This is a genomic window from Pelagirhabdus alkalitolerans (genome assembly GCF_900096905.1).
In the GTDB taxonomy this organism is placed as follows: Bacteria; Bacillota; Bacilli; order Bacillales; family Amphibacillaceae; genus Pelagirhabdus; species Pelagirhabdus alkalitolerans.
The window spans coordinates 1-57,671 of record NZ_FMYI01000009.1; the positions used below are offsets into that span (position 1 = coordinate 1).

Consider the following 57,671-nt stretch of genomic DNA (forward strand, 5'->3'; position numbering starts at 1 on the left):
GTTTCATAGCAGCTTAGCGCTCCTACAAAACGTGTTTAGATTCTTATAAAATATATCGACTCATATTCTTCACCAACGTCAATTGACAAAGAACCATAAAACATAACAAAGAGCTAAGTCCGCATTTTGTAGCGGCCTTAGCTCTTTGTTTTAGCTTTCAGCATTTAAATTCGTTTCCTCTTCAAGTTCTTTTAGACGTTCTTCAATTTGTGTTAAGTAAAGTTGGATATTTTTTTGGTGCGGTTCGATGGTTGTTTTCCAACTATCAATCGAATCTTTAATCTCAACCGATAGTTCTTTAATTAAAGCAGCACCTTCTTTTGATGTGTTAGCAATTTGTTCAGATAATGCTTTACCATTTAATTTAACGCGTTCTAATGCTGCTTTAGATTCTTCAACATGCTGTTTGATGTCTTCCCGCGTTTCTTGACCAGATTTTGGTGTTACAAGTAAAGTAGCTGCAGCGCTAACGACGCCTCCTGTTAAAACACCGAGTAGTAATGATTTTCCATTAGCCACATAATCCACTCCTTTCTCTTCTCTATCTATTATCTTCTCTTTATTCATTGAGGTCAAACCTCTTTTTAAAAATAAATATAAAAAATCCCCTTTGGAGGAGATTTTTTAAGCGAATTTAAAATTCGAGCGTTGTAAGATTGACTGTATAATCGGATAAAGGACAATGGTAAACACCACATTAAACAATACAGCAGGTAAGACAACACCAGCTACCATAACAGTAAATGCACCTTCCATTAGACCGATTACATAAAGTGCTAATGTTAGAAAAATGGTCCCACTCACAAACGTTCCAATCGCAACAAGTATAGGTGCTAATACTTTCTGGTTAACTTGTTTAGGTATAATTAACAATAAAGCAAAGAAAATGAATGCTGTAATTGGTTTTTCAATCAAATTAGATACCTGTCCTCCAGGTGCTGCGGTTGTTAATGCTGAAATAACGCCTGTTGCTAAACTAAGTACTAAAACATATTTCACATGTGGAAATAATAAAATACCTAAAAACATCATCGGAAGCATAATATCAGGCTTCATACCAAACAGAATAGGTGGTGCAATAATGTGTAACACAGCACCGATCCCCATAAATAATGCCAGTAATACTAAATCTTTTGTTCTCATGCTCATCTCTCCTCATCTAAACTCATTCGATTAACCATTTGTACACTGATTGTCAAATGCGTTAATTTCTAGATAGTATAACATATTACAGGTTATTGTAAATAAATTTACGTCACATTTTGTTGAATGGTTTCAGCCATTTCTGTAAGCTGTTCTTGGTCGTATTCTTCACTATGCGTAATCCATTTAGCATCATACCCATCATCTTCGTCATATCGAGGTATTAAATGAATGTGTAAGTGGAAAACAGATTGACCAGCTGCTTCTTTTGTATTATTTAATACATTGATCCCAGCTGGTTCAAAACTTTTCTCAAGTGCTTTGGCGATTTTCGGTATGCGAGCAAAAAGTGTACTCGCTGTTGCTTCATCTGTTTCATAAATATCTTTGACATGATTTTTAGGGATGACGAGCGTATGCCCTTTTGTTACTTGACTGATGTCCAAAAATGCTAAAACGTCATCATCTTCGTAAACTTTAGCAGACGGAATGTCACCGTTTATAATTTTACAAAAGATGCAGTTTTCATCACGTGCCATATCGAAGTCACTCCTTTATGATTTATGTTTTATATTTTACCATTGTTTCAGCAAGACGAGCAATGATAAGCGTTTTAGTTTGATTTGCATTCATCCTAAAAGGTGGTAAAATTCAGATAGGTTATATGAATGAACGGTTACTCGAAAGAATGAGGAGGAATAGGTAGTGAACTCGCTTTTAAATGTAGAAGGATTAAAGGGTGGTTATACACATAAAAATGTGTTGAAAGGTATATCATTTGATGTTTATCCGAATGAGATTGTTGCCTTAATTGGTTTGAATGGTGCTGGTAAAAGTACGACGATTAAACATATTATTGGCTTAATGCAAGAAAGGGAAGGCATGATTAAACTCAACCAGAAAGAATATCGAGAAGACCCTGAGCATTATCGTAAACAATTCGCTTATATACCTGAAATGCCACTTATTTATGATGAGTTAACTTTATATGAACATTTAAAGCTGACGGCTATGGTGTATGATTTAGATGAGGCGACATTTGATGAGCGTTTGCCTTTTCTATTAAAAGCGTTTCGTTTAGAAAAGCAATTAAATTGGTTTCCTAGTCATTTCTCTAAAGGGATGAAGCAAAAAGTGATGATTTTGTGTGCCTTTTTAATTGACCCTTCACTTTATATTGTAGATGAGCCGTTTGTGGGTTTAGATCCTTTAGGGATCCAAGCCTTTTTAGATCATATGGTCGAAAAAAAAGAACAAGGTGCAGGTATTTTAATGTCAACACACATTTTAGCAACGGCTGAGCGTTATTGTGATCGTTTTTTAATTATGCATGATGGTTTACTTCGTGCTTCTGGGACGCTCAAGGAATTACAAGAAGAATTTAATATGCCTCAAGCGACGTTGGATGATATATATATTCAACTGACAAAGGAGGCGTGAGGTATGTTTTCAAGTCGGACATTGTTTAAGTCTCGATTTAGAACGCATGTAAAAGAGATGATTCGCTATTTGCAATATATTTTAAATGGTCATATTGCGATTGCGCTTCTCTTTTTAATTGCAGCTGGTGCTGTTTACTATCAACAACTTTTAACGCAAATACCAGAAGATTTTCCAATTGCATTTGTTGTGAGTGTCTTATTTAGTTTAGTCGCACTACACAATCCCGTGCAAAACTTATTAAAAGAACCCGACCTGATTTTTCTTTTACCAAAAGAGAAGGCGTTAGCACCTTATTTCAATTATACATTAATCTATAGCTTTGTAATTCAACTTTATTTAGTGGCGATTTTAGCAAGTGTTCTTGCGCCGTTGTATGATGTAGGGGATTACTCTCTTTCTTATACATTACTGGTCGGAATCTTTATTCTTATGAAGGGTTGGCATTTCTTAGCCGGCTGGTGGATGTTGCGCCAGAGACAACCATTGATCAGATTTTTAAATCAAGCATTACGTTTTGGCTTTCAACTGGCACTTTTTTATTCGATGATAAACGGTTATCAGTTGATGGTCGTTGTATTTTTAGTCAGTTTATTTGCCTTGTTCTTCTATAATTATCACTTAACATATCACAAGCCTTTAGCAATGGACCTTCTAATCGACAAAGATCAAAAGCGAATGCAACGATTTTATGCACTGGCGAGCCTATTTACAGAAGTGCCCCATTTAAAATCACACGTAAAAAAACGAAAAATTATTGTTCAGCTATTAAAAAAACGCGTTCCATTCAAACAAGATGCAGCTTATGTGTATTTATATCGAATTGCATTTGTCCGAGCAGGTGATTATTTTGGTATTTATACACGAGTGATAATTCTTTCATTATTTGTGTTAGCTTATGCATCAAATGTATGGATGATTGCTGCATTAACGGTAGCCTTTTTATATATCGTTGGCATTCAATTGATGACACTCTTTTCTCACTTTAAAGCACAATTGTGGTTAGACCTTTATCCTGTTGGTAAAAAGACTCGAGAGAAGGCAGTTTCTCAATTAATCGAGCAATTGCTGTGGGTACAACTTGTCGTGTATCAAGTCCTCTTAATCAGTCAAAATGTTTCATTCTCGATTCTTTCGTTCTTATTCGGAAGTGTGTTCATTATCGGTTTCACGCGCTTCTATATCGATCGTATGTTAAAACGGACTGAATCCTAGTTAAGATTCAGTCCGTTTTGTCTTTACTTTGATTGATAGCTTTTTGTAATCTGTAAGAAAGTTTTCACCGCAATAAGCATGGCGCGTTCATCAAAATCAAACTTTGGATGATGATGAGGGTAGAATTGATCCTCAATTTGTGCGCCTGTAAAGAAGAAAGCGCCCGGTTTTTCTAATAAATAATATGAAAAGTCCTCAGCCGTCATGCTTGGCTTGACCCATTGTGCTTTTTTCACTTCTTGAATGTGCTCAGCGGCTTCTAAAGCACGTGCGGCTTCGGCTCTGTGATTGACAACAGGCGGATAACCTTTCTCATAATCAAGATGAAAGCTCACGTCATATCCTGTGCAAACTCCTGATATAATAGCATTCATTTCATCGATAATCTTATCTTGAACAGATGGATCAAATGTGCGCACAGTTCCACTTAACTGTGCTTGGTCAGCAATGATATTAAATGTATCACCCGCTTGGAATTTACCAATCGTGACAACAGCTGTATCTAAAGGATTGAGTCGTCTACTGACAATCTGTTGGAGTTGGTCAACTAATTGAGCGCCAATAATGACAGCATCCTTTGTTTCATGAGGCATCGCACCATGGCCACCTTTTCCTTGGATCGTCACATGGAACTTATCAGCGCCTGCCATGAATTCTTCAGGTGCTGTTTCAACAACGCCTAGTGGTGTACCTGACCATAGATGTGTGCCAAACACATAGTCCACATCTTCCAGTGCGCCGGAATCAATGATCGATTTCGCACCACCTGGTGGAAGTTCTTCTGCGTGCTGGTGAACAAGGACGATCTCACCTGCTAATTCATGTTCAATGGATTTTAAAAGTTTTGCGAATGTTAAAAGAATACTCGTATGACCATCATGACCACACGCATGCATCACGCCCTCTGTTTGAGATCGATAATCGACTGTTTTTTGATCGTGGATAGGTAAAGCATCAAAATCTGCACGAAAAGCAATCGTTTTGCCAGGTTTATGACCTTTGATTCGAGCAATGACACCATTGCCACCAACGTTTGTTTGATAAGGTATGTCGAGTTGATCGTAAAATGATGCGATATAGTTTGCTGTATCATATTCTTTAAATGAAAGTTCGGGATGTTGATGTAAGTAACGTCTTGTTTCAACTAATTGTTCAAAGTGTTGATCGACGTCATTTATGAGTTGTTCCCACATTAAAAATGTCCTCCTCGTTGTCTCTTTCTCATTATCATAACGTATTCTATTAATGGAAACAAAGTTTTGAAAAAAAGTGCTATAATGATTTGTAAATCGATGTAAAACAAAAAAGGAGATGAACAGATGGAACGACGCTTTTGGAAACCATTACTGGCTTTTAGTTTAATCGTTTTAGGGGTCTTATTAATTTTAAATAATATCGGAACCATTCAGTGGTCAGTCGATGAATGGTGGGAAATGGTGTACCCATTCTTAATTGTTTTAATTGGTCTTCATTGGGTGACGCAAGCTTATAAAGGGTTTAATGGGTTTGGTACACCTGTATTTTTAATTATTTTTGGGAGCTTACTCATACTTGATCGTCTAGGTTATATTACATTTAGTTTTTGGGACGTGTATCAATTATGGCCGTTGATTCTTATTTTTATCGGCCTGTCATTTTTAGGGATTAATAAACGTTGGAAGATGAAACGATTCAAAACATCTGATTATCATCATATGACCTTAGGTGAATATAAATTTAATGGACGAAACTGGAAAGTAGAGCCGATTTATATGAACCATTTTATTGGTTCGCACACACTTGATTTTACAGAAGCGGTTATTCCACAAAGTGATACACCGATCGTCCTCCACGGGCTAGCTGGTGAGATTGATGTGATCCTGCCAGATACGATTGAATTCAGTGTAAAGGCTCGAGTGAAAGCTGGTGAAATTAACGTTAATCAACAAACAGCTGAAGGGATTGGACGACATCTAACGTATCAAACGGCTGATTATGATGAAGCGGAACAAAGATTAACATTTGATTTACAGCTGACAGCAGGGTCAATTCAAGTTAAACAAAAGACGTCATAACCTGATCTCGGCGAAGTAAAAATGCTTTAGCTTTGTCTTAATTTGTCGTATAATAATGGTTTGATTACACCCTCCGAAAAGAAGAGGTGACCATTATGAAAAAACAAACAATCATACAAGATTTGTATCACTATATAAAGATGCGAACTTGGTTGAAAGTACTCGTTATCAGTCTATCGGCCGTATTTTTAATTAGTTTATCGCTATTTTTATTTATTATTTATGGTGGGGGATTGATCGTAGACGAAGAAGCATTAGTTTTACCCGCAACGACGTCGGTTGTGACAGAAGATGAGGAGTATGCGGGTCGACTGTTTACACAAAATCGTTCACTTGTTTCGTTAGATGAGATACCTGAACACGTTCAAAAAGCGTTTATCGCAGTAGAAGATGAACGCTTTTATTCACATGCGGGGGTGGATTTCAGGTCCGTTGTGCGAGCGATGTATCGCGACTTGATTGCTTTTGACAAAGTAGAGGGAGCTAGTACGATTACACAACAACTAGCCAAAAATTTATTTTTAGACAATACCCAATCTTGGATGCGAAAAACAAAAGAGGTTATGGCCTCGATCTATTTAGAGCGTCATTATACAAAAGACGATATTTTAGAACTTTATCTTAATGAAGTTTATTTTGCACACGGTATTTTTGGTGTTGATGCCGCGGCTGAATACTTCTTTAATAAACCAGTAGGAGATTTAAGCATTTCAGAAGGTGCTATGTTAGCCGGTATGGTGAAAGGCCCTAATATGTATTCACCTTATGTTGATGAAGAGCGTGCGTTAAACAGACGGAATCTCGTTTTAGCACAAATGGAACGTACGAATGTCCTGGATACAAATGAGCGGTTAGCCTTGCAAGGTCAGTCGCTCAACGTCACGCCTCAATCAAGTGATGGGGTGCCTTGGATCGATGATTATTTAGAAGCAGTCATTCGTGAAGCGGAAGACCGTTTTTTATTAACACGAGAAGAATTACAACGCGGCGGCTACACGGTCACCGTTCATATGGATACTGTTGCTCAACAAACAGCTTATGATTTGATGCAAGATGATGCGTTTTTCTACGGTTCAACAGATGATGTTGAGGCGGCATTTACGATGATTGATGCTAAGACCGGTCACTTAAGCGCTGTGATCGGTGGACGTGATTACAAAATTGGTGATGAACATCGTGCATTTAATGCGCATCAACCCGGTTCAGTCATGAAGCCGCTCGCTGTCTATGGACCGGCTTTAGAAGAGGGATATACCCCTTATCAATTCGTGGATGATGAACAAAACGACTTTGATGGTTACCGTGTTCAAAACGTCGATCAAGTTTATGACGGAGATGTGACGATGTATGATGCCCTTGCACGTTCTAAAAATACATCCGCTGTTTGGTTGCTCGATCAAATCGGTGTTTCAACAGGTAAAAACTATTTAGAAAAAATGAACTTAACGTTACCCGATGAGGGACTATCTATTGCATTAGGCGGGATTGAGCAAGGCTTCTCACCTATTCAAATCGCGGAAGGCTATCGAACGTTTATAAATAATGGTCAATTTCAGGAATCGTATACGATTAAGCACATCGTTGACAGAGACGGAAATGAAGTTGAGCCCACGCATTCGGTAAAACAAGAGCAAGTATTTAGCCCTCAAGCGTCTTGGGATATGGTGCGAATGTTAGAAGGTGTTGTGAATGAAGGTACTGCTCAAGCCGGTGATTTTAATAAAGCATTAGCAGGTAAAACGGGTACAACTGAGCATCCGCATGCACCAGGAAATGCAAAAGATGCGTGGTTTACAGGTTTAACACCTGAATATGTGACGACACTTTGGATGGGGTATGACAGGAGCGATGCCGATCACTATTTAACAAGAGGATCTGCTGCCCCGACAGAATTAACCAAAGCGATATTAACTGAAATTGATCAGCAACAAACGCTATCTGAGACGTTTACATCTCCTGATGGAATCAAAGATTTACCTGAACCGATCCGATTACCTAATGTAGATGATTTAGAAGTCGATCATACATTTGGTGGATGGCGATTGATTCGAGGTGAGTTAACTTGGACACCAGCAGAAGATGAGCGGATTGAGTACCATGTCTATCAAGAACAACCAGGTGACGATGAGTTGTTAGGAACGGTAGAAGGAACAGGAACGTTTAACTTAAACGATATGGGCTTATTTTCTGAAAATCATTATTATGTTATCCCGTATAATCCTTTAACAGAAGAATACGGGAATCCATCGAATACGGTTCGTTTATCATTATTTAATGAATGATTAAAAAAACCTTTACGTTGATATTTTCAATGTAAAGGTTTTTTGTGAGAAATTGGATTATGTTAAACTGTATAAAGAGAGATCATTACTATGAAAAGCAGGTGATAAAATGAAATTAACAACAGTTGGTTTTTGGGGTGGATACCCAGAACAAGGCGAGGCAACCTCTAGCTTTCTAATTGAAAAAGACGGGTTTAAATTGCTCGTTGATGCTGGTAGTGGGGCATTATCTCAACTACCTAAATACACAGATCCTTATAGTTTGGATGCGGTTATTCTGTCTCATTATCATCATGATCATATTGCAGATGTGGGTGTATTGCAATATCATATGCTCGTTCAAAATGGTGTTCGTCAAGCTGAGCGTGTGCTACCGATCTATGGTCATAACCACGACAAAGCCTCTTTTGACAGTTTGACACATCAGTTCACCACAGGTGTTGCTTATAATCCAGAGACCACTTTGAATCTGGGGCCTTTTGAGATTCAGTTTATGCCGACTGAACATCCGGTAACGTGTTTTGCGATGCGGATTACAGATGGTGAAGACACGATCGTATACACGGCTGATTCAAGTTATTTAGATGGTTTCATTGAATTTAGTGAAGGAGCCGATTTACTCATTACCGATTGTAACTTCTATGATGGACAAGATGGCAGCGCTAAAGGGCATATGAATGCTAAAGAGTGTGCTCACATTGCAAATCATGCGAATGTCGATACGCTCGTTCTGAGTCATCATCCACATTTCGGTGATCGCTCACAACTCGTCCCTGAGGCTCGTCGTTACTTTAACGGGCAAGTTGTCTTAGCTCACTCAGGTTACACGTGGCGTTCAAGTTGATTTTTACAATGAATTGAAATAGACTATTAATCAGAATCTGATATGGAGGGATGAAGGGTGAAGTTTATTGATAATGAAGGTGTGACAGATCCTTATATTAATCTAGCAATTGAAGAATATGTGTTGAATCATTTCGGTGAAGAAGATACGTATTTACTCTTTTATGTCAATCGTCCATCAATTATCATTGGACGTAATCAAAACACAATCGAAGAAATTAACACGAAATATGTTGATGACCATAACATTAAAGTTGTCCGTCGACTGTCTGGTGGAGGTGCTGTTTATCACGATGAAGGGAACTTAAACTTTAGCTTCATTACAAAAGATGACGGCAATAGCTTCCACAACTTTAAAAAATTCACCGATCCAGTCGTGGACGCTCTAAAAGCACTTGGTGTTCCTGCTGAGCTGAGCGGACGTAATGACCTACTTGCAGACGGAAGAAAAATTTCAGGAAATGCGCAGTTCACGAAAAAGGGTCGCATGTTCAGCCACGGGACACTCATGTTGAATTCTGAAATTGAGAATGTGGTCGAAGCATTGAACGTCAGCAATGAAAAGATTAAATCAAAAGGGATTAAATCGATTCGTTCACGTGTGGCTAATATTGTTGAATTCATGGACAAGCCGATTTCCATGGATGACTTTAAAGCACATATTTTAAAACACTTATTTGACGTTGAGGATTTAGATAACGTCCCACGCTATCAATTAACAGAACAAGATTGGCAAAACATTCATAAGATCTCAAAAGAACGTTATCAAAACTGGGATTGGAACTTCGGTAAATCACCTAAATTTGATATTCAAAAGTCTCATAAATTCCCAGCAGGTCTTGTTGATGTCAGAATGGATATCTCAAAAGGTGTTATTAAAAATTGCAAAATCTTCGGTGACTTCTTCGGTGTTGGAGATGTCAGTGTAATCGAGGAGCAGCTTATTGGCGCACGTTACCAAAAAGAAGCCCTTCAAGATGCATTAGAAGAGGTAGACGTTCCTCATTACTTAGGCAAGATCACACAAGAAGAGTTAATTGATTTGATTTATTAAGCTGTACAACCATATATAGTGTCAATAAAAACACGCAGGTGCTTGAGATTATCAATGAGCGCATGCGTGTTTTGTTTAGGGTCGATTTATATTGGTAAAACATACTGCATTTGAGTAAATATGACTAAATTATAAATGATTGACTTAAGAATATTCTTTTTTTAGCTTTAAAATCCTTCTTCATCAAATAAAAAAATAAAAATTATTAGGTAATTATGATCAAATAATGAACTTTATTGATTAATATGGCTTATTTTAGAATTATATGTATAATTGACATTATAGGATAATTTTACAATATATTCTATAATTTCTATTAGGAAGGATGTTGTTTAATGGTAGTAAGAACAAAAACATCCCATGACCTATCGCACAAAACAAAAGCCTATATTGCAGCTGAGAAGGATGGTATGTGGGGAACGCTAGTTTATGAAGAAGGAGAGAAAGAACCGGAATTTATTTTAAAAACACCCAGTAAGTTGATTGATATTATTTGTGAAACAAATGGTGAGAAATTACTATCTCGTCACGACAGTGCTAAGATATTGTGTGGTTTTAACAATAAAGCACCTGTTGCTCTCAGTGTTGCAAATAATCATTATTTTTTCCCAACTCATTCACCAAACAATCCATCTTGTTCTTGGTTTTCACACTCTCACATTAAAGAAATCCACAAAGGTAAATACGGTGATGCCATCGTGATGTTCAGGGACCATCAAAAATTAGAGGTGCCTATTTCAGCTGGCATTATGACAAATCAACTACACCGAACAGCACAATATCGTTATTTATTGCAAGAACAATTTAAGTCGATTAACCAAAAAGAAGCACTTCAATTTATGTTGAAAGCTTTAGGTTTTTCTTGTTAAATAAAACATTCGAATTCGTTTGTGCTCAAATGAATTCGGATGTTTTTTATAAATTTGATCGTTGATTATAAAGATTATCTTTGACGATCTATAAGACCGATCTCTATCCTCCATAACCCATCTCTTTTTCTTTTTGACGTTGGTACGTATCCTCATACCCGATCATCATAAGCTCTGTTAAAATCTGTTCGACTTTTTTACGAATAGCAGGGTTGAAATAGTGACGCTTTTCTTCTTTTTGTTTGCTAATAAATAAATAAGCTGTAAAGGTATCGTTCTTCTCAAGTGGTTCAACACTTACCTTTTCCTCATACATATATTTTCTTAGTTGTTGCCGTTCTGTTAAAGCGCGGTCTTCCATCATTTTTAATAATTCAAGATAAGGTTCTTTAATTTTCACCCCGTTTCCGGTTTCAATGGATGTGATGTCTTTTTGAATGACGGTGATGGCCATTGATAGAAATAGAAAGCGTGAAGCAAGAGCGTATTCGTGTTCGGTTAAATAGCGCATAGATGTCACTCCTTTTATCGAACGTATGTTCTTATTATATACCGAAAGCCGAAAAAATAAAAGTGTTATAAGTTAATTTTTTAAGGGAATAGGTCATAATAAGACGAGAATATACGAAATGTGTAAGGGGGTCACGTCATGATTGATGCAAACGAAATTACATTTGAATATATACGTGAGCTCCTAGATACAGGTGAATACGAACAATTAATTGAAACATTGTTATTTTTATATGAAGGATTTGGACCACTTCCAGGCATACTTATTCCGTTCGTTGAAACCTTCCTTCCTTTTTTACCTATTACCGTTATTGTCATGACCAACGCTGCGGCGTATGGATTACTTAGAGGTTTTCTTTATTCATGGATTGGTGAAAGTATTGGGTCAATCGCTGTATTTTTATTGATTCGTCGGTTTAGTCATATTACGGTGCTTCGTTGGATTCATTCTAATCGACAAGTGAAGCGGATTACATCATGGGTGGAAAGACGAGGGTTTGGGCCTTTATTTATATTATTATGTTTTCCTTTTTCGCCATCATCGCTTATTAATCTAGTAGCAGCATTATCGAGAATCAGTTTAGTGCAATTTGCTTTAGCGATCTTTCTAGGAAAGACTGTTATGATCTTCTCACTCGCTTATGTAGGGAGTAGTTTAATGTCGTTTGCTGAAAACCCTGTTCGAACGATTCTAGTGGCGATGGGTATTTCACTCTTTTGGTTATTAGGAAAGTATATTGAGCGTTTGTTGTTTAAAAAAGGAGAAATTGATACCACCCAAAAAGCCCATTAATGGAGGGGGTTCACGTGAAAGACTCAGTCAATTATTGGCACTTGTTAAAGGTGATGTCGACTGTTTTAATACTTGTTTTATTGATGAAAGTTTACGTGTTCTCAAGCTTTTTAGTCGAAGGACACTCGATGGAAGCCACTCTATATGATGGGAATATGATTTTAGTTAATGAGATGATTTATCATTATCAAGATATAGACCGCTTTGATGTCATTGTTTTTAAGCAGAATGATGAGTATTATGTTAAACGCATTGTCGGCCTTCCAGGGGATCAAGTTGGTTATCAAGAAGGGGCGCTTTATGTTAATGGTTCACGTATAGATGAACCATATCTTTATTCAACCTACGACGCGCAATATGTTTTAGATTTTACGTTACAAGATTTAACAAGTGAACAGGTGGTACCGAGTCATCATGTGTTTGTTTTAGGTGATAATCGGACGAGAAGCTTAGATAGTCGCCAGTTAGGTTTCATTCCGAAACACGATATTGTCGGGAAGGTAGAGTATAGGTACTGGCCTTTTTCCCTTTTTGAATTTCAGATTCGTCACTAAATTGAGCTAAAATATGTTAAAATTGAACACAACAAGCAGAACAAATGATCGATTTTAAAGAGGGAGGTCTTGTTGTGTCCATACGTATGTTAGTAGGTCCTGTTACGGCAAATAAAAGTCAAGTTTGCGTTCAAGAGATTCAAGAAAAGTTGCGCGATGAACCTTATGGCACACCGATTATTTATTTAGTCCCTGAACAGATGACGTTTCAAAAAGAATATCAATTATTAGAAGCACCTGACATAAAGGGGAGTATTCGCGCACAAGTGTTGAGCTTCTCTCGTCTAGGTTTTCGAGTGATGCAAGAATGTGGGGGTGCCACGAAATCGTTTATCACCTCAACCGGCATTCAAATGATGTTACGAAAAATTATTGAAGAGAAAAAGACAGACTGGCAAATGTTTAATAAATCAATTGAAAAGAAGGGCTTTATTGAACAGCTTGAAGCGATGATTACAGAATTTAAACGTTATCAAGTGACACCAGAGGATTTGACGGCACAAATCGATCATGAAGAGGTGTCAGGACGTGTTGGGTCGTTAACGAAAAAGCTAGAAGATCTTCATTACATATATGAGCAATTAACACACGTGCTCGCTCATCAGTACATTGATGGAGAAGACAGGCTCTCTATTCTCGCTCAGAAAGTAAAACAGTCCAATTACTTAAAGAATGCCATTATTTATGTCGATGGATTCCACCGTTTCACGCCACAAGAGCAAAGCGTCATTAGTGAGTTGATGATGCATGCTGGTGAGATGACATTTACCTTAACGATGGATGAAGTAAGTGATCAAAAAACGGATGTTGATTTATTTAGCCAAACGAAAGAAACGATGAATCAAATCAAAGCGTTAGCAAATGAACAAAAACAACAGGTGCGCGTCCAGTTCGTCAATGAACCAGCGGAAACGGCTCCGTTTTTAACGCATTTAAAGGATCACTTCGACCAGCGACCAGCACCTGAATTTACCAGTCCAGCTCCTATTCAGATCGCACATGCTGTACACCCACGTGCAGAAGTTGAAGGCGCGGCTCAAGAGATTTTAAGCTTAGTGCGTGATCATGACTATCGCTACAAAGATGTGGCTATTTTAATGCGTGATGAGTCACTGTATCATGATTTAATCAAAACGATTTTTAAGGATTATCAAATTCCTGTGTTCTTAGATGAAAAACGTCCAATGATCCATCATCCACTCATTGAGTTGATTCGATCTGGACTCGATGTTGTGTTGACGAATTGGCGCTATGATGCTGTTTTTCGTATGTTAAAAACAGGCCTTATTAGGTCGAGTGATGAGAAAGCCCCACTTGACCAGGATGCGATCGATACATTAGAAAATTATGTGCTCGAATATGGCGTTAGAGGGCGTCATCAATGGTTGAGTGATGATACATGGGTCTTTCAACGTTTTAAAGGGTTTGACCAAGCAACCCAAACAGATCAAGAGCGGCAGACTCAAGAACAAATCAATGCGTATAAAAACCAAGTCAAACGTCACTTAAAAGCATTTGATGAAGGAATCCGAGAAGCCAAAACGGTTAAGGAAAAGGCAATTGTCCTCTATGAATGGCTTGAGACCTTAGGTGTTGGTGAAACCTTAAATGAGTGGCAAGACCAATTTGAACAAAACAATCAAGTTGAACAAGCAAATGAACAAGAACAAGTGTGGCAGTCTGTGATTCAACTGTTGGATGAAATGGTTGAAATCATTGGGGATGACTCTCTATCGAATCAGCTGTTTTATCAAACGCTTGAAGCGGGACTCGATACATTGACGTATTCACAAGTGCCACCTACGCTAGATCATGTTGTGGTCGCTTCAATTGATCGTTCACGATTATCCAATGTAAAAGTCGCGATGCTTTTAGGGGTCAATGAAGGCATCTGGCCTCAAAAGCCGACCGTCGATACGGTCTTATCAGAAGAGGAGCGTCTATTGCTAGAGCATCAAGGAATAACATTAGCAGACAGTGAGACGCAACAGCTAATTGATGATTGGTTTTATATTTACTTGGCGACAACGCTTGCGAGTGACAGGCTTTGGATGAGTTATCCGTTAAGTGATACAGAAGGAAAGGCTAAGATGGCTTCGTCAGTCATCAAACGCGTCCAAAGTCTATTCCCTAACTTGCCACCTTCATTATTATTACAAGATCCTGAAGAGATGGTGGATGTGAATCGTTTTATTACAACGAAGGATAAAACACTCGCAGCCCTAACAGCACAACTCGCTAAGTATAATCGCTATTATTCAATTGATGATGTGTGGTGGAGTGTGCTGAATTGGTATTTAGACCGGTCCGATACAGATCCAACGATTGAAACAACGTTATCAAGTTTATTTTATCGAAATCAACCTGTTTCGTTATCAGAAGAGACGGTTAACCGTATTTATCCAAAACAGATTAAAGCAAGTGTATCGCGTATGGAAATGTATCATCGTTGTTCATATCAACATTTTGCACAATATAGTTTGCAATTAAATGAACGACGGACATATAAGCTGGACGCTCCTGATATCGGTCAACTCTTCCACGAAGCACTTAAGACGATTACGGAATGGATTCAAGGAGAGAATCGTCAATTTAAAGATATCTCAAAACAAGAGGCTTACCAATATGCGAATCAGGCGATGACGCATTTAGCCCCTATATTACAACATCAAATATTGCATAGTTCGAATCGCTATCAATACATGAAAACAAAATTAGAGAAAATTATTGCAAGGGCGACGTATGTATTAAGCGAACAATCAAGACGCAGTGACTTTTCGCCTGTTGGCATGGAAGTTGGATTTGGACTACCTAATAGCCCGCTTGATCCTGTTCAGCTCTCATTACCGAACGGGTATGATTTAGTGTTAAGAGGACGAATTGATCGCGTTGATCAAGCGTCATTCGATGATCAGTTGTACCTTCGAATTATTGATTATAAATCGAGTCAAACGGGCTTAAATTTATTAGATGTTTACTATGGTTTAGCTTTACAAATGTTAGCTTATCTTGATGTTATTTTAACGAATGCAACGAAGTGGCTTAATCAACCGGCTCACCCTGCAGGCGTGCTTTATTTTCATGTTCATGACCCGATTTTGTCTGAAAAAACAGCACTCAAACCTGAAACAATTGAAGATCGATTGTTCAAATCATATAAAATGAAAGGTTTGTTAATCGATGACGAGCAAATTGTGAAAAAGATGGATACGGATTTAGACTCAGGCCACAGTCCAGTCATCCCAGCTGCTTTGAAAAAGGATGGCTCCTTTAGAAGCGGGTCGCAGGTAGCGAGCTCTGAAACCTTTGAAGCACTGCAAAATTATGTGCGAGATATGATCACGCAGGCAGGTGTCCAAATTACAACGGGGGAAGTCGATTTAAATCCTTATCGTGACGAAAATCGGACAGCTTGTGAGATGTGTACATTTAAATCAGTATGCCAGTTTGATGCAAGTATCCCGGGGCACGATTATCGTCAACTTCCAAAAGTGAGTGATGATGTTCTATTAAAAGAGATGATGGAAAGGGGGAGTCGTGATGCCTAAGTGGACAGAACAGCAGTCAGAAGCTATTTTTACAAAAGGGCAAGATACCTTAGTGGCGGCTGCGGCTGGTTCAGGAAAAACAGCCGTATTGGTCGAGCGCATTATTCAAAAAGTTATTTCAACCAAAGATGCTGTTAATATAGATGAGTTATTAGTTGCGACGTTCACCAATGCAGCAGCTCAGGAAATGCGGAATCGAGTGGCGCAAGCGCTAGAGTCAGCACTGGAAGATAATCCCGATTCAAATCATTTGAAGCGTCAGTTAACATTATTACAACAGGCACAGATCTCAACGTTACACTCGTTTTGCTTGGATCTCGTGAAGCGATACGCGTATTTGCTTGATATCGATCCAGGATTTAGAATCGCAGATGATATTGAATCAGATCTATTAAGGCAAGAAGTGATGGAAGACTTATTTGAAGAGTGGTACGGGGAAGATTTTCAGGACAGGGAAGCTTTTTTTGAATTAGTTGAGCGTTTTTCAAGTGATCGAAGTGATCAACAAATTGAATCGTTAATCCTAAAACTTTACGATTTTGCTAGACAAAACCCTTGGCCAGAATCATGGTTAGATCAAGTTGCAGATACGTATCAGATTTCAGCAGATGATAACGAAGATGACTTTGAATGGTTGAAGCTGTTAAAACGTGATGTCAAAGATCAACTCGATCGATCGGAGACGCTTTTACATCAAGCGCTTGATTTGACAAGAGAACCAGATGGACCTTACAAATATGCAGATGCGTTGGACTCAGATTTATCTTTCATTCAGAGATTGAAAGGTGCTTCAAGCGATTGGGAAGCGTTACGTAAAGAATTTGAGCAACTAAAATTTGTGACGTTGTCTGGAAGAGGTATGGAATGTGATCCTGTCAAACAAGAGCGTGTCAAAACATTACGTGACAAAGTTAAAAAGATTATCCAAGGTTTAAAAGATGAACTATTCGCGCGCTCCCTAAACGATCAATTTGAAGACATGAATCAATTGTATCCAACGATCCATCAACTTGTCTCGTGTGTAAAGCAATTTAAACAAAGTTATCAAGAACTTAAAAAGGAAAAAGGACTTGTTGATTTTTCTGACCTTGAACACTTTGCGCTGACGATTTTAATTGATCACACAAAGACAGGATTAGCGCCTTCAGAGGTTGCTTTATCTCTACGAAATCAGTATAAAGAAGTATTAGTTGATGAGTATCAAGATACGAATATGGTTCAAGAATCGATTTTACAGTTAGTGAGTGATGAAGAACCAGGGAACTTATTCATGGTAGGCGATGTTAAGCAAAGTATCTATCGTTTCCGTCATGCTGAACCGTCATTGTTTATTCAAAAGTATAAGGACTATCAAAAAGAGGGGAATTCTGGTAAGCGGATTGACTTGGCCAAAAATTTTAGAAGTCGAAAAGAAATTTTGCGAGCAACCAATTACGTTTTTAGACAGGTGATGGATGAAAAAATTGGTGAAATCGCTTATGACGAAGATGCAGAGCTCATTTATGGAAATGATAACTATGATAATGCGAATCAAGATGATGTCGAAACAGAACTTGTCATTCTTGATCGTTCTGATTACAAAACAGAAGAAAGTGAATCAGATGGTGAAACAGCGTTAGATTTAACGAAAGCAGAGCTTGAAGGCCGCACCTATGCTAAACGGATCAAAGAGTGGGTGGGATCGAATGAGACACCGCCACGTTTGGTATTTGATAAAGATAGTGGGGTTTCTCGTCCCGCTGCTTATCGTGATATTGTGATTTTAATGCGTTCATTGACATGGGCACCTACGATTATGGAAGAATTAAAAAAAGAAGGGATCCCTGTTTATGCTGAATTATCAACTGGGTATTTAGAAGCGATTGAGATCAAAGTGATGATGAGTTTATTGAAAGTGATCGATAACGCCAAGCAAGATATTCCGTTAGCGAGTGTGTTAAAGTCACCAATTGTAGGGATCAATGAAGAAGAATTGGCTCAAATTCGATTACAAGACCCTAAAAACAGTTATTATGAAGCGTTGACACAGTTTGTCCAAGAGCAAGAAGAAGGCAAGTTAAAGAATCAATTAACGCGTTTTCTCACTCAACTCACTCAGTGGAGAACCGAAGCAAGGCAAGGAAGTTTAAGCGAATTAATTTGGAAGATCTATAGAGAAACGGGCTATTATGACTTCGTAGCAGGTATGCCTGGTGGACGTCAACGACAAGCGAATTTACGCGCATTATACGACCGGGCACGAAGTTATGAAGAGACATCGTTTCGGGGATTGTTCCGTTTCTTACGTATGATTGAAAGAATGGAAGAACGTGGTGATGACTTAGGAGCCGCTCGTGCACTTGGTGAGCAAGAAGATGTTGTTAGAATCACGACGATTCACAAAAGTAAAGGTCTTGAATACCCGATTGTCATTTTAGGTGCGCTAGGTAAGCAGTTTAATCAACAAGACTTAAAAGATCGCTATTTACTACACAAAGATTTAGGGTTTGGTAGTAAATGGATCGATATAGAAAACCGATTGATGTACCCGACGTTATTATACCATGCAGTGAAAAGTTATATGAAGCAAGAATTATGGGCAGAAGAAATGCGTGTGTTATATGTTGCGATGACACGAGCAAAGGAGAAGCTCGTCATGATTGGAACACTTAACTCATTTGAAAAGACAAAAGAGAAATGGCAAGACATACTCAACCAACAAACATGGACCCTTCCAGATGCGCATCGCTTGGAAATGGATACGTATTTAGATTGGATTGCGATGAGTTTAATTAGACATCAAAGCGGGTCTCTATTAAGAAATGATGAATTCGAGCAACAAATATCTACGGAGATAGCAGATGATTTATCGAGTTGGATCGTCAAAACAGATCAGGTCAAGTCTCGCTCATCATTATCAAAAGATAAAAGTGAAGATACGGTTGATTTAAAACAAGTTATTCAAAATCGTCAGCCGGTAAAGGTAACAAAACCAGGACTTGACCAGTTTGTTGATGAGCGATTGTCGTATGAATATCCTTATCAAGATGCGACCCGTTACCGAGCCAAACAAACCGTAACAGAAATTAAACGCCAGAATGAAACAATTGATGACTATGCCGCAACGGATATTCAGAAACCTTATAAACGTTCGATTATTCAACGTCCTCAATTTATGCAAGAAAAGAAAACGCTGAGCCCTCAAGAGTTTGGTACAGCGATGCATACGTATATGCAACATTTAAATTTTAATAGAAGTTGGGACAAATTGCAGCTAGAACATTTTGCTGAAACACTGGTTGAACGTGAGTTATTAGAAGCATCTCAAGCAATAGCTCTCGATTTTGATTCTATTGAAGCGTTTTTAACATCTGATCTAATGACGATACTTTCCTCAGCAGATGTGATTGAACGTGAGGTTCCGTTTAGTTTGATGCTTAATGCAGATACTGTTTATAAAGATTGGCAATCGAATGAGAATGATCAATTATTTGTTCAAGGGATCATCGATTTGCTTGTTAAAACAGAGGAAGGTTGGGTGATTATCGATTATAAAACAGATAAAATCCACCAATCAGTCGATGAAAATGAACGACAACGATTGAGAGGACGTTATCAAACACAAATAGACTTATATTCAAAAGCGATTGAGAAAATACTCGGTCATGAAATTAAAAAACGTTACCTCTATTTCTTCGACCAAGCATTCGTGCTTAAACTATAAAAAAAGTTTGTGAAAAAATTATCAAAAGGTGGGCGTTTAGCTGTTATAGAGAGCTGAACGCCCACCTTTTTTGTATGTGAAAACGGCATGATGTTGGGATGAATTGACAATATTTTATTGACAGAAGCAAATTGCATGATAAAATAAAACTACCTAATTGATAATGAATCTCATTATCAAACAATACATAGAGATAAAGGATTTTTTTATGAAACTTATAGTACTCATCCCGATCTTAGTCATCTTATCGATCATCTCACTGTTTATTGGAGTCATTCCATTAAACCCAACTGATATGTTTAATCTGACGGATCAACAAATACAAATTATTTTTATCAGTCGAATTCCACGAGTCATAAGTATTGTTATGGCTGGTGTAGGTTTAAGTATTAGCGGCTTAATTATGCAACAGCTAAGCCGGAACAAATTTGTATCCCCTACTACAGCAGGAACGATGGATTCGGCTCGGCTTGGTATATTAGTTGCCATGATGTTGTTTGGTAGTGCAACGCCGATGGAACGCACGATCGTTGCTTTTATTTTTGCTTTACTAGGGACATTTATTTTTATGAAGTTACTAGACAAAATCAAATTCAAAGATCCAGTTTTTATTCCGTTGGTAGGGCTGATGTTTGGAAGTGTTATTAGTTCCATTACGACCTTTTTTGCCTATCAACATGATTTGATTCAAAATATGTCTGCGTGGCTTCAAGGAAATTTTGCTCTTATTTTACAAGGTCAGTACGAACTTCTTTATTTAAGCGTTCCTTTAGTCATTTTTGCATACTTATTTGCGAATCGATTCACCATTGCGGGGATGGGCGAAGATTTTTCAAAGAATTTAGGGTTGAATTATCGAGTGATCGTTAATATAGGTTTGACGATTGTTGCCCTCATGACATCAGTGGTCGTGTTAACAGTCGGAACCATACCTTTCTTAGGATTAGTCGTACCCAATATCGTATCGATGTATCACGGTGATCATTTAAAAAGGAGTCTTCCTCACACGGCACTTTTAGGCGCTATCTTTTTACTTGTAATGGATATATTAGGACGTGTTATTATCTTCCCTTATGAAATTGCGATTGGTGTAGTGGTAGGGGTTGTCGGAAGTTTTATCTTCCTATATCTCGTCATGAGGAGAAGTGTTTATGAGTAATCGAACAAAAATTATTATTCTGACTGTTTTAAGTGTACTCTTTGTATCTATTTATTTATTCGCTGGGCTGGAAGGTAATTGGACTTATATTTTAAATCGGCGCGCTACACGTATCATTGCGATCGTTGTAACCGGTGCAGTGATTGGTATTTCAACGATTATATTCCAAACGATTACGAATAATCGTCTGTTAACACCGAGTTTGATCGGACTTGATTCGCTGTATCAATTAATCCAAACCTTTATTATCTTTTTTTATGGATCGACGAGTCTTTCGGCAACGGATCAGACGATTAACTTTTTCATATCGGTGTCACTTATGATTTTATTTGCACTGATTTTGTTTCAATTACTATTTAAAAAAGGAAATAATGTTTATTACTTATTATTAATGGGACTTATATTCGGTACTTTTTTCCAAAGTTTATCAAGCTTTATGCAAGTCCTTATTGATCCTAATGAATTTATGGTTGTACAAAATCGAATGTTTGCAAGCTTCAATAATGTACAAACCGATTTATTATATGTATCACTAATTTTACTGGCGATCACCTTCATTTACTTAATGACGTATTACAAATATTTAGATGTATTGTCATTAGGTAAAGAACATGCCATTAATTTAGGTGTGGATTACAATGCGATTGTAAGTCGCTTGATGATCGTCGTAGCGATCCTTGTTTCCATTGCTACAGCCTTGGTAGGGCCTATTATGTTTTTAGGTATTTTAGTTGTAAATGTTGCTTATGAAATGTTTAAAACATTTAAGCATTCAGTATTATTATCCGGAACTGTATTAATTAGCATTGTTGCCCTAGTCGGTGGACAACTCGTTGTAGACCGCATTTTTGGCTTTTCAACGACACTAAGTGTCATTATTAACCTAATTGGCGGTATCTACTTCCTATATCTTATCTTAAAGGAGAATCGAACATGGTAGAAATAAAAGAAGTTGCAAAAGCATATGGTGATTCAGTTGTTGTCGATCATGTATCGATGCATATACCAAAAGGCAAAATTACATCCTTTATTGGCCCCAATGGAGCTGGTAAAAGTACACTTTTATCAATTGTCAGTCGTTTAATTGCTAAAGATCATGGTGAAGTATTAATAGATGATGAGGAAGTCAGCACAGCAAACAATAAAGAACTAGCTAAAAAATTATCGATTTTAAAACAATCGAATCATATTAATGTGAGGTTAACAGTTAGACAACTTGTGAGTTTCGGGCGCTTTCCATATTCGCAAGGCAAGTTGAATGAATTTGATGAAAAAATGGTGGATAGTGCGCTCGCTTATATGGAGCTAGGGGAGATGCAGCATAAGTTTTTAGATCAATTGAGTGGAGGTCAAAAGCAACGCGCTCACATTGCAATGGTTATTGCACAAGACACAGATTATATTTTATTAGATGAGCCTTTAAATAATTTAGATATGAAACACTCTGTTCAAATTATGAAAGTTTTAAGGCGATTAGTCGATGATTTAGGAAAAACCGTAATTATTGTTTTGCACGATGTGAATTTTGCATCTGTTTATTCAGATCAAATCGTCGCGCTCAAAGAAGGTAAAGTTGTTAAACAAGGTCCGACAAAAGAGATCATAAACAATGGTGTCTTAAAAGAAGTCTATGATATGGACATTAAAATTCAAGACATTGATCAATGTCGCATTTGTCTCTATTTTTCTTAATGTGTTTAAACCAGATGGACTTTATATAAATCATCTTAGCTACTGGGCCCAAGTAATAAGTGGTAGGTGAAGACGTGTAAGGAATGTCTGTTTAAAAATATAAACTATATGTAAAATAAGGAGAGGTAAAGTAAATGAAGAAGCTAATAATGATGATGTTACTCTTTGTGTTCGTTGTCGTTGGTGCGGCATGTGCGGATGCAAATGATACATCTGAAGAAATAGATGAGAATGAAGAAACAACAGAAGAAAATGAAGATATAGAAGTGGAACATGAACTAGGCACGACAATGGTTCCACAAAATCCTGAAAATGTTGTTGTATTTGATTTTGGAACTGTCGATACATTACATGAATTAGGGATTGAAGTTACAGCGGTACCAAAAGCAAATGTTCCAGACTATTTGGATGTATTCACACAAGATGAATATGAAGATGCAGGTACGTTATTTGAACCTGACTTTGAAACGCTAGCTAATTTAGATCCTGATCTTATTATTATTTCGGGCCGTACCCAAGAGGCTTATGAAGATTTAAGTGAATTAGCACCAACGATCTACATGGGCATCGAAGAGAACGACTACATGAATTCATTTGAAAACAATGTTATGCAATTAGCAGAAATTTTTGATGTTGAAGATGAAGCGAGTGATCGTGTATCTGACTTACTCGATCAAGTGGATGCATTACAAAATCAAGTGCCTGAAGATCAAAACGGCTTAATTGTAATGACAAGCGATGGTTCGCTAAGCGCATACGGTCCAGGTTCTAGGTTTGGTATTATTCATGATGACTTTGGCGTGGAACCTGTTGCACTGGATATTGAAGAAGCAACACATGGTCAAAATATTAGTTTTGAATATGTCAGCGAGATGGATCCAGATTACTTATTTGTGATGGATCGTAATGCGGTTGTAGGTGGAGAAGATGATGCCGTTACGACATTAGATAATGAACTCATCAATCAAACAACAGCGGTTCAGAACGATCAAGTGATTCATTTAACACCTGACTATTGGTATCTATCTAGCGGTGGGATTGAATCTGTTCAACAAATGATTAATGAAATTAGTGCCATAACAGAATAAATCGTTAAAAAAGACAACTCGACTTGAGTTGTCTTTTTTTACGCATAAATCAACTTATGTCGAGTTTTGTAAAAATAGTTTGAAAAAATTAATTCAAATGTCTTTATAAATGATAAAATAAACCGAAAATATTAATAGAGTGTAAAAAGAATTAGTGAGTTAGCCCTAATCAATTGATGTGAAGGGCAGTAGGGGGAGGAAGAAGTTTGGCTACAGATAAGAATTTAAATGAAATTATTAAAGAGGTATATAACGGTACGATTCATGCTGTAAAAAACATTATACCACTTGATCCAGAGGTTGGATCGCCACAATTAGTAGAGCCACCACTAACGGTCAAGTTTGGGGTGCTGATCGGTGTAACAGGCAGTATAAAAGGAGAGCTTGTTTTACAATCCGATCAAGATTTTTTCTCGGAAATAGGGGAAGTGATGTTTGGCATGCCGCTTACAGAGGATATGTTAGAGTCATTTGCAGGTGAGCTAGGGAATATGATTGCAGGTAGTTTATCAACTTATTTATCAAATGTTGAGATTAATACAGATATAACACATCCAACGGTTTTACAAGGGGATGCAACATTATCAGGGTTTAAACGTGCATTATTAGTCGATATCAATTATTCAAATCAAAAGAATTTAAAAGTACATCTCTTGTTAAATCAATAATAAATGTGACTTTTGTTTCAATAGTCAATGGATAAAAAATCAATTATACTCAAAAATAGACACGTTTTGACGAGTAATTATGTTATGATGTTAATGATTCTATTTTTCTGGTAAAGGAGTCATGAAAATGAGTACTGAAAAATATATAGTTTTCCAATTAAATGGTCAAGAATACGGTGCAAGCATTAAACAAATTGTATCAATTGAGCGACTACAAGAAGTTGTATCGTTACCTCAAGTTTCGGATTTTATTGAAGGGATTACGAAACTACGTGGGGAAGTGATTCCTGTTATTGACTTAAAAACACGAATGAACTTACCCCCGTCTGAAAAAACAGACCAATCTCGTATGCTCGTCTCATTAGTAGACGATGTATCAGTTGGGTTTATTGTTGACGATGCATCGGATGTGATTGATATTGATGAATCAATTATTGAACCGGCGCCAACGACAATAAAAGGTGTTAATGCTAACTTTTTAAATGGTGTGGCTAAATTAGATGATCGTCTATTATTACTCATCGATTTATCCTATGTATTAAATTATGACGAATTAAGCGAAGTAAAACAGGTAGCAGAAGAGAAATAAAGATTGAGGGAGAGATAAAAATGGCTCGCGTATTAATTACAGACGATGCAGCATTTATGAGAATGCAGCTAAAAAATATTTTTGAATCACTAGGTCATGAAGTTGTTGGTGAAGCTGAAAATGGTCAAGTCGCGATTGATCAATATGAAGAACTAAAACCTGAACTTGTTACAATGGATATTACCATGCCAGAAATGAATGGTGTTGAAGCCGTTAAGGCAATTAAATCAAACGATCCAGATGCGACGATTGTGATGTGTTCTGCTATGGGACAACAACAGATGGTTTTAGAAGCTATTCAAGCAGGAGCTAAAGATTTTATCGTGAAACCATTTGATCAAGAGCGTATTCAACAGGCTTTAGACAAAATATTTTAATTGAATCACTTAATTAAAATGTATGTTTAAGTACGATTGTAAGTGAAAGTCGCATTCATTTAATTGCGATCGAATGCGACTTTTCTTATCAATACATTTAAAAGAATGATGTAAAGGGGCGGTATTCAATGACGAATAAAAATGTAATCGTAGTTGTTGTAGCTAGTGTGTTACATCTTTTAGCGTTTGGTTATGTGTTATTAACACTAGATGTTTTTAACAATGTCGGTGTCGATGGGTTTATTTTTGTCGGTGCGGCGATCGTGTTTAGTCTTTTATTTGCTTGGTTTACAGCTAAACAACGCCGTAAAGATTTAAAAGCAATTCATGAGCGTCTAGATACCTTAGCAAGTGAGGAAATGACCACACTTCCTGATAAAAAGGTAAAAAGTTCAGATTTAAAACCAATTAATGAGAAGTTCGAAGCTATACATAATCGTTCAGAGAAACTCTATCAATTTATTTCTAAATTGACAGATCAAATGAATACACAAACGAATACTGTTAACGAAAGTATTAATACATTAGCTGAAGATAGCACGAATATCTCAGTTACTTTAGAAGAAATATCAAGTGGTGCAGATGAACAAGCTCAGTCTGCTTCATCATTAACGGAAGGTTTCCAACAATTCGCGAATACTATTATGAGCGTTGCAATGAATGGTGAAAATATAAAAAGTGAATCACAAGATATGCTCTCGATTACAAATGAAGGTCGAGAATTGATGGATCAATCTGTTGAGAAGATGGCTATTATTGACCGTACGATTAAGGAGTCACTTGATAAAGTTAAAGGGTTAGATGATATGACCTTAAAAATCACAAATCTTGTGACTGTCATTCAAGAAGTTGCTGAGCAAACGAACTTACTTGCATTAAATGCAGCAATTGAAGCAGCTCGAGCAGGTGAGCATGGTAAAGGTTTTGCCGTTGTAGCAGATGAAGTTCGAAAGTTAGCAGAACAGGTTAGTCTGTCAGTTAATGACATTACAACGACGACAACTGGTATTCAAGAGGAGTCTTCAGCAGCTGTTAACGCGCTTGAACAAGGCTACCAAGCTGTAAGTGAAGGGTCTGAACAAATCCAAACAACAGGTAATACGATTAAACAATTGAATTCAATTATCACGGGTATGGGTGATGAGATTTCAGGTGTATCAACGTCTCTTTACGATATTTTAGATAACACGAAGTCAATTAATGAATCGATATCTAACATAGCAAGTGTATCGGAAGAGTCTGCAGCGGGAATTGCAGAAGCAGATTCATCTGCTGGTCGATTAGCTAAATCCGTTCAAAACATTAAAGAAATGCAAGAAGAGTTAGAAAAGAACATAGCTGAGTTATACATGTAAAGAAATGCACTCGTGCATTTCTTTTTTTTTTTAGTGATTTGACTGGATCTTTTGATTAATTGAAAGGACTCATTTAGACTTATTATGTAGATTGAAGGAGGTATAGCAAATGGATACATTATTTATAAAAAATGAACGTCAACAAGCGCTAGTTGATAAAGCAATACATTTAGGAGCATTAGCAAAAAATCGCGTGAAAGAAGCAGAACAATTTGCTCAATTACCACAAGACACTGTTAAAGATTTAAAAGAATCCAATTATTTGTCTTTAACTTTACCTAAAGAATTAGGCGGTGAAGGGCTTAGCTTATATGAATTTTTATTAATGCAAGAAAAATTAGCGACAGGAGATGGTGCAACAGCGCTGTCCGTTGGTTGGCATTTAGGGATTGTAAAAGAACTCTCAGAGGATAGAATTTGGGAAGATTCCATTCTCAATTGGTTTACTAAAAAAGTAAAAACCGATCAAGTACTCGTTAACCGGATTGCTTCAGAAAAAGCAACCGGAAGTCCAACTCGTGGAGGAGTACCTAAAACAAAGGCTGTAAAAGATGGCAACGACTATTTAATTACTGGTGAGAAAACATTCTCAACTATGGCTTCAGTACTTGATTATTATATCGTATCTGCATTTGTAGAAGATAAAGACACAGTTGGTTCATTTCTTATACACCGCGATGAGCCTGGTATTCATGTAAATAAAACGTGGGATACGATGTCAATGCGAGGGACAGGCAGTGATGATCTTGTTTTTGAAAATGTGCGTGTTGACTCATCAATGTTAGTAGAATTAAATAAACAAGCCAATCCGAAAAAAGCTAAAGGTTGGCTGCTTCACATACCGGCTTGTTATTTAGGGATCGCAATTGCAGCAAGAAATGATGCGATTGAATTTGCGAAAAATTTTCAACCGAATAGCTTAAACACACCCATTTCTGAAGTCGCCCATATCCAAGATAAAATCGGGGAAATGGATGTGAAATTGATGAGTGCTAGACATTTTATGTATCGGATTGCTGAGCTGTGGGACGAGACACCAGAACAAGAAAGACAAAACTTAAGTGCTGAACTTGCTACAGTGAAAATGGTCGCAACAAACACTGCTAATGACGTTGTGGATTTAGCTATGAGGATTGTTGGTGGAAGAGGGCTATCAAAACAGATGCCATTTGAACAATACTATCGCGACATAAGAGCGGGTCTTCATAATCCGCCAATGGATGATGCGGTCATTCAATTGTTAGCTAAACGTGCATTAACGCATTCATCTCAAAAATAATACAGACTTCATAAATAGCAAGTATCAATATACATTTAAGGTTTAGACTTGTTATAATAAAGGTAACATATTCCTAAGGGGTGATGAAGATGTTCAATAATATTTTATTAGCTTCAGACGGTTCAGAGTATGCGATTCGTGCTTGTGAGAAAGCGATTGGTTTGGCGGAAGGAAATGAAGAGGCTAAAGTAACGATTCTCTATGTAGTTGACAGTGCAACATCTAAAACAGATGCTAAACATCATTGGAATGCTCAAGACTTAGATCGAAGTCGAAAAGAAAAGTTAGCAATTTCTGAGCGCAAATTTAATCAACATAATGTGAAGTATGAAATCAAAGTGCTCCATGGTGATCCTGGTCCAACAATCGTTGAATATGCAGATGAAATTGATGCTGATGTATGTGTTATTGGTTCGAGAGGACTTAACACCCTGCAGGAAATGGTTTTAGGTAGTGTGAGTCATAAGGTCGCTAAGAGAGCTCAGTGTCCAGTTATGATTGTGAAATAATAACAATAATTTATAAAAATGACGATACGTTTTAAGAGAACGTATCGTCATTTTTATTGACACTCAGGGCACAGGCCATAGATTTCAAATTTATGATCGTCTACCAAGAAATTATTTAACTCTGGTTTTGCGATATGCATAGGGCAACATTCAATTTCTTTAGTTAGTCCACATGCTTTACAAATAAAATGATGGTGATGGTGATTCACACAACGAATTTGATAATTTTTTTCACCATCTAGTTCAGTGGATTCTAGTATGCCCAGCTGATCAAATAAATGTAAGTTACGATAGATCGTGTCAAAACTAATTCCTTTAAAATGGGGTTCTAAATAAGTTAAAAGATCTTTAGCTGTTCGATAGCGGTCTTCATTGGCGAAAAACTCTATAATCATAGCTCTTTTATTAGTGAATTTATAGCCGGCTTCTTTTAAAATCGACAATGCTTCTTCTGTTGTCATAAGATCGCCTTCTTTCGTTTGATGGTTAGTCTATTGAACTTTTGTATCTAAATAAATTGTAGCGTAATTTAAAAAAGAAGTAAATAAGAACGATTTCGCTTCTGTGTCAGTTGACATATCTACTATAGGGGGGTATAGTGTAACTGAGGTGAGAAACCATGTCTAATATCTATGAAGAGCATAACACACATCGTACGAAGCAAGAACAAGCTTCACTAGTCAATCGACTAAAGAAAATTGAAGGACAAGTTAGAGGTATTCAAAAAATGGTAGAAGAAGATCGCTATTGTATTGATGTTATGGTACAAATTTCAGCAGTTAATGCAGCGCTTAAAAAGGTTGGATTTACCATGATGGAAGACCATGTTAATCATTGTGTAGCTGATGCGATTCAAAAAGGATCTGGAGAAGAGTCGGTACACGAATTAATGAATGTTATTAAACAATTTAGTAAATAATAAACAAGAGGAGTGTTCTATATGAAAGCAGTAACATTAAACGTATCAGGTATGAATTGTGCACACTGTAAGAAAAGTGTTGAATCAAGTTTAGAATCGTTTGATTCAGTCGATAATATCTCAGTGAATCTCGAAACAGGTCATGTATCATTTAAGTATGACGAAACGAGCACTGATTTAAACGAATTGACAGAAGCGATTGAAGACCAAGGATATGATGTCGAATAATTCCATTAAAAGGAACGAAATACCCTATATTTCGTTCCTTTTTTTGCGAAAAAATAGTTAACATACAAAAAATATTAAAAAAGTATCGAAAAAAAGGTTAAAATATAGTAGTATTATGTTGTAGAATGAACGTACAAGATACCTAAACATGTGCAGTAAATCACGATCGTTATGGTTTAGTTATCTTTTACCTAATTATTGAAGAAAGGACGTGTTTCTGATAGTATTCAAAATTAAACGCAAACAAGAAGGTGCGAATACGGTTGAACGTAAAGATCGTACAGAGCATAAGCAGAGTGAAATTGCATCAGTACCTGAAAAATTAGTTTTTCCATTATCTATGCAAATAGGCGCTCCTTCTAACCCAGTTGTTGAAGTTGGGGATAAAGTGAAGGTAGGTACATTAATTGCAGAAAACCAAGGTATGATTTCTGCTAATATCCATTCATCTGTATCAGGTGAAGTAGTCGAAATTACAGATCATCCAACAGCAAAAGGCGAAGGGCCATGTATCATTATTAAAAATGATTACCAAGATGAAGAAGACGCCCCACTCTTTACTGAGGGAGAAAAGCTAGACCGTGAGCAGAAATTAGATATCATCGGTAAAGCAGGTATTGTTGGAATGGGAGGCGCTACATTCCCTACAAATGTTAAATTAAATCCTCCAAAAGACAAAGAAATCGACACGATTATTATTAACGGAGCTGAGTGTGAGCCATATGCTACAGCTGATGATCGATTAATGGCAGAGCATGCTAAAGAGTTAATCGAAGGTATTCGTGTGCTTCTTGAGATTATCCCAGTGAAAACGGTTTATATCGGTATTGAGGATAATATGCATGATGCAGCTGATGCTTTGAAAAAAGAATTAGCCAATGAAGATGTTATTAAATTAGTTGAATTACCAAGTATGTACCCACAAGGTTCGGAGAAAACATTGATTAAAAATCTACTAGGTCGCGAAGTGCCTCCTGGTAAACTTCCAGCAGATGTAGGTGCTGTTGTTACAAACGTTGGAACAACGTTTGCTATTTATCAAGCCGTACGTCATGGCAAACCGATGACATCACGTCTCACAACCATTAGTGGTGAATCGATTAAGAATCCTAAAAACTTATGGGTTCGTATTGGTACGACGATTGAATCATTATTAGAAGACTGTGAAGGATTTGAAAGTGATCCAGGTAAAATGATTCATGGTGGTCCAATGATGGGAAGTCCGTTGACATCTGGACGAGTACCGATTACAAAAGGGACAACACATATTACATTCTTAAATAAAGCTGATTCAGCAGTGCCAGAGCGCTCTCCATGTATTCGTTGTTCAGAATGTTTAAATGTATGTCCGGTTAGCTTACAACCGATTATGATTAGTAACGCTTACGAATCAGGAGATATTGAAGAAGCTGAAAGACTCGGTGCGCTTGATTGTATCGATTGTGGTGCTTGTTCATATATTTGCCCATCTAAGATTCCGATTTTAGATAACATTCAAAAAGCGAAAAAAGAAATAAGATCCAACAAGGAGGGCGCATAAGATGGGAAAGTTTAATACATCGGCGTTGAATACAACGCCTGCCCCTCACTTACGAAGTCCACGTACGTCTGATTGGGTAATGAGACAAGTCATCTATGCCATGATGATTCCAACCGCAGGTGCCGTTTATTTCTTCGGTTACCGTGTGTTTTTAATGCTTCTAGTAGGTGTTGGGGCAAGTGTTGCTTTTGAGTATATTTATCAAAAGCTAGCAGGTCGTAAAATCACGATTAATGATTATAGTGCTGTTGTTACAGGTTGGTTGATCGCACTTAGTTTACCATTAGCTACACCGCTATGGACGGTTGCTCTTGGTGGGGTTGTCTCAATTGCGATTAAGCAAATCTTTGGGGGAATAGGTAAAAATCCAATTAACCCAGCAGTATTTGGACGTATTTTCTTATCGGTATTATATTATGAAGAATTAGGAACTTTCGTTGCACCACGTGGGGCAACAGATGCATTCTCAAGTGCAACACCACTTAACGTTTTAAAAGAAGATGTACCGATATTTGCTGATGCAGTTACAGCAGCTACAGGTATGGATGCTACGATTCCAAGTCTTTGGGACTTATTTTTAGGTACTAACTTAGGTGGTAACATTGGTGATACATCAACACTTCTACTCTTACTTGCATTTGGGTATTTAGTGGCACGTCGCATTATTGAACCTTATGTTCCTGTATTATATGTTTTACCAGTTGCACTTATAGCTTTAGTGACAAGTGGTTTTGATGTTGAGTTTATGATGCAACATGTGCTCAGTGGTTCACTAGTCTTTGCTGCGGTATTCATGGTGACAGATTACAGCTCATCACCGTTTAGTCCGCATGGTAAAGTTGCTTTTGCAACAGGTGCAGGTATCTTGACTATTCTATTTAGATTCTATTCAAGTTATCCAGGTGGTGTAGGATTTGCAATCCTTACAATGAACATTTTTGTTCCAATTATCGATCGCTTACTACCACCTAGAATTTATGGACATAAAAAGCGTCCGTCATAAAATGATTTAATAAAACAGGGCTACACATGTAGCCCTGTTTGTTTTAATGTGCAGATAATTGGAGAAGCTTATACTAATCAAGTATAATTAGATTTGAGACAGTATAAAAGGAGCGAATAAACGATGGATCTATATTGCTACCCTAAATGTGGTACATGCCAGAAGGCCAAAAAATGGTTGGATGAAAATGATGTTCAGTATCAAGATTTACATATTGTAAATGAGACACCTAGTAAAGAAACACTTACAGAAATAATTCGTAAAAGTGAGCTTCCGATTAAAAAATTCTTTAATACAAGTGGGAAGAAGTATCGTGAACATAATCTCAAAGATAAGTTACCCGATATGACAGATGCAGAAAAGATTGACTGGCTCGCATCGGATGGCATGTTAATTAAACGTCCGCTTGCTTATGATGGAGAGAATGTAACGCTAGGCTTTAAGCAAGAGCAATTTGAACAAGTGTGGAAATAAGGGAGGATTTTGAATGGTTGATCTAAATGAACGTTACTACTCTGATGAACATGTGTGGGTCGATGTTAAAGGAAACGAAATAACTTTAGGCATCACTGAACACGCTCAAGAAGAGCTAGGAGACATTGTATTTGCTGAGTTACCAGAAGAGGGCGATGTATTAGACGAAGGTGACACGTTTGGTAGTGTTGAATCCGTTAAAACAGTTTCTGAATTATACGCACCGATTAGTGGTACCATTACAAAGGTGAATGAAGCTTTAGAAGACGAACCTGAATTGATTAATGAGGATCCGTATGAAGATGGTTGGATTATAAAATTAACCATTCAAGATATGGATGCATTAAAGAGTTTAATGACATATGAAGCGTATCAAGCTTTTACTCAAGATTAATAGTAAAAGGGCAAGCAACACCGATCTAAACGGGTTGCTTGTTTTTTTTTGTGAAGGCATAAAACTTTTTATACCGAATTGTTTGAAAATTCTTTAACTTCTAAATAAAATGCCGAAAATAAAAGCGTAAGACAAAATTCGACATTATTAGGAGGATTCTATGCGTTGGGTTAATCAATCTATTAAAAGGCAACTGATTGTGATCGCCGTTTTTTTAATTAGTGTACCATTACTTATTCTCGGCTATATTAGCTATTCTAGTAGTGTGAATGAGCTAGATCAATTAGGACGTACACAGTTAGAAAATAGTGTGCATCAGTCTGTTGAGTTGCTTCATATTCTAAATGAACAAGTAGAAAGCGGCCAACTAACGATTGAAGAAGCAGAGGAAAGAGCAAAAGAAGCAATGATTGGTTCATCAATATCTGAACAAGAACGTTCAATTGATGTTGCTTTAGATATTGGTGAGAATGGTTATTTATATGTTACAGACACAGAAGGCGTGATGCTCGCTCACCCTAATCTAGAAGGGGAAGAGGCATGGGAATTTCAAGATACATCTGGAAATTATTTTATTCAAGAAATGATAGATGTCTCGCTTGATGGTGGAGGTTACGTATATTATGACTGGCCAATGCCAGATGATGAGGACCAAATCGAGCCGAAAGTGATTTATGCAGAACATTTTGAGCCATGGGATTGGACAATTAATGCGAGTACATATTTATTAGATTTTAATCAGCCTGCTCAAGATATGTTACTGATCACAATTATTACGGGTGCAATTATTATATTAATAGGTATTGTTTTCATCTGGTTCGTCGCTAAACGATTCACAGAACCGATAAAACAAATTACAAATCGTATGACAGCACTATCAAATAATGACCTGAGATCGGAACCTATTGATATTGGACATGAAAATGAGCTTGGTCAATTGGCAACGGCTGCGAATCAAGTGCAAGATCAACTCAAATCAATGATTGCAAAAGTTAAAGAAACATCCACGAGTGTTTTAAATAAGAGTGAACGTCTGTCACAATCTGCATATGATGTTAATCAAGGCTCTGTTCAAATTTCTTCAACGATGGAAGAGTTGGCTAGTGCAACTGAATTACAGTCATCTCATGCAAGCGAACTAGCTGATGATACTGAATCCTTTACGAATGCAATTGAGAACGTTTCAAACGACGGTGAGACTGTGAAAAACCATGCCATTGAAGTAAATGAATTGGCTATAAGTGGTAAAGAGAAAATGGATAAAACTCAACAACAAATGCAAGTAATAGATGAAACCGTTCGTCAATCTGTTGAAAGAGTGGATGCTTTGAATGAACAAACTAAACAAGTGTCAAAAATGGTGACAGTTATCCGAGATATTGCAGAACAAACGAATTTACTTGCTTTAAATGCAGCAATTGAGGCAAAAAGAGCGAATGAAGCGGGAAATGGTTTTAGTGTTGTGGCAGAGGAAGTGAGAAAGTTAGCAGGTCAGGTCGCAAATTCAGTTACCGAGATCACATCAACGGTTTCAACGATTCAATCAGAATCTCATCATGTTTCAGATTCATTGTCACATGGTTATAAAGAGGTTGAATCTGGCATAGAGATTATAGATGAGACAAATCAAACGTTCAGCGAAATTGAGCAGTCAGTTCAATCAATGGTCGAACAACTTGATCGTGTATCTAATCAATTAAATGATGTCAATAAAGGTTCACATGCGATGAATGACAAAATACAAGATGTTGCATCTGCCACTGAACAATCAGCAGCTGGGGTAGAAGAAACGTCAGCTTCAGCAGAAGAATCGAGTGGCATGATGCAACAAGTCTCTGAAAATGTTGAGGATCTAAAACAATTAGCAAGTGATCTAAATCACTTAGTCGATTCATTTACATTATAATTAAATAAACCGACTAATCGATTGCATAATCTCAATTGATGAAGCCTGATCGGTGAACTGTTCAATGATTTTTCCTTCTTGGTCAATAATGACAGTCGTAGGCACACCCATACAATCATAAGCTCTGTATGTGTTCAATCCATCATCAACGACTGTCGGTTGACTGAGGAAGTTATCAAAGTAACGTATAGCTTCATCAGCTTTTGGTTCTCGTCCAGAAACATTTACCGTGCGAAATACCATTTTTTCAGAATCAACGGTTTGGTAAAGACGCTCCTTTAATGGTAAATCTTGACTGCAATCCGGGCACCAAGATGTCCAAAAAGTAAGCACAACAATTTTTCCTAAATCATCTGATAATTGGTATGTTTTAGATGGGTCATCTATATAGGGAAGACTAAAATTTGGTGCTAACATAAACAACATCCTTTTCTAATAGATCGTAAAGTGAGTATAGCACGATAAGAAAGGGATGAAAATGAAGAAGTATTAACTCTTGGGAGCTTATCAACTATACTCGAGCAAATGAAAAGAATTTCAAGCAATTGTAGCATTTATTAACTATGAATGTTTTATTTGATTGTGTGCTCGTGTCAATCTTTCAAATCATTTCAAATGAAAATAGGTGACCGTTGTCGCTAAATAATGCGCTTGGTATAATTAATGTGGTCAAAAAAGGAAAGGGAGATTATAACCTAATGGATCAATCGATTGAACTCAATTACACGCAAGAAATGGAAAAGGCGATGCATCAAAATCACGGATGTGGTTATGCAGCGTATGGAATTGATATGAGTGAACGTTTGAAGGTTGAAAGAACAAGAGAGCAAAGTCATAAAGATGGTATGGCTCTTGTTACGGACATTAATCGTCAAGTTCATCGCTAATCATATTAATGAACTAAGAATCTTAACTATTATAATATTGAAACAAGAAGACTCTTCTATTTAAAATAAGAAGGGTCTTTTTTTGTATATTTGCTATTGAGAATGACGAAGAAAAGTCAATGTGTTAAACTAAGAAACAAATCATTTACTTTTTATACTTTTAGGTTTATAAAAGCTGTTTTACAGAACTTAAAATCTTGATATTAGATTTGAAATAGTATAAGATTGTAATGAGAATAAAGTGAGAATGGAAAAGTCATTCTTGAATTATTATATAATATTATTTTTTGGAGGTATAGATATGAGTGGATCAACTTTAGAAATTAAAGATCTTCATGTTGAGATCGAAGGCAAAGAAATTTTAAAAGGTGTTAACCTAACGATAAAAGGCGGAGAATTCCATGCTGTAATGGGACCTAATGGAACGGGTAAATCAACGCTAGCTTCTGCTGTTATGGGTCATCCAACGTATGAAGTGACAAAAGGTGAAATCTTAATGGATGGCGAGAATGTACTCGAAATGGAAGTTGATGAAAGAGCAAAAGCAGGTCTTTTCCTAGCTATGCAATACCCAAGTGAAATTAGTGGTGTTACAACATCTGATTTCTTACGTTCTTCAATTAACGCACATCGTGAAGAAGGTGATGAAATTCCATTAATGAAATTCATCAAAGAAATGGATGAGGCAATGGATTATCTAGATATGGATAAAAACATGGCTCAGCGTTACTTGAACGAAGGTTTCTCAGGTGGTGAGAAGAAACGTAACGAGATCTTACAGTTGATGTTACTTAAACCTCAAATCGGTATATTAGATGAAATTGATTCAGGTCTTGATATTGATGCATTAAAAGTTGTATCAAAAGGGATTAATAAATTGAGAAGTGAATCATTTGGTTGTTTAATTATCACACACTACCAACGTTTATTAAACTATGTGACACCTGATTATGTCCATGTCATGATGCAAGGTCGCATTGTTAAATCAGGTGGTCCTGAGTTAGTCGAACGTCTAGAAGATCAAGGTTATGATTGGATCAAACAAGAACTAGGAATCGAAGACGTAACTGTCGGTAAAGATGCCTAAGTGAGGTAAGGAGGGGTTTAAGTGTCAACAGAATTATTCGATACGTTTAATACAGATTATATAAACACATACTCAGAGCAGCACAATGAGCCGGAGTGGTTGAGAGCACAACGACTAAAAGCAATTGAACTAGCTGAAACGTTGGAAATGCCTAAGCCAGATAAAACGAAGATCACGAGATGGAATTTCACTAAGTTTTCTCATCAATCAACGAGTGAACCAATTGATTCATTCGATCAATTACCAGACTCAGTTGGTAAAGTGATTGATCAAGGTAAAGCAGAACAGAACTTAGTCATTTTACGAAATCAAGAGAATCAATTCAGTGAATTACCAAAAGAATTAAAAGATAAAGGTGTCATTTTCACAGATTTATTTACAGCAGCAAATGAATATCCTGAATTGGTTGAAAAATATTTCATGACCGATGCTGTCTCAGTTGATGAGCACCGATTAACAGCACTTCATGCTGCGCTTGTTAACGGTGGTGTCTTCTTATATGTTCCTAAGAATGTTGTTATTGAGGAGCCAGTGCAAGCAATCTTCTGGCAAGAAGACAAGGACTTGGCGTTATTTAACCATGTCATTGTTGTAGCAGAAGAAAACGCACAAGTAACATTTGTCGAGAATTACATTTCAGATCATGAAGAAACTGAAACAGTTGCCAATGTTATCTCAGAAGTCATTGCTAAAGATAATGCTAAAATCTCATATGGTTCAGTGGATCATTTTGCATATGGAACAACAGCATATATGAACAGAAGAGGCGTTGCTGGTCGTGATGCGACAATTGAATGGGCGCTTGGACAAATGAATAATGGTAACACGATTTCTGAAAACATCACCCATCTATTAGGTGATCAATCAGTTTGCTTTGCAAAAGCCGTATCAGTTGGTGTTGGGGATCAAACACAAAACTTCACAGCGAAAATTGTAAACCATGGTAAACATTCAAATGGTATCATTCTCCAACACGGTGTTATGAAAGACCAAGCAAGCGCCATTTTCCACGGCATTGGTAAGATCGAACGCGGAGGAACAAAGGCAAACGCTGAGCAAGAATCACGTGTATTAATGTTAAATAAAGATGCACGAGGCGATGCAAATCCGATTCTTCTTATTGATGAGGATGATGTGACAGCTGGTCACGCAGCTTCAGTCGGTCGTGTAGACCCTGTTCAGCTGTATTACTTGATGAGTCGAGGCATTTCTAAACAAGAAGCGGAACGATTGGTTATTCATGGTTTCTTAGCTCCCGTTGTTAATGAAATTCCAATTGAGAATGTCCGTGAACAATTAACGGACGTTATTGAAGGGAAAGTTTACTAAGATGGATGTATCTGCTATTCGTCAAGATTTTCCGCTTCTCGATCAAGAAGTTAATCAACATCCTCTTGTTTATCTAGATTCTGCTGCAACATCGCAAAAACCTGCTCAAGTGATCGATGCAGTTAATCATTATTATAGGCGTGATAATTCTAATGTTCACCGAGGTGTTCATTCAATTGGAACACGCGCAACTGAAAGCTATGAAGGTGCAAGAAAGACAGTCCAATCGTTTATAAATGCAGAACATGTTGAAGAAGTGATCTTTACAAGAGGTACAACGGCTTCGATCAATATTGTGGCGAACAGCTATGGACGTGCGAACTTATCAACGGGTGATGAAATTGTCATTACCCAGATGGAACATCACAGTAATATCATTCCATGGCAACAACTTGCTAAACAGACGGGTGCGTCATTAAAATACGTACCCATGCAGTCCGATGGTACTTTGACATTGGCTGATGTAGAGAATACAATTACTCAATCGACTAAAATCGTTGCGATTACACATGTTTCAAATGTGCTTGGAACGATTAATCCGATTAAAGAAATTGTAAAAATTGCACATCAAAATGGTGCTGTTGTGTTAGTTGATGGTGCGCAAGCCGTGCCACATATGAAAGTTGATGTTCAAGATCTCGACTGTGATTTTTATGCCTTCTCAGGTCATAAAATGTGCGCACCAACTGGAATTGGTGTTCTGTATGGTAAAAAACAATTACTAGAATCAATGGAGCCGGTTGAATTTGGTGGAGAGATGATCGATTTTGTTGGTTTATATGACTCAACGTGGAAAGAGCTTCCTTGGAAGTTTGAAGGTGGAACACCAATCATTGCAGGAGCTGTTGGTCTAAAGACAGCTATTGATTATCTGACGGATATCGGATTTGAAAAAATTACAGCACATGAAAAGATGTTAACTGATTATGCAATGGAACAGTTGAGTGCGTTTGACGGCATTGATATTTATGGGCCAGATCACAGAGCGGGTTTAATTACATTTAACTTAACAGATGTTCACCCACACGATACTGCAACAGTACTTGATGCTTATGGTATTGCAGTCAGAGCAGGTCATCATTGTGCTCAGCCATTAATGAAATGGTTAGATGTTACAGCAACGGCACGTGCTAGTTTTTATTTATATAACACAAAAGATGATGTAGATCGCTTTATTAATGGATTACAAAGCGCGAAGGAGTTTTTTGGAGATGTCTTTTAATAATTTAGATACACTCTATCGTCAAGTCATCATGGATCACTATAAAAATCCAAGAAATCGAGGTTCCTTATCAAACGATTCGATAACGTTGGAAATGAACAATCCAACATGTGGCGACCGTATTGAAGTTCACCTCATTGTTGAAGAAGGGTTTGTTAAAGATGTTGCATTTGAGGGAGAAGGGTGTTCAATCAGCTTAGCCTCAGCATCAATGATGACCCAAGCCATTAAAGGGCATTCTGTAGAAGATGCATTATCAATGTCACGCTACTTCTCAGATATGATGCTTGGTCAAGATTTGGATGAAATGGATCTAGAACTCGGTGATATTGAAGCGTTGCAAGGCGTGGCAAAATTCCCTGCTCGAATTAAATGTGCCACACTTGCATGGAAAGCAATGGAAAAAGCCGTTAAAGAAGACGAACAATAAATTGTAAGTAGAATATAAAATCTTAAGGAGGGCTATCATGGCTAAAAACGCACCTGAAGTAGGCGATTATAAATATGGATTTCATGACAAAGATGTATCTATATTTCGTACAGAAAAAGGGTTAACAGAGAATGTGGTTCGAGAAATTTCAAAAATGAAAGAAGAACCACAATGGATGCTTGATTATCGTCTGAAAGCTCTTAAACACTTTTACAGTAAGCCAATGCCACAATGGGGTGGCGACTTGTCAGAACTTGATTTTGATGAGATCACGTATTATGTAAAACCTTCGGAACGTTCTGAGCGTTCTTGGGATGAAGTACCAGATGAAATCAAACAAACATTTGATCGTTTAGGAATTCCTGAGGCTGAACAAAAATATTTAGCTGGGGTTTCAGCACAATATGAATCAGAAGTTGTGTATCACAACTTAAAAGAAGATTTAGAAGATCTAGGTATCGTATTTAAAGATACAGATACGGCACTTAAAGAAGATGAAGAATTGTTCAAAGAGTATTTCGGAAAAGTAATACCTTATACAGATAATAAATTTGCTGCACTTAATTCAGCGGTTTGGTCGGGTGGTTCATTCATCTATGTACCAAAAGGTGTTAAAACCGATACACCACTACAAGCTTATTTCAGAATTAACTCTGAAAACATGGGACAGTTTGAGCGAACATTGATTATTGTCGATGAAGAAGCATCTGTCCACTATGTTGAAGGGTGTACGGCGCCTGTTTTCACAACAAATTCATTACACAGTGCCGTTGTAGAAATCTTTGTTAAAAAAGATGCTTACTGTCGTTATACCACGATTCAAAACTGGGCAAATAACGTTTACAACCTTGTGACTAAACGTGCAACGGTTGGTGCGAACGGAACGATGGAATGGGTCGATGGTAACCTTGGTTCAAAACTAACGATGAAATATCCTTCAGTCTTACTACGTGGTGAAGGTGCTAGAGGTATGACGCTATCGATCGCGTTAGCTGGTAAAGGGCAACACCAAGATGCAGGTGCGAAAATGATTCACTTAGCACCAAACACATCATCATCAATTGTTTCGAAATCAATTGCTAAACAAGGTGGTAAAGTGTCTTACCGAGGCATTGTACACTTCGGACGAAAAGCTGATGGTGCACGTTCAAACATCGAATGTGACACACTTATTATGGATAATAAATCGGCTTCAGATACGATTCCATATAATGAAATTTTCAATGAAAACATTTCATTAGAACATGAAGCGAAAGTATCGAAGGTCTCAGAAGAACAGTTGTTTTATTTAATGAGTCGTGGTATTTCAGAAGTTGAAGCAACAGAAATGATTGTAATGGGCTTTATTGAACCATTCACAAAAGAGTTGCCAATGGAATACGCGGTTGAAATGAACCGATTAATTAGCTTTGAAATGGAAGGTAGTATCGGTTAATGAATGAAAAAATCCTCAGTACATAGGTGTACTGAGGATTTTTTGCAGTTCAAATCGAGGAACAAGTTAAAACGTGTGTATTATGATATAGTATTCATTAGAAAAAAGTTTCAAACAGACAGGGGTAGACAGTTATGTTAGAACAGATTTCTTTATTTTTCACCAGTGACTTACATAGCCATTTTGAAAGTTGGCCTAAAGCCGTTCGTTTCTTAAATGGTAAAACAGAAGAAAAGAAAAAAATGAATCAATCTTATTTTATATTAGACAATGGGGATCATTTAGATCGCGTTAACCCGATTACAGAAGCCACCAAAGGAAAGGTTAATGTGAATTTACTCAACGATGCTAACTATGACGTGATTAACTTGGGTAATAATGAAGGAGTTACGTTAAAGCAGTCAGAATTGATGCAACTGTACGAGAATGCTCAATTTGATGTGACATGTGCGAATTTATCGAGTCAACATCACCCTGAATGGCTAAAGTCTCATACAATTAAACAGACAACATCTGGTTTAACGATCGGATTTATTGGTTTGACAGCGCCCTTTGCACCGTTTTATGAACCTTTAGGTTGGTCTGTTTCCGATCCACTTGTCGAACTAGAGAATCAATTGAATGCATTACCTGAACATGTTGATTTAGTCGTTGTTCTGTCCCATCTCGGAATTGATTTTGATGAGAAAATTGCAGATCAATTTGAGAAAGTCGACATTATTATTGGTGGTCATACGCATCATTTATTTCAAGACACGCACATACGAAATAAAACGTTATTAGCTGCTGTAGGTAAATTTGGTCGATATATTGGTGAAATTCAATTAAAATATGATCATTCAAAAAGTCGTTGGTTAATGCCAGAGTCTATAGTGTCTGATTTGTCCGAATTTGAAAATGATCAAAAAACTGAAACAACTTTATTGAAGGCAAAAGAAGAAGCAAATCACTACTTGTCCCATCAAGTAACTTACTTAAGTGAACCGTTGACTATTGATTGGTATGAAGAAACGCCTCTAATTAAATCGCTAACAAAAACGTTAAGAAAGTGGACCGGTGCAGATATTAGTATGCTAAATGCAGGTATTCTATTAGATGGATTTGATGCTGGCGTTGTCACTGAAGCTGATATTCATCGTAACTGCCCGCATCCAATTAACCCTTGTGTCGTCAATGTAACAGGAAGAGAAATTATTGAAATCGTCCGAGCAGGTATGACAGAAGAGTTCATTAATCTGAAAGTTAAAGGTTATGGTTTTAGAGGAGAGATCATGGGACAGTTAGTTTATGATGGGATTGAACTTCATTTTAGAGATCAAAACGCGGAGGGCATAAGTTTAGACAAAGTGACCATCAATCAACAAGAGATAAGCAATGATCAAGTTTATAAGCTTGCGACTGCTGATATGTTCACGTTTGGTCATTTATCACCTCAAATCTCACGTGCTGTGTCAAAACAATTTTTTATGCCAGAATTTATTCGTGACTTATTGAAAGATACATTACAGACGTTTTAATCAATTTATTAGATATACGTCGAAAAATGTAGAAAAAATCGCGATTTTCTGATAGGATTTGTTTAGACAGAAAGACGAACGAGAAAAGTTGGGAGAACAACATGAAATTAGTTACGACAAGAGGTTTAGCTGTTGGGCAAGAACTAGCAAAACCGATATTAAATGACCGGGGTCAAGTATTAGTTCAAAAAAATGTACGCGTGAGTCAACAGATTATCGATCGTTTACTTGAACTGGGTGTTACGTATGTTTATGTAAAAGATCAAATGTCTGAAGATATCGTGATTCACTCACCTATATCTGAAGAATTGAAAATTGAATCGATCCGAACGGTGAAATCTGTTTTCCATTCATACAAAAATAAAGGGTTTAAAGACCAGTCTTTTTTGTATGATAAGACGACCGAGAAAATGGCTTCACTCGTTGATACAATCATCAGTCAAATTCAAAATGATGAAGAAGTGATATCGTTAATGTCTGATATCTTTATTAGTGATGATTATTTATTTAACCATTCTGTGAATGTTACCACATATGCGATTGCGATTGCGACGGAGATGAAGCTACCGTATAAGCAGGTGAGAGAACTCGGTCTAGGGGCGATGCTTCATGATATTGGGAAGGTTTTTTTACCAGAAGAAGTTTTGAAAAAACAAGGTAGACTCACGGATGTTGAATTTGAAATTATAAAAACACATCCTGAACTAGGGTTTGAATTTTTGCGTTCATCATCAGACCTTTCCGTATTAGTTGCGCATTGTGCTTATCAACACCATGAACGATTAGATGGATCAGGGTATCCACGTGGTATTAAAGGAAAAGATATGCATAAATTCGGGAAAATTTTAGGTGTGGCAGATGTTTTTGATGCTACAACCAGTGATCGTGTTTACCGTGATGCGATGTTACCTCAAGAAGGCCTTGAAATTTTGTATGCAGGTAGTGGCACATTATTTGATACGAATATTGTTCGAACCTTTAGAGAGAGTATCGCTGTTTATCCTAATGGTGTGACGGTTGAGTTAAATGATCATCGTCGTGCCATTGTTGTTAGACAAAATAAAAAATTATATAATCGACCTGTGGTACGTGTCATTAATGAAAATAATCAAGTTGTAACACCTTACGATTTAGATTTATCTAAACATTTGAATGTGACGATCATTGGTTACAGTATATAAGAAATGAAAGGACTACCCCCGCTTACATGGGCATATCATGTAAACGGGGGGATTTTTGTGCGTCGATTTAATCGCTCGCTTTTTATCAGCCGAAAACAGATCATGATCATTGCGCTATTCCTTTGTCTAATCACGACTTTTGTGTCAATACTTTATATTAATCATAGTATCAAACCGATATTGTTGAATATCGCTGAAACACGGAATAGCCAGTACGCAAATATGGCCATGGGAATTGCCGTTAATGAGCATTTGGAGCTCGACTTAAAGTTAGATGAATTAATTGAGTTTCATTATGATCAAGAAGGTAGAGTCGTCAGCTATCAAGTGAATACGGCACTTGAAAACCGTATACAGCGAAATATTCAATATCAAGTTGAAGATTTTTTGGCCTTGCTCGAAAAAGGTCAATTGCCGCCAACACATACAGATCTAGACGAAGCGGTTATGATTGATGATGTGAAAGCACAAACCGATTTAATTGAAATTCCTCTAGGTCAAGTACTAGGGATTCCTCTTTTGGCTAATCTAGGACCAAAAATCCCTGTCAATTTAGAAGTGATCGGATATGTTAATACAGAAGTTGAAACGCTTGTAACCGGTATGAAAATAAATAGTGTTCATATTGAGCCAGTCGTTCACATATCAGTTGAAGTTCGAACGATCATTCCTTTTGGTTCAAAAGAATCAAGAGTGGAGCAATCAATCCCAATTGGTAGCGGTGGATACAGCGGAGATGTACCGCTTTATTACAATGCGCACCCAAATGATGATATTCCTTATTCGTTTCCCTTGCAGCCCTTGCAATAATGAGAAAAAGTTGATAAACTATCAAAGGTTAAAATTGAATAAAACCTTATCGGTTCGATGAGATAGAGGCGCAATGAAAAATGAGTATCGCACTGGAGCTGCAAGCAAAGAAGGTGTGTGAAAGGTTTAGTTGCCGAAGTGAGTAATGAAAAGCAATTCTATTACTTGCTGGTGTATAGTTGAATAAATTATATACTGTCATGTCTTTTACGTGATGAGCTGTTGATCGACGGAGGATAACACATATTGATTATTTATTTAATAAATAGCAGTAATAGGTTATGTTCTATTACTGCTTTTTTGTATGCTCAAAAAGAAAGTATTGTCAATCGAATGTCGTATAAGTGTCGTTATTCAAAAAATATATTTTGGAGGTTTACAAATGGAAGGAACGATTTATTCTTTAATTCCAGCAGTATTAATGCTGCTCTTAGTGATCGCTACACGTAAGATCTATTTATCTTTAGGCGTTGGGATCTTTGTTGGTGCATTAATGATTACGGATTTTAATTTTGCTGCTATGTTTATTAAAATCTTTGATGTCTTTTTTGCTATTTTTTATACTGCTGAAGATGGTGTTAATGTAGGAAGTTTATATTTACTAGGATTTTTATTATTATTAGGTGTTTTAACAGCAAGTATGACTGCTTCAGGTGGCTCAAAAGCATTTGGGAACTGGGCGATGGAACATGTTAAAACAAGACGTAATGCCCAGCTTGTCCCTGCAATTTTAGGTGTGATGATCTTTATTGATGATTACTTTAACGCACTAGCTGTTGGACAGGTATCGCGCCCTGTTACTGATCGACATCATGTATCAAGGACAAAGCTTGCCTACATCATCGACTCCACATCTGCACCGATTACAGTTATCACACCTATATCAAGTTGGGGTGCTTATATCATTGGAACGATTGGTGCGATTTTTAGTGCAAATCAAGTTGTTGATTATCAACCACTCGAAGCTTTCGTACGTATGATTCCGATGAATCTATATGCGTTTACGTCAATGCTTCTTGTCTTTATTGTTGCAATACTGAATTTGAACTTAGGTTCGATGGCAAAGCATGAAGGCTTGGCTGAGAAAGATGGTCAATTATTCGATTCAAATAAGGGTGGTATTGCCGGAGATATAAAAGAATCGGTTTCGACACACCATCACGGAAAAATGTATCATTTAATTATTCCGATTGTATTATTAGTTGCGGGTACTGTGTTAACGATGTTATGGACAGGCTATTTAGCAACAGAAGAGACTATTACGGTACTTTCATTATTTGCTAATACGAACGTTAATTTATCATTATTTTTAGGTGGATTATTTGCTGTCATCGCATCGTTAATCCTTTATTTACCGTTAGAAAAGCCTAAAACGAACGCATTCACGGTCATCTCTAAGGGGATGGAATCCATGATGCCAGCTATTTATATTTTGATTTTGGCATGGATGATTGGAGATATTATTGGTGAACTTGATACAGGTGGGTTTTTAGCCGGTTTAGTTCAAGATGCAGCAATCAATGCGAGTTACTTACCAATGATTCTATTTGTGATTGCAGGCTTTATGGCACTTGCAACAGGCACGTCTTGGGGCACATTTGGGATTATGCTCCCTATCGCTGCACAAGTTGCTGTTGGAGTTGATGTTTCAATCATCTTACCAGCTATGGCTGCAGTTCTTGCAGGGTCTGTATTTGGTGATCACTGTTCACCCATATCGGATACGTCGATTTTATCTTCTACTGGTGCGGGGTCTAATCACATCGATCACGTTGTTACCCAGCTTCCTTATGCATTTATAAGTGCATTTACAGCATTAGTTGGTTATTTCGTCTATGCATTGACTGAGTCTGTCGGCATTTCATTACTAATTAGCGTTGTATCTGTCGCAGCTATTGCATTTATTCTTCAACAATTTAATAAAAACAAGTAGACTAATAGAGGCGCTTTTGAAGCGTCTCTATTTTTTTGAGAAAAATTCTCATTAGTGGTGTGAAATTCTTTTGACAGAATGAGAATGTGTCGTTATAATCATAAAAGTCAGAAAAAAATAAATATTTAAAAGATTAAGGTGATTTCAATTAATTAGACAGATATATTCAAAAAAATTAAATCACTTTAATGAAAAGAAGGGGAGAGCATTATGGAAAAACGATCACAATGGGGAACACGCCTGGGCTTCTTGCTTGCTGCTATGGGTTCTGCAATCGGCTTAGGTAATATTTGGCGTTTCCCAGCAACAGCTTTTGAAAACGGAGGTGGCGCATTCTTTATTCCTTATTTATTCGCCCTACTAACAGCGGGTATTCCGATGTTGATTATGGAATACACCATTGGGCATAAATATAGAAGTTCAGCACCACGCGCATTCAAACGAATCAGTCCAGGTATGGAATGGATTGGTTGGTGGCAAGTTGCGGTTTCATTTGTTATATCAACGTATTATCCAATCATTGTGTCTTGGGCAATTATGTATACTTATTTTTCTTTCGGACAAGATTGGGGTAATGATGCAACAACGTTCTTCATTGAAGACTTCTTAAGTGTTAGTGAAGCTGGTGTCTTTGGTTCAATGGTTCCAGCTGTTTTGATTCCGCTTATTGCTGTTTGGATTATTGTATTCTTTATTTTATTTAGAGGGGTCAAACGCGGCATTGAATTAGCGAATAAAATTTTTATTCCTATACTAATTATTAGTTTCTTATTAATCGTTATTCGAGCGATTACGTTACCTGGAGCATTAACAGGTTTAGATGAGTTCTTTGCACCGGATTGGTCATCTATTGCAGATGGATCTGTTTGGGTAGCTGCATATGGACAAATATTCTTTAGTTTATCGATTGCATTTGCGATCATGATTACGTTCTCGTCTTATCTACCTAAAAAGTCAGATATTACGAATAACGCATTTATCACTGGGTTTGCTAACTCATCATTTGAATTATTAGCAGGTATTGGTGTATTTGCGGCATTAGGTTTTATGGCTAACCAAACAGGGCAACAAGTATCAGATGTTGTTGAAAGTGGTGTTGGTCTGGCTTTCATGGTATTCCCTGAAATTATTAGCCAAATGCCAGCGTCAGGTTTCTTTGGAACGCTATTCTTTGGTTCGCTTGTACTAGCGGGTCTGTCATCAATGGTCTCTATTTCTGAGACATATATTGCAGGGCTTCGAGAGAAATTCAATCTCTCAAGACGGGCAGCTGTTACTGTTGGGACAAGTTTAGCTGCGGCTATTTCACTCCTTTATGCGAATCAAGGTGGATTGAACTTGTTAGACACAGTCGATTATTTCATCAATAATTATGGTGTAGCACTTGTGGGTCTTTTTGAAATTGTCGCGATTGCTTGGTTTGCGAGAGAGGTTAATCAACTTCAAACACACGCAAATAGTGTGTCTGATATTCGCTTAGGTGCTTGGTGGAAGTTCTCACTTCGTGTGATCACACCACTTGTTTTAGGTTATATGATGATTCTAAATTTAAGAACGGATATGACAACTGACTATGCTGGTTATCCAAGTGAGTATTTATTTAACTTTGGTTGGATGGTAGCATTCGCGGCTATTGCCTTCGGTGCATTTATGGCGATGAAGCGCTGGCCATCTGATGAATCAGGAAAGGATGATCAATAATGTCTACTGCAGCGATTATTATGATGATTGTTGGTATAAGTATCATATGGGGCGGCTTAGGCTTAAGTATTACCCATGCCGTTAATAAATCAAAGAAGGCAAAATAGTTTGTTTTGTTTAAATAGAAAAAGGCAAATGCGAAACTGAATGGGTTTCGCATTTGCTTTTTTTATTGCTCCCAAAGCTTCAATTTGGGATACGGATCATACGAGTAAACGGTATAGCCATCATCTCGATAAAGTCCATAGTGTAGATGAGGGGGGAACTTTCCCGAGGTTCCAGGTGGCCCGTACCCTGAAGCCCCGACACTCCCAATGATGTCACCCGGTGCAACAATTGATCCGACTTCAAGCTCAGAATCGAAATGTTGAAGATGAGCAAAATAATGATAGGTGTTATCTAAATCGCGTATGCCGATTCTCCACCCCCCATACGTATTCCAACCCATAATTTCAACGGTTCCATAGGCAGTCGATTGAACTGGCGTGCCGTAGTGTGCGAAGATATCACACCCCTCATGAATACGACGACCTCCGAACCCACGACCTGATCCCCACGTACTCTGGTAACTATAATGGTGGTTACTAGGAATCGGGAATGCTTTTTCTGATAAATCCGTTGTGTTAAATTGTTTGTACACTTTAGCATTTTGTAAAATCGTTTTAACGGATAAAGGTCGTTCATAAAGTCGCCAAATGGCATTTTTAAGTTCGGTTTCTGTCGGAGAGTAAGTGGATAAATAGGTGGCTAATGTGAACAATTGATCTTCATGATTTTCAAGTGACGCTTCCTTGTTACCCGTTCCATCTTTACCAGCTCCGTTGTGCATTTGTATGGTGATGATATTAGGATCTTGGTTCATGTTGGTCAACCCGTACCACTCAATCGGATCAAAAAATGAATAATGTGGTTCTTCATTATTTAAAGATAGTTGGCTTTCATATTGATCAATCGCAGCTAAATAATACCAAGGCACGTGCGTGATGGTTTCTGTTTTTTTGTATAAATAAAATGGTTCATCAACTTCAGCGAATACAACAGGCGAGTTAAATAAAAATATTAAGCATAAGATGATTATAAAATACATAAGTGTATATCCCCTTCTAAACCGTCATCTGTTATAATATAACCAACTTATAAAAGTGTATTTATAAATATTACGAAAAAATTGATTCGCTAAGCATCAATCTGCTATGCTAAACTGTAGATAATGATGATCAGTTTTAAAAAGGAGTATGACACATGGTTGAAGTTGAAGGACATTGCTATGAAATAATTGAAGAATATAGAGAAGGTTTTGACGAAACAAATTTTGTTGAACGTTATAGTGATATACTAGCTAAATATGACTTCATTGTAGGGGACTGGGGTTACGAGCAATTACGCCTTAAAGGTTTTTTTGATGATCAAAATACAAAAGCAACATTTGATACAAAAGCAAGCACTATCGATGATTATTTGTACGAGTATTGTAATTTTGGCTGTGCTTATTTTGTTGTTAAACGTGTTGATTGCAAGAACTAAAAATGAGCGCTTTATGATCGATATCATAAAGCGCTCATTTTTAGTCATTAGTCAAGTTCTTCATCGTTTGCTGCACTATGCGCTAAACGACTTGATGCAGAAGCGGCAATCGCCCCAACAATATCATCTAAGAAGGTATGACACTTGCCAGATGATTTGTCGTTTAAATCTTTTAAAATCCCTGGTTTTTGCTTATCAATGTAGCCATAGTTTGTAAAGCCGATTGAACCATAGACATTTACAATCGATAAGGCAATAATTTCATCAACGCCATACAATCCTTCATCTGTATCGATGGTTTCTTGCAATGGAGACTCTAGCTTTTTCTCCTCAGCTAATACATCGAGCTGAATCCCTGTTAAAACAGCATTTTGTACTTCGCGTTTACTTAAGACTTTATCAACATTTAAAAGGCAACTCTCCATCGTTAAAGTATCATGATAAGGCGATTGCAAGTAGTAAACCAATTCTCCAATGTCATTTAATGTAACACCACGTTCTTTTAACCACTCTCTCGCTTTTCGTTCAAGTTCAGTTTTAGGTTGTTCTTCAGACATATGATCCCATCCTTCTTTATGCATGATATATATAAATGTACCCTTAAAACTTTCTAATAAAACCTAGATTAATCTTATGTTTATGATATGATAAATTTAATTGAACACTTTTTTCTGAAATTTAAGTTAATTCATGGTTGAATATCGATCGGTGTAAATGTATAATGTCCTCTATAGATAAACATATGTGCATTTGAAAAGAACAAAGGGAGGCGTCTAAATGGATAAAGTAAAAGTTGGTTTATGTGGTTTAGGTACAGTAGGAACAGGTGTTGTACGCGTGCTCGAGAATCACCAGGCACGCATTAAACATAAATTAGGCTGTGAAGTTGAAATTGTAAAAATATTAGTAAATGATGTTAAAAAACCACGTGATGTCATTATTGATCCAAGCTGGTTGACGAACGACCCAGATGAACTGGTTGCCAATGATGAGATTGATATCATTGTAGAAGTAATGGGTGGTATTGAAGATACAAACAAATTATTAGAACGCGCCCTAAAAAACAAAAAACAGATCGTGACAGCGAATAAAGATTTAATGGCACTTTATGGACAGAAATTGTTGCGATTAGCAAAAGAAAATCAATGCGATATTCTATATGATGCTAGTATTGCCGGTGGGATCCCGATTGTTCGTACACTTGATGATGGTCTCGCTTCTGACCATATCGAGAAAGTCATGGGGATTGTCAACGGAACAACTAATTATATTATGACTAAAATGACAGATGAAGGCCGTAGTTTTGATGAAGTCCTAAAAGAAGCACAAGAATTAGGGTTTGCTGAAGCGGATCCAACTTCTGATGTTGATGGTCTTGATGCTGCTCGAAAAATGGCTTTACTCGCTAATTTAGCGTTTAAAATGGAAATTGATTTAACAGATGTGGCTGTAAAAGGGATTCGTGATGTGACTCAAGCTGATATTAACTTTGCTGAAAGCTTGGGATATACGATTAAATTAATTGGTATTGCTGAAATGCACGATCATAAAGCGCAAGTGACAGTTGAGCCAACATTGTTACCGAAAGATCATCCGTTAGCATTAGTTAAAAATGAATTTAACGCTGTTTTTGTTCATGGTGAAGCCGTTGGTGAAACGATGTTTTATGGACCAGGGGCTGGAAGTATGCCGACAGCAACAGCTGTTGTATCTGATCTTATGGAAGTTATTCGTAACCTGCGTTTAGGTATCAGTGGTAATACGATGATTGATCCACAGTTTAAACGTCAACTTAAAACAGACCAAGAAAAATACTCACGTCATTTTATTCGCTTAGCTGTTGAAGATCAGGCTGGTGCGTTCCAGGCCATTACCAATGTATTCTCTGATCGTAATGTGAGTTTTGCGAAAATCTTGCAGTTACCTGCAGAAAAAGAAGATCATGCCGAAATTGTGATGACAACACATGAGATATCACAAGAGCAATTATTAAATAGCTTACAAGCATTAGAAAAATTAGATGTAGTGAATCGTTTAATTAGTCACTACCGTGTAGATGGGGAGGAGTCATAAGATGGCTTGGGAAGGACTTTTAAAAGCGTATAAAGATTATTTACCAGTGAATGAGGATACACCATTAATCAGTTTACATGAAGGGAATACACCACTGATTAAATTAGAGAATTTATCTAAGAAATATAATATTGAAGCTTACGCAAAAACAGAGGGGATTAATCCAACTGGATCATTTAAAGACCGTGGTATGGTGATGGCAATGGCTAAAGCGATCGAATCCGGCGCTAAGACCGTGATCTGTGCCTCAACCGGGAATACATCAGCCTCAGCTTCTGCTTTTGCTGCTCGTGCTGGTTTACGTTCGATTGTGGTCATACCAGAAGGGAAGATCGCACAAGGGAAGTTAGCACAAGCCGTTATGTACGGTGCAGAGATCTATTCCATTAAAGGAAATTTTGATGATGCGTTAAAAATTGTTCGTAAATTAGGGGAACAAGATGATATTACACTTGTGAACTCTGTGAACCCGTACCGTATTGAAGGTCAGAAAACGGCCGCATTTGAAGTGTGTGATGTGCTAGGGCAAGCTCCAGATTATCTGTTTATACCTGTTGGAAATGCTGGAAATATTACGGCGTATTGGAAAGGTTTTAAAGAATATCATGAACAAAAAGCAACTGGCTTACCTAAAATGATGGGTTATGAAGCAAGTGGAGCAGCAGCCATTGTTCATGACAGGATCTTTGAGAATCCCGAGACGGTTGGAACAGCGATTCGAATCGGAAATCCAGCGAGCTGGAAACAAGCCGTTAAGGCCCGCGAAGAGTCTGAAGGTGTCATTGATGAGATTACAGATGATGAGATGATTGAAGCGTATCAATGGATTGCAGAAAATGAAGGTATTTTTGCGGAACCCGCATCGAATGCATCTGTTGCAGGACTTTTCAAAGCACTTAAAGAAGGTAAAGTGAAAGAAGGATCAAAGGTTGTTTGTGTCCTAACTGGGAATGGCTTAAAAGATCCGTTTACCGCGATTGAACACAGTGATATTAAACCGACTGTACTGGAGAACGATGAAGAATTAGTGATGAAGGAAATTCTTGGTCGGGTCACATCATGAGTTTTAACATAACAGTACCCGCAACGTCAGCAAATTTAGGTGCTGGATTTGATTCGATTGGTATAGCACTTAATTTATATATGACGTTGACGATTGAATCATCCGACGCATGGATATTTAATTCAGAGTCTGAGCATTTGAAAGATGTCGAGACAGATGAACGTAATTTTATTTATCAAGTCGCCTTAAAAGTGGCTAAACGCTATCATTATGATTCATTACCACCACAACGCGTGGTCATTCAAAGTGATATTCCTTTAGCCAGAGGACTTGGTAGTAGTGCAACAGCAATAGCTGCAGGCATTGAATTAGCTAATCAATTACTTAATCTTAATTTGGCTGAGGATGAAAAAGTATTAATTGCAACGGAGATTGAAGGTCACCCTGATAATGTAGCACCCGCTATTTTAGGAGGATGTGTGATTGGGTATTACGATCAAGAACTTTATACATCACGTATTCCTGTACAAGATGTAACATTTTTAACAATAATCCCCAATTTTGAATTAAAAACATCAGATGCTCGTAAAGTGTTACCTGAGTCATTCTCATATTCTGAGAGTGTACAAGCGAGTAGTGTTGCAAATGTTAGTGTAGCAGCTATTGCTAGTGGGGACTGGGGGTTGTTAGGTGAAATGATGAAGAAAGATCGATTTCATCATCCCTATCGACAGTCTTTGATCCCACATTATAGTGAAGTTGAAAAGGCATTGTCTCCTTACGTATATGGAACTTATATTAGTGGCGCGGGTCCAACAATGATTGCTATAGTTGAACAAAGTACGGCAAACCAATATATAGAACAATGGTCAAAAGAATATCCGAGCTTGCTATTTAAACCGTTGAAACCTGTGAATAAAGGCTTAGTGGTACATAGCTAGACGCTTAAGCATCCAATAGACTAGTTTAATAGAGACTAGTCTATTGGATGTTTATTTTATGATCTTAGAAACCCCCTGGCTATGCCGGGGGTTCCAAAGAGCTTCCAGCGAGGTGTCAAAAAAAGCCTCACTTCATGGTAAGATAAGGTTGGTTTCCCGACCACCAAATCTCGTCACGAAGGAGGCACGTCCAATGCAGGACAAGAATAGTTTAGCACATACCCAATGGAGATGTAAGTATCATATCGTTTTTGCACCCAAATATAGAAGGCAAATTATTTATGGGAAATATAAAAGAAGCATTGGTGAAATAATTAGAGAACTTTGTGAAAGGAAAGGTGTTGAAATACATGAAGCAAACGCATGTAAAGATCACATACACATGTTAGTTAGTATTCCACCGAAATTGAGTGTGTCTCAATTCATGGGTAATTTAAAAGGTAAAAGTAGTTTGATGATTTTTGACAGACACGCTAACTTAAAATACAGATACGGCAATCGGAAATTTTGGTGTAGAGGTTTTTTCGTCGATACAGTGGGGCGAAACAAACATCAAATTCAAGAATATATAAGGAATCAGCTCAAAGAAGATTATATAAGTGATCAATTAACTTTATTTGAAGAGTTTGATCCGTTTACAGGGCAAAAAAATAAGAAAAGATAAAGGATTCTTTAAGAATCAGCGAGTGAGTGTGGTGCATAAGGGAAACCCTTTCAGTGGGCCTTTAAGGCCGAGGCCGGCAACAAAGGCTTTCAGCCGCAGAACAAACCACCAGTTCACACTGGTGGTTTTGATTATGTGTAAATTGACAATAAATACACGTCGTGTTACGATTTTTATGTACCCTACTAGGGTAGGGGTAAATGAAAAGGAGTGGTAAAATGTCTGATCGTAAACAAGCGAAGCCGACTGTTTGGACAATTGATGGTATGTCTTGTAGTAGTTGCTCGCTAAATATAGAGAAACGATTGAATCAGTTAGATGGTGTTATAGAAGCTAATGTTAATTTGGCTTCTGAAAAAGCAAAGATTTCATATGATGAGAATAAAATATCTAAGGAAACGATTGAGAAAGAAATAAAAGATTTAGGTTATTTAGCTTCTAAAGAGGAAGAGAATCAGACAGAAAAGGTAACCCTTCCTGTTGAAGGAATGACGTGCTCAGCATGTAGCAATCGAATTGAAAAAGTCGTCTCTCGCATGGACGGTGTTAAAGAGGCAGGCGTTAACTTGCCGAATGAAAAAATCACACTGGAATACGATCCGAATTCAACTCGATTACTTACCATACAAGAAAAAGTAGAGAAGTTAGGCTATCAATTAGTTCTTGAAAAAGAAGAGGATGAAACAGAAGATCGAGAAGAACGAAAAATCAATCAAGCAGCTAAAAAGATGTATATCTCAGTCGGATTTGCATCTGTCATCATGATTTTAATGGTTATTCATATGTTCATGGTTCCGATTCCGTTCTATTTACCGATTGTTGCCGTTTTAGGGGCTCCGGTTGTATTTGGAACAGGATTACACGTTCATAAGGGCGCATTTAAAGCATTAAGATCGAAAAGCCCGAACATGGATGTTCTTGTGATGTTAGGGTCATTGTTACCTTATATAATTGGTTTAATGGGTCTTTTCTTCCCGATTCAAACATTTATCGAAATGGCAACGACGATAATGACCTTTCATTTAGTCGGTAAATTTTTAGAAGTTCGAGCGAAAGGGAAAGCATCACAAGCGATAAAAAAATTGCTAGAGATGGGTGCGAAAACAGCCCGTATTTTATCTGATGGAAAAGAAAAAGATGTACCCGTTAAGGACTTACAACCTGGAGATATTATGATCATTAAACCGGGTGAGAAGGTACCGACCGATGGTATTGTCATTGAAGGAAATGGACTTTTAGATGAGTCGATGGCAACAGGTGAGTCGATGCCTGTAAAACGTGAACAAGGTGAAGAAGTTATTGGTGCAACGATTAACAAGCAAGGACTCATTAAAGTAAAAGTAACGAAGGTCGGTAAAGATACATTTTTATCACAAGTTGTGAAAATGATGGAAGAGGCTCAAGGCTCTAAAGTGCCAATCCAAGAATTTGCTGATCGAATCACCGGCTACTTTGTTCCAGCGATTATGATTTTAACTACTTTAACATTTGCTTCTTATTTAATATTCCCTGATTTTCATCAATCGATCATTGAATGGGGGGCTTCATTCTTACCATGGGTGAATCCTGACTTAACACCACTGACGCTAGCATTTATTACAGCGACAGCAGTCTTAGTTATCTCATGCCCATGTGCTCTCGGTTTAGGAACTCCGACTGCTTTAATGGTCGGTAGTGGAATGGGAGCTGAGGAAGGCATTTTAATTCGAAATGGTGAAGCGATTCAAACATTTAAAGATGTTGATATGATCGCATTCGATAAAACGGGCACCATTACAAAAGGTCAACCTGAAGTGACAGACCTTATAGTAGAGAGTGGGGTTAATGAGCATGATCTTCTCTACTACACTGCTTCAATTGAGAAAGGTTCAGAACATCCGTTAGCACAAGCTATGATCGATAAAGCAAAAGCAAACCAGATTGAGTTGACAGATCCTGTTGATTTCAAAACACATGTTGGGAATGGAATTGAAGGACTGGTTGATCAAAAAAGTGTATTAATAGGGAATCGTGGTTTAATGGATCGATTCAATATTGATCACACTTCTGTCTCAGATGATTTAGTCCGATTGGAAAATGAGGCTAAAACCGCGATGCTCGTTGCAGTTGATCATCAATTGTTGGGTGTTATTGCTGTATCTGATCCAATTAAAGAAGACTCTGTAGAAGCGATTAAAGCTTTACACGCACTTGGTATTAAAAGTGCTATGGTAACTGGAGATAATGAACGAACAGCTCAAGCGATCGCTAAAAAAGTTGGGATTGATCATTATATTGCTGAAGTATTACCAGACGGTAAAGTCGATGCAGTAAAGGACCTACAAAAATCATACACAGTAGCGATGGTCGGTGACGGCATTAATGATGCTCCCGCTTTAAAACAAGCAAGCATCGGTATTGCGATTGGTACGGGGACTGATATAGCGATTGAAGCGGCAGATGTAACACTTGTACGCGGTGAGCTCTTGGGCATTGTGTCTGCAGTTAAATTATCACACGCGATCTTCAAGAAGATTAAACAAAATTACTTCTGGGCATGGTTTTACAATGCAGCCTTCATCCCTGTTGCCATGCTTGGTTTATTACACCCAATGATCGGTGCAGCAGCGATGGCTGTCAGCTCATTGAATGTTGTCTATAATTCATTGAGATTAAAAAGAGTGGATATCAAATCGTAAATAAGTTGCTTTTTAACGATGCGAAAGCACTATATAAAAACAGGTGATTTTTAATCAATCATCTGTTT

Annotated in this window: 55 protein-coding genes and 1 riboswitch; of the genes, 46 read left to right on the forward strand and 9 right to left on the reverse strand. The window is 37.4% G+C overall.

What is annotated here, in order from left to right:
- Nucleotides 1-150: 150 nt before the first annotated feature.
- The 3 genes from BLR62_RS10075 to BLR62_RS10085 all read right to left on the reverse strand — a co-directional run bounded on the left by BLR62_RS10075 (nucleotide 151) and on the right by BLR62_RS10085 (nucleotide 1,682).
- The gene (locus BLR62_RS10075; RefSeq protein WP_090796677.1) at nucleotides 151-519 is read right to left on the reverse strand and encodes a YtxH domain-containing protein; all 369 of its coding nucleotides are present in this window, start codon (nucleotides 517-519) and stop codon (nucleotides 151-153) included.
- A gap of 105 nt (nucleotides 520-624) precedes the next feature.
- Nucleotides 625-1,143, reverse strand: a complete 519-nt coding sequence (locus tag BLR62_RS10080) for a tryptophan transporter (RefSeq protein WP_090796501.1) — start codon at nucleotides 1,141-1,143, stop codon at nucleotides 625-627.
- Between the two features lie 107 nt (nucleotides 1,144-1,250).
- On the reverse strand, nucleotides 1,251-1,682 hold the full coding sequence (locus BLR62_RS10085) for an HIT family protein (protein WP_090796502.1): 432 nt from the start codon (nucleotides 1,680-1,682) through the stop codon (nucleotides 1,251-1,253).
- A gap of 166 nt (nucleotides 1,683-1,848) precedes the next feature.
- Here BLR62_RS10085 and BLR62_RS10090 point away from each other — a divergent pair, with 166 nt between their 5' ends.
- Both BLR62_RS10090 and BLR62_RS10095 read left to right on the forward strand, forming a co-directional pair.
- Nucleotides 1,849-2,583, forward strand: coding sequence for an ABC transporter ATP-binding protein (locus tag BLR62_RS10090; RefSeq protein ID WP_090796505.1), 735 nt, complete (start codon nucleotides 1,849-1,851; stop codon nucleotides 2,581-2,583).
- Nucleotides 2,584-2,586: 3 nt separating this feature from the next.
- Nucleotides 2,587-3,798 carry an ABC transporter permease gene (locus tag BLR62_RS10095; protein WP_090796508.1) on the forward strand — a complete coding sequence of 404 codons (1,212 nt, stop codon included), beginning with the start codon at nucleotides 2,587-2,589 and terminating at the stop codon, nucleotides 3,796-3,798.
- A 23-nt stretch (nucleotides 3,799-3,821) separates the two neighbouring features.
- Here BLR62_RS10095 and BLR62_RS10100 read toward each other — a convergent pair whose 3' ends face one another.
- The gene (locus BLR62_RS10100) at nucleotides 3,822-4,991 is read right to left on the reverse strand and encodes a M20 metallopeptidase family protein (protein WP_090796510.1); all 1,170 of its coding nucleotides are present in this window, start codon (nucleotides 4,989-4,991) and stop codon (nucleotides 3,822-3,824) included.
- Between the two features lie 126 nt (nucleotides 4,992-5,117).
- Here BLR62_RS10100 and liaF point away from each other — a divergent pair, with 126 nt between their 5' ends.
- From liaF to BLR62_RS10125, 5 genes are all read left to right on the forward strand, one after another.
- Nucleotides 5,118-5,852 (forward strand): cell wall-active antibiotics response protein LiaF, encoded by a 735-nt coding sequence (gene liaF / locus BLR62_RS10105; protein WP_090796512.1) that lies wholly within the window; start codon nucleotides 5,118-5,120, stop codon nucleotides 5,850-5,852.
- Between the two features lie 95 nt (nucleotides 5,853-5,947).
- The gene (locus tag BLR62_RS10110) at nucleotides 5,948-8,134 is read left to right on the forward strand and encodes a transglycosylase domain-containing protein (protein WP_090796515.1); all 2,187 of its coding nucleotides are present in this window, start codon (nucleotides 5,948-5,950) and stop codon (nucleotides 8,132-8,134) included.
- Nucleotides 8,135-8,243: 109 nt separating this feature from the next.
- Nucleotides 8,244-8,978: an MBL fold metallo-hydrolase gene (locus tag BLR62_RS10115; RefSeq protein WP_090796517.1), complete on the forward strand. Its 735-nt coding sequence runs from the start codon at nucleotides 8,244-8,246 to the stop codon at nucleotides 8,976-8,978.
- A gap of 57 nt (nucleotides 8,979-9,035) precedes the next feature.
- Entirely contained in the window at nucleotides 9,036-10,031 is a 996-nt protein-coding gene (gene lplA, locus BLR62_RS10120; RefSeq protein WP_090796519.1) for a lipoate--protein ligase, read from the forward strand.
- A gap of 335 nt (nucleotides 10,032-10,366) precedes the next feature.
- Nucleotides 10,367-10,900 (forward strand): competence protein ComK, encoded by a 534-nt coding sequence (locus tag BLR62_RS10125; protein ID WP_090796522.1) that lies wholly within the window; start codon nucleotides 10,367-10,369, stop codon nucleotides 10,898-10,900.
- A 103-nt stretch (nucleotides 10,901-11,003) separates the two neighbouring features.
- Here BLR62_RS10125 and BLR62_RS10130 read toward each other — a convergent pair whose 3' ends face one another.
- On the reverse strand, nucleotides 11,004-11,411 hold the full coding sequence (locus tag BLR62_RS10130; RefSeq protein ID WP_090796523.1) for a YhjD family protein: 408 nt from the start codon (nucleotides 11,409-11,411) through the stop codon (nucleotides 11,004-11,006).
- 138 nt (nucleotides 11,412-11,549) lie between these two features.
- On the opposite strand from BLR62_RS10130, the gene BLR62_RS10135 reads away from it, so the two are divergent.
- The 14 genes from BLR62_RS10135 (at nucleotide 11,550) to BLR62_RS10200 (ending at nucleotide 28,724) form a co-directional block, all read left to right on the forward strand.
- A complete protein-coding gene (locus BLR62_RS10135; protein WP_090796526.1) occupies nucleotides 11,550-12,203 on the forward strand; it encodes a TVP38/TMEM64 family protein in 654 nt (217 codons plus the stop codon).
- Nucleotides 12,204-12,217: 14 nt separating this feature from the next.
- Nucleotides 12,218-12,757 (forward strand): signal peptidase I, encoded by a 540-nt coding sequence (lepB, locus tag BLR62_RS10140; protein WP_245719451.1) that lies wholly within the window; start codon nucleotides 12,218-12,220, stop codon nucleotides 12,755-12,757.
- Nucleotides 12,758-12,831: 74 nt separating this feature from the next.
- Complete coding sequence (gene addB, locus BLR62_RS10145) at nucleotides 12,832-16,305, forward strand: helicase-exonuclease AddAB subunit AddB (RefSeq protein ID WP_090796528.1); 3,474 nt, start codon at nucleotides 12,832-12,834, stop codon at nucleotides 16,303-16,305.
- Nucleotides 16,298-20,008 carry a helicase-exonuclease AddAB subunit AddA gene (gene addA, locus BLR62_RS10150; protein ID WP_090796531.1) on the forward strand — a complete coding sequence of 1,237 codons (3,711 nt, stop codon included), beginning with the start codon at nucleotides 16,298-16,300 and terminating at the stop codon, nucleotides 20,006-20,008. Before addB ends, addA begins: the two co-directional genes overlap by 8 nt.
- Nucleotides 20,009-20,216: 208 nt before the next feature.
- Nucleotides 20,217-21,167, forward strand: a complete 951-nt coding sequence (locus BLR62_RS10155; RefSeq protein WP_090796533.1) for an ABC transporter permease — start codon at nucleotides 20,217-20,219, stop codon at nucleotides 21,165-21,167.
- The gene (locus tag BLR62_RS10160) at nucleotides 21,160-22,107 is read left to right on the forward strand and encodes an iron chelate uptake ABC transporter family permease subunit (protein ID WP_090796535.1); all 948 of its coding nucleotides are present in this window, start codon (nucleotides 21,160-21,162) and stop codon (nucleotides 22,105-22,107) included. Before BLR62_RS10155 ends, BLR62_RS10160 begins: the two co-directional genes overlap by 8 nt.
- The gene (locus BLR62_RS10165; protein WP_090796537.1) at nucleotides 22,101-22,859 is read left to right on the forward strand and encodes an iron ABC transporter ATP-binding protein; all 759 of its coding nucleotides are present in this window, start codon (nucleotides 22,101-22,103) and stop codon (nucleotides 22,857-22,859) included. Before BLR62_RS10160 ends, BLR62_RS10165 begins: the two co-directional genes overlap by 7 nt.
- Before the next feature lie 134 nt (nucleotides 22,860-22,993).
- Nucleotides 22,994-23,947 (forward strand): siderophore ABC transporter substrate-binding protein, encoded by a 954-nt coding sequence (locus BLR62_RS10170; RefSeq protein WP_090796539.1) that lies wholly within the window; start codon nucleotides 22,994-22,996, stop codon nucleotides 23,945-23,947.
- A gap of 206 nt (nucleotides 23,948-24,153) precedes the next feature.
- Entirely contained in the window at nucleotides 24,154-24,615 is a 462-nt protein-coding gene (locus BLR62_RS10175; RefSeq protein ID WP_090796541.1) for a chemotaxis protein CheX, read from the forward strand.
- Nucleotides 24,616-24,742: 127 nt separating this feature from the next.
- Nucleotides 24,743-25,204 (forward strand): chemotaxis protein CheW, encoded by a 462-nt coding sequence (locus BLR62_RS10180; protein ID WP_090796543.1) that lies wholly within the window; start codon nucleotides 24,743-24,745, stop codon nucleotides 25,202-25,204.
- A gap of 20 nt (nucleotides 25,205-25,224) precedes the next feature.
- Nucleotides 25,225-25,581, forward strand: a complete 357-nt coding sequence (locus BLR62_RS10185; protein WP_090796545.1) for a response regulator — start codon at nucleotides 25,225-25,227, stop codon at nucleotides 25,579-25,581.
- 128 nt (nucleotides 25,582-25,709) lie between these two features.
- Entirely contained in the window at nucleotides 25,710-26,936 is a 1,227-nt protein-coding gene (locus tag BLR62_RS10190; RefSeq protein WP_090796547.1) for a methyl-accepting chemotaxis protein, read from the forward strand.
- A gap of 109 nt (nucleotides 26,937-27,045) precedes the next feature.
- Nucleotides 27,046-28,215, forward strand: a complete 1,170-nt coding sequence (locus BLR62_RS10195; protein ID WP_090796549.1) for an acyl-CoA dehydrogenase family protein — start codon at nucleotides 27,046-27,048, stop codon at nucleotides 28,213-28,215.
- A gap of 89 nt (nucleotides 28,216-28,304) precedes the next feature.
- Entirely contained in the window at nucleotides 28,305-28,724 is a 420-nt protein-coding gene (locus BLR62_RS10200; RefSeq protein ID WP_090796551.1) for a universal stress protein, read from the forward strand.
- Between the two features lie 53 nt (nucleotides 28,725-28,777).
- Here BLR62_RS10200 and BLR62_RS10205 read toward each other — a convergent pair whose 3' ends face one another.
- Complete coding sequence (locus BLR62_RS10205; protein WP_090796554.1) at nucleotides 28,778-29,185, reverse strand: Fur family transcriptional regulator; 408 nt, start codon at nucleotides 29,183-29,185, stop codon at nucleotides 28,778-28,780.
- A 158-nt stretch (nucleotides 29,186-29,343) separates the two neighbouring features.
- On the opposite strand from BLR62_RS10205, the gene BLR62_RS10210 reads away from it, so the two are divergent.
- The 7 genes from BLR62_RS10210 (at nucleotide 29,344) to BLR62_RS10240 (ending at nucleotide 35,188) form a co-directional block, all read left to right on the forward strand.
- Entirely contained in the window at nucleotides 29,344-29,643 is a 300-nt protein-coding gene (locus tag BLR62_RS10210; protein ID WP_090796556.1) for a metal-sensing transcriptional repressor, read from the forward strand.
- A 21-nt stretch (nucleotides 29,644-29,664) separates the two neighbouring features.
- Complete coding sequence (locus BLR62_RS10215) at nucleotides 29,665-29,871, forward strand: cation transporter (RefSeq protein ID WP_090796558.1); 207 nt, start codon at nucleotides 29,665-29,667, stop codon at nucleotides 29,869-29,871.
- 211 nt (nucleotides 29,872-30,082) lie between these two features.
- Entirely contained in the window at nucleotides 30,083-31,411 is a 1,329-nt protein-coding gene (rsxC, locus tag BLR62_RS10220; RefSeq protein ID WP_245719452.1) for an electron transport complex subunit RsxC, read from the forward strand.
- A 1-nt stretch (nucleotide 31,412) separates the two neighbouring features.
- A complete protein-coding gene (locus BLR62_RS10225; protein WP_090796561.1) occupies nucleotides 31,413-32,414 on the forward strand; it encodes an RnfABCDGE type electron transport complex subunit D in 1,002 nt (333 codons plus the stop codon).
- A 123-nt stretch (nucleotides 32,415-32,537) separates the two neighbouring features.
- A complete protein-coding gene (locus tag BLR62_RS10230; protein ID WP_090796563.1) occupies nucleotides 32,538-32,888 on the forward strand; it encodes an arsenate reductase family protein in 351 nt (116 codons plus the stop codon).
- Between the two features lie 13 nt (nucleotides 32,889-32,901).
- Nucleotides 32,902-33,282 carry a glycine cleavage system protein GcvH gene (gene gcvH, locus BLR62_RS10235; RefSeq protein ID WP_090796565.1) on the forward strand — a complete coding sequence of 127 codons (381 nt, stop codon included), beginning with the start codon at nucleotides 32,902-32,904 and terminating at the stop codon, nucleotides 33,280-33,282.
- A gap of 160 nt (nucleotides 33,283-33,442) precedes the next feature.
- Nucleotides 33,443-35,188 (forward strand): methyl-accepting chemotaxis protein, encoded by a 1,746-nt coding sequence (locus BLR62_RS10240; RefSeq protein ID WP_090796568.1) that lies wholly within the window; start codon nucleotides 33,443-33,445, stop codon nucleotides 35,186-35,188.
- Here the strand turns inward: BLR62_RS10240 and BLR62_RS10245 are convergent, their stop codons facing one another.
- A complete protein-coding gene (locus BLR62_RS10245; RefSeq protein ID WP_090796571.1) occupies nucleotides 35,189-35,605 on the reverse strand; it encodes a TlpA family protein disulfide reductase in 417 nt (138 codons plus the stop codon). It abuts the gene before it with no gap.
- 281 nt (nucleotides 35,606-35,886) lie between these two features.
- Here BLR62_RS10245 and BLR62_RS10250 point away from each other — a divergent pair, with 281 nt between their 5' ends.
- The 12 genes from BLR62_RS10250 to BLR62_RS10305 all read left to right on the forward strand — a co-directional run bounded on the left by BLR62_RS10250 (nucleotide 35,887) and on the right by BLR62_RS10305 (nucleotide 48,827).
- Complete coding sequence (locus BLR62_RS10250) at nucleotides 35,887-36,075, forward strand: YuzK family famiily protein (protein ID WP_090796574.1); 189 nt, start codon at nucleotides 35,887-35,889, stop codon at nucleotides 36,073-36,075.
- Between the two features lie 301 nt (nucleotides 36,076-36,376).
- A complete protein-coding gene (sufC, locus tag BLR62_RS10255; protein WP_090796575.1) occupies nucleotides 36,377-37,162 on the forward strand; it encodes a Fe-S cluster assembly ATPase SufC in 786 nt (261 codons plus the stop codon).
- A gap of 21 nt (nucleotides 37,163-37,183) precedes the next feature.
- Entirely contained in the window at nucleotides 37,184-38,491 is a 1,308-nt protein-coding gene (gene sufD, locus BLR62_RS10260; protein WP_090796578.1) for a Fe-S cluster assembly protein SufD, read from the forward strand.
- A gap of 1 nt (nucleotide 38,492) precedes the next feature.
- The gene (locus tag BLR62_RS10265; RefSeq protein ID WP_090796580.1) at nucleotides 38,493-39,713 is read left to right on the forward strand and encodes a cysteine desulfurase; all 1,221 of its coding nucleotides are present in this window, start codon (nucleotides 38,493-38,495) and stop codon (nucleotides 39,711-39,713) included.
- On the forward strand, nucleotides 39,703-40,143 hold the full coding sequence (gene sufU / locus BLR62_RS10270) for a Fe-S cluster assembly sulfur transfer protein SufU (protein WP_090796582.1): 441 nt from the start codon (nucleotides 39,703-39,705) through the stop codon (nucleotides 40,141-40,143). The genes BLR62_RS10265 and sufU overlap by 11 nt, the downstream gene beginning before the upstream one ends.
- 37 nt (nucleotides 40,144-40,180) lie before the next feature.
- Nucleotides 40,181-41,578 (forward strand): Fe-S cluster assembly protein SufB, encoded by a 1,398-nt coding sequence (sufB, locus tag BLR62_RS10275; protein ID WP_090796585.1) that lies wholly within the window; start codon nucleotides 40,181-40,183, stop codon nucleotides 41,576-41,578.
- A 134-nt stretch (nucleotides 41,579-41,712) separates the two neighbouring features.
- Nucleotides 41,713-43,095 carry a bifunctional metallophosphatase/5'-nucleotidase gene (locus BLR62_RS10280; protein ID WP_090796586.1) on the forward strand — a complete coding sequence of 461 codons (1,383 nt, stop codon included), beginning with the start codon at nucleotides 41,713-41,715 and terminating at the stop codon, nucleotides 43,093-43,095.
- A gap of 101 nt (nucleotides 43,096-43,196) precedes the next feature.
- On the forward strand, nucleotides 43,197-44,276 hold the full coding sequence (locus tag BLR62_RS10285; RefSeq protein ID WP_090796589.1) for an HD-GYP domain-containing protein: 1,080 nt from the start codon (nucleotides 43,197-43,199) through the stop codon (nucleotides 44,274-44,276).
- A 57-nt stretch (nucleotides 44,277-44,333) separates the two neighbouring features.
- A complete protein-coding gene (gene yunB, locus BLR62_RS10290; protein ID WP_245719453.1) occupies nucleotides 44,334-45,086 on the forward strand; it encodes a sporulation protein YunB in 753 nt (250 codons plus the stop codon).
- Nucleotides 45,087-45,141: 55 nt separating this feature from the next.
- A riboswitch (Lysine riboswitch) is annotated at nucleotides 45,142-45,316 on the forward strand.
- Nucleotides 45,317-45,468: 152 nt separating this feature from the next.
- Nucleotides 45,469-47,019 carry a Na+/H+ antiporter NhaC family protein gene (locus BLR62_RS10295; RefSeq protein WP_090796593.1) on the forward strand — a complete coding sequence of 517 codons (1,551 nt, stop codon included), beginning with the start codon at nucleotides 45,469-45,471 and terminating at the stop codon, nucleotides 47,017-47,019.
- Between the two features lie 210 nt (nucleotides 47,020-47,229).
- The gene (locus BLR62_RS10300) at nucleotides 47,230-48,720 is read left to right on the forward strand and encodes a sodium-dependent transporter (protein WP_090796594.1); all 1,491 of its coding nucleotides are present in this window, start codon (nucleotides 47,230-47,232) and stop codon (nucleotides 48,718-48,720) included.
- Nucleotides 48,720-48,827, forward strand: a complete 108-nt coding sequence (locus BLR62_RS10305; RefSeq protein ID WP_090796597.1) for a methionine/alanine import family NSS transporter small subunit — start codon at nucleotides 48,720-48,722, stop codon at nucleotides 48,825-48,827. Before BLR62_RS10300 ends, BLR62_RS10305 begins: the two co-directional genes overlap by 1 nt.
- A 62-nt stretch (nucleotides 48,828-48,889) precedes the next feature.
- Here BLR62_RS10305 and BLR62_RS10310 read toward each other — a convergent pair whose 3' ends face one another.
- A complete protein-coding gene (locus BLR62_RS10310; protein WP_090796600.1) occupies nucleotides 48,890-49,807 on the reverse strand; it encodes a M23 family metallopeptidase in 918 nt (305 codons plus the stop codon).
- Nucleotides 49,808-49,962: 155 nt separating this feature from the next.
- Between BLR62_RS10310 and BLR62_RS10315 the strand changes: the two genes are divergently transcribed.
- The gene (locus BLR62_RS10315; RefSeq protein ID WP_090796602.1) at nucleotides 49,963-50,244 is read left to right on the forward strand and encodes a YutD family protein; all 282 of its coding nucleotides are present in this window, start codon (nucleotides 49,963-49,965) and stop codon (nucleotides 50,242-50,244) included.
- Between the two features lie 47 nt (nucleotides 50,245-50,291).
- Here the strand turns inward: BLR62_RS10315 and BLR62_RS10320 are convergent, their stop codons facing one another.
- The gene (locus BLR62_RS10320; RefSeq protein WP_090796604.1) at nucleotides 50,292-50,801 is read right to left on the reverse strand and encodes a phosphatidylglycerophosphatase A family protein; all 510 of its coding nucleotides are present in this window, start codon (nucleotides 50,799-50,801) and stop codon (nucleotides 50,292-50,294) included.
- A gap of 220 nt (nucleotides 50,802-51,021) precedes the next feature.
- Between BLR62_RS10320 and BLR62_RS10325 the strand changes: the two genes are divergently transcribed.
- The 5 genes from BLR62_RS10325 to BLR62_RS10345 all read left to right on the forward strand — a co-directional run bounded on the left by BLR62_RS10325 (nucleotide 51,022) and on the right by BLR62_RS10345 (nucleotide 57,603).
- Entirely contained in the window at nucleotides 51,022-52,317 is a 1,296-nt protein-coding gene (locus BLR62_RS10325; RefSeq protein ID WP_090796607.1) for a homoserine dehydrogenase, read from the forward strand.
- A 1-nt stretch (nucleotide 52,318) separates the two neighbouring features.
- The gene (gene thrC / locus BLR62_RS10330) at nucleotides 52,319-53,380 is read left to right on the forward strand and encodes a threonine synthase (protein ID WP_090796609.1); all 1,062 of its coding nucleotides are present in this window, start codon (nucleotides 52,319-52,321) and stop codon (nucleotides 53,378-53,380) included.
- On the forward strand, nucleotides 53,377-54,261 hold the full coding sequence (gene thrB, locus BLR62_RS10335) for a homoserine kinase (protein ID WP_090796610.1): 885 nt from the start codon (nucleotides 53,377-53,379) through the stop codon (nucleotides 54,259-54,261). The genes thrC and thrB overlap by 4 nt, the downstream gene beginning before the upstream one ends.
- Nucleotides 54,262-54,454: 193 nt before the next feature.
- A complete protein-coding gene (gene tnpA, locus BLR62_RS10340; RefSeq protein ID WP_090796611.1) occupies nucleotides 54,455-54,925 on the forward strand; it encodes an IS200/IS605 family transposase in 471 nt (156 codons plus the stop codon).
- A gap of 218 nt (nucleotides 54,926-55,143) precedes the next feature.
- Nucleotides 55,144-57,603: a heavy metal translocating P-type ATPase gene (locus BLR62_RS10345; protein ID WP_090796613.1), complete on the forward strand. Its 2,460-nt coding sequence runs from the start codon at nucleotides 55,144-55,146 to the stop codon at nucleotides 57,601-57,603.
- The last annotated feature ends 68 nt before the right edge of the window (nucleotides 57,604-57,671 follow it).

Excerpts from the sequence above, each read along its gene's own strand:
- BLR62_RS10080 (WP_090796501.1), bottom strand. The coding sequence starts at position 1,143 with ATGAGAACAAAAGATTTAGTATTACTGGCATTATTTATGGGGATCGGT.
- BLR62_RS10085 (WP_090796502.1), bottom strand. The coding sequence starts at position 1,682 with ATGGCACGTGATGAAAACTGCATCTTTTGTAAAATTATAAACGGTGAC.
- BLR62_RS10095 (WP_090796508.1), top strand. The coding sequence starts at position 2,587 with ATGTTTTCAAGTCGGACATTGTTTAAGTCTCGATTTAGAACGCATGTA.
- BLR62_RS10100 (WP_090796510.1), bottom strand. The coding sequence starts at position 4,991 with ATGTGGGAACAACTCATAAATGACGTCGATCAACACTTTGAACAATTA.
- liaF (WP_090796512.1), top strand. The coding sequence starts at position 5,118 with ATGGAACGACGCTTTTGGAAACCATTACTGGCTTTTAGTTTAATCGTT.
- BLR62_RS10110 (WP_090796515.1), top strand. The coding sequence starts at position 5,948 with ATGAAAAAACAAACAATCATACAAGATTTGTATCACTATATAAAGATG.
- BLR62_RS10115 (WP_090796517.1), top strand. The coding sequence starts at position 8,244 with ATGAAATTAACAACAGTTGGTTTTTGGGGTGGATACCCAGAACAAGGC.
- BLR62_RS10125 (WP_090796522.1), top strand. The coding sequence starts at position 10,367 with ATGGTAGTAAGAACAAAAACATCCCATGACCTATCGCACAAAACAAAA.
- BLR62_RS10130 (WP_090796523.1), bottom strand. The coding sequence starts at position 11,411 with ATGCGCTATTTAACCGAACACGAATACGCTCTTGCTTCACGCTTTCTA.
- BLR62_RS10135 (WP_090796526.1), top strand. The coding sequence starts at position 11,550 with ATGATTGATGCAAACGAAATTACATTTGAATATATACGTGAGCTCCTA.
- addA (WP_090796531.1), top strand. The coding sequence starts at position 16,298 with ATGCCTAAGTGGACAGAACAGCAGTCAGAAGCTATTTTTACAAAAGGG.
- BLR62_RS10155 (WP_090796533.1), top strand. The coding sequence starts at position 20,217 with ATGAAACTTATAGTACTCATCCCGATCTTAGTCATCTTATCGATCATC.
- BLR62_RS10160 (WP_090796535.1), top strand. The coding sequence starts at position 21,160 with ATGAGTAATCGAACAAAAATTATTATTCTGACTGTTTTAAGTGTACTC.
- BLR62_RS10165 (WP_090796537.1), top strand. The coding sequence starts at position 22,101 with ATGGTAGAAATAAAAGAAGTTGCAAAAGCATATGGTGATTCAGTTGTT.
- BLR62_RS10170 (WP_090796539.1), top strand. The coding sequence starts at position 22,994 with ATGAAGAAGCTAATAATGATGATGTTACTCTTTGTGTTCGTTGTCGTT.
- BLR62_RS10180 (WP_090796543.1), top strand. The coding sequence starts at position 24,743 with ATGAGTACTGAAAAATATATAGTTTTCCAATTAAATGGTCAAGAATAC.
- BLR62_RS10185 (WP_090796545.1), top strand. The coding sequence starts at position 25,225 with ATGGCTCGCGTATTAATTACAGACGATGCAGCATTTATGAGAATGCAG.
- BLR62_RS10190 (WP_090796547.1), top strand. The coding sequence starts at position 25,710 with ATGACGAATAAAAATGTAATCGTAGTTGTTGTAGCTAGTGTGTTACAT.
- BLR62_RS10195 (WP_090796549.1), top strand. The coding sequence starts at position 27,046 with ATGGATACATTATTTATAAAAAATGAACGTCAACAAGCGCTAGTTGAT.
- BLR62_RS10200 (WP_090796551.1), top strand. The coding sequence starts at position 28,305 with ATGTTCAATAATATTTTATTAGCTTCAGACGGTTCAGAGTATGCGATT.
- BLR62_RS10205 (WP_090796554.1), bottom strand. The coding sequence starts at position 29,185 with ATGACAACAGAAGAAGCATTGTCGATTTTAAAAGAAGCCGGCTATAAA.
- BLR62_RS10210 (WP_090796556.1), top strand. The coding sequence starts at position 29,344 with ATGTCTAATATCTATGAAGAGCATAACACACATCGTACGAAGCAAGAA.
- BLR62_RS10215 (WP_090796558.1), top strand. The coding sequence starts at position 29,665 with ATGAAAGCAGTAACATTAAACGTATCAGGTATGAATTGTGCACACTGT.
- BLR62_RS10225 (WP_090796561.1), top strand. The coding sequence starts at position 31,413 with ATGGGAAAGTTTAATACATCGGCGTTGAATACAACGCCTGCCCCTCAC.
- BLR62_RS10230 (WP_090796563.1), top strand. The coding sequence starts at position 32,538 with ATGGATCTATATTGCTACCCTAAATGTGGTACATGCCAGAAGGCCAAA.
- gcvH (WP_090796565.1), top strand. The coding sequence starts at position 32,902 with ATGGTTGATCTAAATGAACGTTACTACTCTGATGAACATGTGTGGGTC.
- BLR62_RS10240 (WP_090796568.1), top strand. The coding sequence starts at position 33,443 with ATGCGTTGGGTTAATCAATCTATTAAAAGGCAACTGATTGTGATCGCC.
- BLR62_RS10245 (WP_090796571.1), bottom strand. The coding sequence starts at position 35,605 with ATGTTAGCACCAAATTTTAGTCTTCCCTATATAGATGACCCATCTAAA.
- BLR62_RS10250 (WP_090796574.1), top strand. The coding sequence starts at position 35,887 with ATGGATCAATCGATTGAACTCAATTACACGCAAGAAATGGAAAAGGCG.
- sufC (WP_090796575.1), top strand. The coding sequence starts at position 36,377 with ATGAGTGGATCAACTTTAGAAATTAAAGATCTTCATGTTGAGATCGAA.
- BLR62_RS10265 (WP_090796580.1), top strand. The coding sequence starts at position 38,493 with ATGGATGTATCTGCTATTCGTCAAGATTTTCCGCTTCTCGATCAAGAA.
- sufU (WP_090796582.1), top strand. The coding sequence starts at position 39,703 with ATGTCTTTTAATAATTTAGATACACTCTATCGTCAAGTCATCATGGAT.
- sufB (WP_090796585.1), top strand. The coding sequence starts at position 40,181 with ATGGCTAAAAACGCACCTGAAGTAGGCGATTATAAATATGGATTTCAT.
- BLR62_RS10280 (WP_090796586.1), top strand. The coding sequence starts at position 41,713 with ATGTTAGAACAGATTTCTTTATTTTTCACCAGTGACTTACATAGCCAT.
- BLR62_RS10285 (WP_090796589.1), top strand. The coding sequence starts at position 43,197 with ATGAAATTAGTTACGACAAGAGGTTTAGCTGTTGGGCAAGAACTAGCA.
- BLR62_RS10295 (WP_090796593.1), top strand. The coding sequence starts at position 45,469 with ATGGAAGGAACGATTTATTCTTTAATTCCAGCAGTATTAATGCTGCTC.
- BLR62_RS10300 (WP_090796594.1), top strand. The coding sequence starts at position 47,230 with ATGGAAAAACGATCACAATGGGGAACACGCCTGGGCTTCTTGCTTGCT.
- BLR62_RS10305 (WP_090796597.1), top strand. The coding sequence starts at position 48,720 with ATGTCTACTGCAGCGATTATTATGATGATTGTTGGTATAAGTATCATA.
- BLR62_RS10310 (WP_090796600.1), bottom strand. The coding sequence starts at position 49,807 with ATGTATTTTATAATCATCTTATGCTTAATATTTTTATTTAACTCGCCT.
- BLR62_RS10315 (WP_090796602.1), top strand. The coding sequence starts at position 49,963 with ATGGTTGAAGTTGAAGGACATTGCTATGAAATAATTGAAGAATATAGA.
- BLR62_RS10320 (WP_090796604.1), bottom strand. The coding sequence starts at position 50,801 with ATGTCTGAAGAACAACCTAAAACTGAACTTGAACGAAAAGCGAGAGAG.
- BLR62_RS10325 (WP_090796607.1), top strand. The coding sequence starts at position 51,022 with ATGGATAAAGTAAAAGTTGGTTTATGTGGTTTAGGTACAGTAGGAACA.
- thrC (WP_090796609.1), top strand. The coding sequence starts at position 52,319 with ATGGCTTGGGAAGGACTTTTAAAAGCGTATAAAGATTATTTACCAGTG.
- thrB (WP_090796610.1), top strand. The coding sequence starts at position 53,377 with ATGAGTTTTAACATAACAGTACCCGCAACGTCAGCAAATTTAGGTGCT.
- tnpA (WP_090796611.1), top strand. The coding sequence starts at position 54,455 with ATGCAGGACAAGAATAGTTTAGCACATACCCAATGGAGATGTAAGTAT.
- BLR62_RS10345 (WP_090796613.1), top strand. The coding sequence starts at position 55,144 with ATGTCTGATCGTAAACAAGCGAAGCCGACTGTTTGGACAATTGATGGT.